General features: G+C 56.4%; 52 protein-coding genes and 2 pseudogenes (2 of these 54 cut by a window edge). 20 read left to right on the top strand and 34 right to left on the bottom strand.

All coding sequences use genetic code 11. From position 1 onward, the window contains the following. Together GXP72_RS01805 and GXP72_RS01800 are read right to left on the bottom strand one after the other, a co-directional pair. On the bottom strand, positions 1-501 hold the 5' portion of the coding sequence (locus GXP72_RS01805) for a GNAT family N-acetyltransferase (RefSeq protein WP_032650635.1). Its footprint begins 126 nt before the window's first position; only the first 501 of its 627 coding nucleotides appear in the window; it begins with the start codon at positions 499-501; its stop codon lies off the left edge, out of view. Positions 502-622: 121 nt separating this feature from the next. Further along, positions 623-2,899, bottom strand: coding sequence for an ATP-binding protein (locus tag GXP72_RS01800; protein WP_208763413.1), 2,277 nt, complete (start codon positions 2,897-2,899; stop codon positions 623-625). Positions 2,900-3,024: 125 nt separating this feature from the next. Between GXP72_RS01800 and GXP72_RS01795 the strand changes: the two genes are divergently transcribed. The 6 genes from GXP72_RS01795 (at position 3,025) to GXP72_RS01770 (ending at position 9,194) form a co-directional block, all read left to right on the top strand. After that, positions 3,025-4,539, top strand: coding sequence for a sugar ABC transporter ATP-binding protein (locus tag GXP72_RS01795; RefSeq protein ID WP_208763412.1), 1,515 nt, complete (start codon positions 3,025-3,027; stop codon positions 4,537-4,539). A gap of 2 nt (positions 4,540-4,541) precedes the next feature. After that, entirely contained in the window at positions 4,542-5,537 is a 996-nt protein-coding gene (locus GXP72_RS01790) for a ribose ABC transporter permease (protein ID WP_048990313.1), read from the top strand. 32 nt (positions 5,538-5,569) lie between these two features. Further along, on the top strand, positions 5,570-6,511 hold the full coding sequence (locus GXP72_RS01785) for an ABC transporter substrate-binding protein (RefSeq protein ID WP_021242935.1): 942 nt from the start codon (positions 5,570-5,572) through the stop codon (positions 6,509-6,511). 121 nt (positions 6,512-6,632) lie between these two features. Next, positions 6,633-7,319 (top strand): D-lyxose/D-mannose family sugar isomerase, encoded by a 687-nt coding sequence (locus tag GXP72_RS01780; RefSeq protein WP_061716124.1) that lies wholly within the window; start codon positions 6,633-6,635, stop codon positions 7,317-7,319. A 10-nt stretch (positions 7,320-7,329) separates the two neighbouring features. Next, on the top strand, positions 7,330-8,190 hold the full coding sequence (locus GXP72_RS01775; RefSeq protein WP_061716125.1) for a ketose 1,6-bisphosphate aldolase: 861 nt from the start codon (positions 7,330-7,332) through the stop codon (positions 8,188-8,190). Beyond that, the gene (locus GXP72_RS01770; RefSeq protein ID WP_090420732.1) at positions 8,190-9,194 is read left to right on the top strand and encodes a carbohydrate kinase family protein; all 1,005 of its coding nucleotides are present in this window, start codon (positions 8,190-8,192) and stop codon (positions 9,192-9,194) included. Before GXP72_RS01775 ends, GXP72_RS01770 begins: the two co-directional genes overlap by 1 nt. Here GXP72_RS01770 and GXP72_RS01765 read toward each other — a convergent pair. Beyond that, the gene (locus GXP72_RS01765; RefSeq protein WP_090420735.1) at positions 9,191-9,922 is read right to left on the bottom strand and encodes a response regulator transcription factor; all 732 of its coding nucleotides are present in this window, start codon (positions 9,920-9,922) and stop codon (positions 9,191-9,193) included. The two genes, GXP72_RS01770 and GXP72_RS01765, sit on opposite strands and share 4 nt — an antisense overlap. Positions 9,923-10,178: 256 nt before the next feature. Between GXP72_RS01765 and fdhF the strand changes: the two genes are divergently transcribed. From fdhF to GXP72_RS01750, 3 genes and pseudogenes are all read left to right on the top strand, one after another. After that, positions 10,179-12,326 (top strand): formate dehydrogenase subunit alpha, encoded by a 2,148-nt coding sequence (fdhF, locus tag GXP72_RS01760; RefSeq protein ID WP_090420738.1) that lies wholly within the window; start codon positions 10,179-10,181, stop codon positions 12,324-12,326. A 322-nt stretch (positions 12,327-12,648) separates the two neighbouring features. Further along, positions 12,649-12,756: pseudogene (locus tag GXP72_RS01755) on the top strand (Hok/Gef family protein); the annotation flags it as partial. A gap of 166 nt (positions 12,757-12,922) precedes the next feature. Then, positions 12,923-13,597 carry a tetratricopeptide repeat protein gene (locus GXP72_RS01750; RefSeq protein WP_090420745.1) on the top strand — a complete coding sequence of 225 codons (675 nt, stop codon included), beginning with the start codon at positions 12,923-12,925 and terminating at the stop codon, positions 13,595-13,597. Between the two features lie 80 nt (positions 13,598-13,677). Here GXP72_RS01750 and gltP read toward each other — a convergent pair whose 3' ends face one another. Continuing rightward, positions 13,678-14,991, bottom strand: a complete 1,314-nt coding sequence (gene gltP / locus GXP72_RS01745; protein WP_024906735.1) for a glutamate/aspartate:proton symporter GltP — start codon at positions 14,989-14,991, stop codon at positions 13,678-13,680. 422 nt (positions 14,992-15,413) lie between these two features. Here gltP and acs point away from each other — a divergent pair, with 422 nt between their 5' ends. From acs to actP, 3 genes are all read left to right on the top strand, one after another. Then, a complete protein-coding gene (gene acs / locus GXP72_RS01740) occupies positions 15,414-17,372 on the top strand; it encodes an acetate--CoA ligase (protein ID WP_157188484.1) in 1,959 nt (652 codons plus the stop codon). Positions 17,373-17,500: 128 nt separating this feature from the next. Then, positions 17,501-17,815 (top strand): DUF485 domain-containing protein, encoded by a 315-nt coding sequence (locus GXP72_RS01735; RefSeq protein ID WP_024906733.1) that lies wholly within the window; start codon positions 17,501-17,503, stop codon positions 17,813-17,815. Next, entirely contained in the window at positions 17,812-19,461 is a 1,650-nt protein-coding gene (gene actP, locus GXP72_RS01730; RefSeq protein ID WP_024906732.1) for a cation/acetate symporter ActP, read from the top strand. Before GXP72_RS01735 ends, actP begins: the two co-directional genes overlap by 4 nt. Before the next feature lie 32 nt (positions 19,462-19,493). On the opposite strand, the gene GXP72_RS01725 is transcribed toward actP, so the two are convergent. Next, the gene (locus GXP72_RS01725; protein ID WP_024906731.1) at positions 19,494-20,183 is read right to left on the bottom strand and encodes an LrgB family protein; all 690 of its coding nucleotides are present in this window, start codon (positions 20,181-20,183) and stop codon (positions 19,494-19,496) included. Next, entirely contained in the window at positions 20,176-20,586 is a 411-nt protein-coding gene (locus GXP72_RS01720) for a CidA/LrgA family protein (protein WP_021242769.1), read from the bottom strand. Before GXP72_RS01720 ends, GXP72_RS01725 begins: the two co-directional genes overlap by 8 nt. Before the next feature lie 102 nt (positions 20,587-20,688). On the opposite strand from GXP72_RS01720, the gene GXP72_RS01715 reads away from it, so the two are divergent. Continuing rightward, positions 20,689-21,576, top strand: a complete 888-nt coding sequence (locus GXP72_RS01715; RefSeq protein WP_024906729.1) for a LysR family transcriptional regulator — start codon at positions 20,689-20,691, stop codon at positions 21,574-21,576. An 81-nt stretch (positions 21,577-21,657) separates the two neighbouring features. Here GXP72_RS01715 and GXP72_RS01710 read toward each other — a convergent pair whose 3' ends face one another. The 4 genes from GXP72_RS01710 to soxR form a co-directional block, all read right to left on the bottom strand. After that, positions 21,658-23,304, bottom strand: a complete 1,647-nt coding sequence (locus tag GXP72_RS01710; RefSeq protein WP_024906728.1) for a Na+/H+ antiporter — start codon at positions 23,302-23,304, stop codon at positions 21,658-21,660. 150 nt (positions 23,305-23,454) lie between these two features. Continuing rightward, complete coding sequence (ghxP, locus tag GXP72_RS01705; protein ID WP_032650612.1) at positions 23,455-24,804, bottom strand: guanine/hypoxanthine transporter GhxP; 1,350 nt, start codon at positions 24,802-24,804, stop codon at positions 23,455-23,457. A gap of 294 nt (positions 24,805-25,098) precedes the next feature. Further along, positions 25,099-25,770, bottom strand: coding sequence for a glutathione S-transferase (locus GXP72_RS01700; RefSeq protein ID WP_024906726.1), 672 nt, complete (start codon positions 25,768-25,770; stop codon positions 25,099-25,101). 288 nt (positions 25,771-26,058) lie between these two features. Continuing rightward, on the bottom strand, positions 26,059-26,517 hold the full coding sequence (gene soxR / locus GXP72_RS01695; RefSeq protein ID WP_008503388.1) for a redox-sensitive transcriptional activator SoxR: 459 nt from the start codon (positions 26,515-26,517) through the stop codon (positions 26,059-26,061). 98 nt (positions 26,518-26,615) lie between these two features. Here soxR and soxS point away from each other — a divergent pair, with 98 nt between their 5' ends. Further along, on the top strand, positions 26,616-26,942 hold the full coding sequence (soxS, locus tag GXP72_RS01690; RefSeq protein WP_008503387.1) for a superoxide response transcriptional regulator SoxS: 327 nt from the start codon (positions 26,616-26,618) through the stop codon (positions 26,940-26,942). 6 nt (positions 26,943-26,948) lie between these two features. On the opposite strand, the gene GXP72_RS01685 is transcribed toward soxS, so the two are convergent. Beyond that, the gene (locus tag GXP72_RS01685; protein WP_048989829.1) at positions 26,949-28,514 is read right to left on the bottom strand and encodes an EAL domain-containing protein; all 1,566 of its coding nucleotides are present in this window, start codon (positions 28,512-28,514) and stop codon (positions 26,949-26,951) included. A 338-nt stretch (positions 28,515-28,852) separates the two neighbouring features. Beyond that, positions 28,853-30,256, bottom strand: a complete 1,404-nt coding sequence (locus GXP72_RS01680; RefSeq protein ID WP_090420752.1) for a sensor domain-containing diguanylate cyclase — start codon at positions 30,254-30,256, stop codon at positions 28,853-28,855. 490 nt (positions 30,257-30,746) lie between these two features. On the opposite strand from GXP72_RS01680, the gene GXP72_RS01675 reads away from it, so the two are divergent. Then, a complete protein-coding gene (locus GXP72_RS01675) occupies positions 30,747-31,028 on the top strand; it encodes a YjcB family protein (protein WP_008503385.1) in 282 nt (93 codons plus the stop codon). A 61-nt stretch (positions 31,029-31,089) separates the two neighbouring features. Here the strand turns inward: GXP72_RS01675 and ssb1 are convergent, their stop codons facing one another. Next, on the bottom strand, positions 31,090-31,620 hold the full coding sequence (gene ssb1 / locus GXP72_RS01670) for a single-stranded DNA-binding protein SSB1 (protein ID WP_023310055.1): 531 nt from the start codon (positions 31,618-31,620) through the stop codon (positions 31,090-31,092). A 250-nt stretch (positions 31,621-31,870) separates the two neighbouring features. Between ssb1 and uvrA the strand changes: the two genes are divergently transcribed. Next, positions 31,871-34,693 carry an excinuclease ABC subunit UvrA gene (uvrA, locus tag GXP72_RS01665; protein WP_024906722.1) on the top strand — a complete coding sequence of 941 codons (2,823 nt, stop codon included), beginning with the start codon at positions 31,871-31,873 and terminating at the stop codon, positions 34,691-34,693. 3 nt (positions 34,694-34,696) lie between these two features. On the opposite strand, the gene GXP72_RS01660 is transcribed toward uvrA, so the two are convergent. From GXP72_RS01660 to dnaB, 6 genes are all read right to left on the bottom strand, one after another. Beyond that, positions 34,697-35,050, bottom strand: a complete 354-nt coding sequence (locus tag GXP72_RS01660) for an MmcQ/YjbR family DNA-binding protein (protein ID WP_023310053.1) — start codon at positions 35,048-35,050, stop codon at positions 34,697-34,699. Between the two features lie 2 nt (positions 35,051-35,052). Beyond that, the gene (locus GXP72_RS01655) at positions 35,053-35,469 is read right to left on the bottom strand and encodes a secondary thiamine-phosphate synthase enzyme YjbQ (RefSeq protein ID WP_157188483.1); all 417 of its coding nucleotides are present in this window, start codon (positions 35,467-35,469) and stop codon (positions 35,053-35,055) included. 113 nt (positions 35,470-35,582) lie between these two features. Continuing rightward, the gene (aphA, locus tag GXP72_RS01650) at positions 35,583-36,296 is read right to left on the bottom strand and encodes an acid phosphatase AphA (RefSeq protein WP_024906720.1); all 714 of its coding nucleotides are present in this window, start codon (positions 36,294-36,296) and stop codon (positions 35,583-35,585) included. Between the two features lie 217 nt (positions 36,297-36,513). Continuing rightward, a complete protein-coding gene (tyrB, locus tag GXP72_RS01645; RefSeq protein WP_024906719.1) occupies positions 36,514-37,707 on the bottom strand; it encodes an aromatic amino acid transaminase in 1,194 nt (397 codons plus the stop codon). A 119-nt stretch (positions 37,708-37,826) separates the two neighbouring features. Next, entirely contained in the window at positions 37,827-38,906 is a 1,080-nt protein-coding gene (alr, locus tag GXP72_RS01640; protein ID WP_061716136.1) for an alanine racemase, read from the bottom strand. A 16-nt stretch (positions 38,907-38,922) separates the two neighbouring features. Further along, on the bottom strand, positions 38,923-40,335 hold the full coding sequence (gene dnaB, locus GXP72_RS01635; protein ID WP_023310046.1) for a replicative DNA helicase: 1,413 nt from the start codon (positions 40,333-40,335) through the stop codon (positions 38,923-38,925). 66 nt (positions 40,336-40,401) lie between these two features. Between dnaB and GXP72_RS01630 the strand changes: the two genes are divergently transcribed. After that, positions 40,402-41,385 carry a quinone oxidoreductase gene (locus tag GXP72_RS01630; protein ID WP_090420764.1) on the top strand — a complete coding sequence of 328 codons (984 nt, stop codon included), beginning with the start codon at positions 40,402-40,404 and terminating at the stop codon, positions 41,383-41,385. Between the two features lie 184 nt (positions 41,386-41,569). Here the strand turns inward: GXP72_RS01630 and pspG are convergent, their stop codons facing one another. The 4 genes from pspG to GXP72_RS01610 all read right to left on the bottom strand — a co-directional run bounded on the left by pspG (position 41,570) and on the right by GXP72_RS01610 (position 44,998). Continuing rightward, the gene (gene pspG, locus GXP72_RS01625) at positions 41,570-41,812 is read right to left on the bottom strand and encodes an envelope stress response protein PspG (protein ID WP_023310044.1); all 243 of its coding nucleotides are present in this window, start codon (positions 41,810-41,812) and stop codon (positions 41,570-41,572) included. Positions 41,813-41,948: 136 nt separating this feature from the next. Beyond that, a complete protein-coding gene (dusA, locus tag GXP72_RS01620) occupies positions 41,949-42,944 on the bottom strand; it encodes a tRNA dihydrouridine(20/20a) synthase DusA (RefSeq protein ID WP_208763411.1) in 996 nt (331 codons plus the stop codon). 82 nt (positions 42,945-43,026) lie between these two features. After that, positions 43,027-44,337, bottom strand: coding sequence for a conjugal transfer protein TraF (locus GXP72_RS01615; protein ID WP_208763410.1), 1,311 nt, complete (start codon positions 44,335-44,337; stop codon positions 43,027-43,029). Between the two features lie 172 nt (positions 44,338-44,509). After that, positions 44,510-44,998 carry a cupin domain-containing protein gene (locus tag GXP72_RS01610; protein ID WP_024906713.1) on the bottom strand — a complete coding sequence of 163 codons (489 nt, stop codon included), beginning with the start codon at positions 44,996-44,998 and terminating at the stop codon, positions 44,510-44,512. Positions 44,999-45,113: 115 nt separating this feature from the next. Here GXP72_RS01610 and zur point away from each other — a divergent pair, with 115 nt between their 5' ends. Beyond that, positions 45,114-45,626, top strand: coding sequence for a zinc uptake transcriptional repressor Zur (gene zur, locus GXP72_RS01605; RefSeq protein WP_090420767.1), 513 nt, complete (start codon positions 45,114-45,116; stop codon positions 45,624-45,626). Between the two features lie 47 nt (positions 45,627-45,673). Here the strand turns inward: zur and GXP72_RS01600 are convergent, their stop codons facing one another. The 5 genes and pseudogenes from GXP72_RS01600 to GXP72_RS01585 all read right to left on the bottom strand — a co-directional run bounded on the left by GXP72_RS01600 (position 45,674) and on the right by GXP72_RS01585 (position 48,490). After that, positions 45,674-45,883 carry a CsbD family protein gene (locus GXP72_RS01600; RefSeq protein ID WP_024906712.1) on the bottom strand — a complete coding sequence of 70 codons (210 nt, stop codon included), beginning with the start codon at positions 45,881-45,883 and terminating at the stop codon, positions 45,674-45,676. 49 nt (positions 45,884-45,932) lie between these two features. Continuing rightward, positions 45,933-46,007, bottom strand: a pseudogene (locus tag GXP72_RS22805) (hypothetical protein); the annotation flags it as partial. Next, positions 46,004-47,341 carry an MATE family efflux transporter DinF gene (gene dinF, locus GXP72_RS01595; protein WP_090420770.1) on the bottom strand — a complete coding sequence of 446 codons (1,338 nt, stop codon included), beginning with the start codon at positions 47,339-47,341 and terminating at the stop codon, positions 46,004-46,006. The pseudogene GXP72_RS22805 and the gene dinF, both read right to left, overlap by 4 nt. A gap of 63 nt (positions 47,342-47,404) precedes the next feature. Then, complete coding sequence (gene lexA / locus GXP72_RS01590) at positions 47,405-48,013, bottom strand: transcriptional repressor LexA (protein WP_024906710.1); 609 nt, start codon at positions 48,011-48,013, stop codon at positions 47,405-47,407. A 108-nt stretch (positions 48,014-48,121) separates the two neighbouring features. Next, positions 48,122-48,490 carry a diacylglycerol kinase gene (locus GXP72_RS01585; protein ID WP_024906709.1) on the bottom strand — a complete coding sequence of 123 codons (369 nt, stop codon included), beginning with the start codon at positions 48,488-48,490 and terminating at the stop codon, positions 48,122-48,124. Between the two features lie 154 nt (positions 48,491-48,644). Between GXP72_RS01585 and plsB the strand changes: the two genes are divergently transcribed. Continuing rightward, on the top strand, positions 48,645-51,065 hold the full coding sequence (gene plsB, locus GXP72_RS01580; protein ID WP_024906708.1) for a glycerol-3-phosphate 1-O-acyltransferase PlsB: 2,421 nt from the start codon (positions 48,645-48,647) through the stop codon (positions 51,063-51,065). A 104-nt stretch (positions 51,066-51,169) separates the two neighbouring features. On the opposite strand, the gene gntU is transcribed toward plsB, so the two are convergent. The 5 genes from gntU to GXP72_RS01555 form a co-directional block, all read right to left on the bottom strand. Further along, positions 51,170-52,510: a gluconate transporter gene (gene gntU / locus GXP72_RS01575; protein WP_010436459.1), complete on the bottom strand. Its 1,341-nt coding sequence runs from the start codon at positions 52,508-52,510 to the stop codon at positions 51,170-51,172. A 3-nt stretch (positions 52,511-52,513) separates the two neighbouring features. Next, positions 52,514-53,041 (bottom strand): gluconokinase, encoded by a 528-nt coding sequence (gene gntK, locus GXP72_RS01570; protein WP_090420773.1) that lies wholly within the window; start codon positions 53,039-53,041, stop codon positions 52,514-52,516. A gap of 126 nt (positions 53,042-53,167) precedes the next feature. Then, on the bottom strand, positions 53,168-54,163 hold the full coding sequence (gene gntR, locus GXP72_RS01565) for a gluconate operon transcriptional repressor GntR (RefSeq protein WP_024906706.1): 996 nt from the start codon (positions 54,161-54,163) through the stop codon (positions 53,168-53,170). Positions 54,164-54,264: 101 nt separating this feature from the next. Beyond that, positions 54,265-54,960 carry a pirin family protein gene (locus GXP72_RS01560; RefSeq protein ID WP_090420777.1) on the bottom strand — a complete coding sequence of 232 codons (696 nt, stop codon included), beginning with the start codon at positions 54,958-54,960 and terminating at the stop codon, positions 54,265-54,267. Between the two features lie 123 nt (positions 54,961-55,083). After that, positions 55,084-56,121 (bottom strand): oxidoreductase, encoded by a 1,038-nt coding sequence (locus GXP72_RS01555; protein ID WP_090420780.1) that lies wholly within the window; start codon positions 56,119-56,121, stop codon positions 55,084-55,086. Positions 56,122-56,377: 256 nt separating this feature from the next. On the opposite strand from GXP72_RS01555, the gene yhhY reads away from it, so the two are divergent. Then, positions 56,378-56,866 carry an N-acetyltransferase gene (yhhY, locus tag GXP72_RS01550; protein WP_048989814.1) on the top strand — a complete coding sequence of 163 codons (489 nt, stop codon included), beginning with the start codon at positions 56,378-56,380 and terminating at the stop codon, positions 56,864-56,866. Positions 56,867-56,972: 106 nt separating this feature from the next. Here yhhY and ggt read toward each other — a convergent pair whose 3' ends face one another. Next, positions 56,973-57,104, bottom strand: partial view of a gamma-glutamyltransferase gene (ggt, locus tag GXP72_RS01545; RefSeq protein WP_090420783.1) — the final stretch only. 1,611 nt of this gene lie beyond the right edge of the window; only the last 132 of its 1,743 coding nucleotides appear in the window; the start codon falls outside the window, past its right edge; it ends in the stop codon at positions 56,973-56,975.

The following is a 57,104-nucleotide window of genomic DNA, read 5'->3' as shown; positions in this document are numbered from 1 at the left end:
GTCATAGATAACCTTGCTACCATCATACGGCCAAAATGCTCCCTGCTCGGTATCGAGAACAAATACGGCGATTTGGTCAGACTCGCGGGCAATTTTCTGCCAGAGCATCTTCCCACCCTCATATTGTTCAAAGTCGCTGACAAGCGTCACGCCACACTGTAATACCAGGGCTTCATACAGACGAGTTGCCAGTCCCTTGTCACGCTCGGCGGGATCAACGCAGATACCTTCTACCTGAATAACGCTGGCATCTTCCCAACAGCGCTCGACAGCAATGATATCTTCACCTAAATGCGTTTTACGTTGTAAATCCAGGGCAGCAACAACCCGATGCCGGGGCACCCCATCGAAGGTTTCGATATCCGCTTCAATAATCGCAGCTCTTGGCGTCTGGCTATCAAAAATAACATGTAGCACTCGCCCGGAAAGCTCAAACTCATCAACGAGCTTGAATGACCTTGCTACGGTTTTTGGGCTGTAAGTTGTAGGCATCACAATCATTTGTGAGTCCCCTTTTGTAAGTACCGGCATAGTTCCCTTTATATCCCAATCTGCCAAATTTTGCGCAGGTTAGCATCACCCGGTTTACTCACGCTCTTGATGAATTCCTAAATATCACTTCTTATAAACAGACCTTCCGCAGCGCCTGCGCCAGCTGCACCCGCGTAAACGGCTTACGCAGTAACGGAACGTCCGGCAGCTGAGGGTTATGCGTGGGTCGTAAATCCTGGCCGCTGATCAGCAGTACCGGAAGCTGCGGATAATGACTACGCACATGGTTTATCACCTCGGCTCCGCTGAGGCTGCCGGGCAACATCAGGTCGCTGATAAACATGCCAATATCCGGTGACGCCGCCAGCATGTTCAGCGCCTGCTCGCCGTTGTCCGCTTCAAGCGTCAGGTAGCCAAGCTGATGCAGCTGCTCGCACAGGGTCTGACGGACATCCGCTTCATCCTCCAGCACCAGAACCAGGCGCTCGCTCTCGACGAAGGCGGTGGCTGACAGCGCTTCATCATCTGCAGCGGCGGGCAGCACAGATCGCGGGAGATGAAGCCGGACGGTCGTCCCCTGCCCCGGCGCGCTTTCAATCTCCACGCGCCCACCGGACTGGCGCACAAAGCCATAGACCATCGACAGGCCTAACCCGCTCCCGCTTCCGGTCTGCTTGGTGGTGAAGAACGGTTCAAAGACCCGGGATTTCACCTCCTGCGACATGCCGCTGCCGCGGTCAATGACTTCCAGCGCTACCATATCCTGCCTGCGACCGTCGCTGCGGGTGACGCGCTGATTCCAGGTGCGAATTTTAATCACCCCGCTTTGCCCCTCCATCGCATCGCGGGCGTTCATCACCAGGTTGATGATGGCGTTTTCCAGCTGGCTGACGTCTATCCACGCGGGCCAGGCCGGCGATTGCGCTTCAATCTCCAGGGTCAGGGTCGCGGGCAAGGAGTGGCGCATCAGTTCCCGAAGGTTCTCCAGCAGCGGCAGCATCTCTACCGCATGTGGCGTCAGGGATTGCTTGCGGGAAAACGCCAGCAGGCGCTGGGTCAGTAAGGCGCCACGCTCGGCCGCCTTCAGCGCCCGGGTAATGCGCGGCGCGTCTTTTGATTCGGGGTCGGTGAGTTCAAGGCTGCCGATGATCACCGCCAGCAGGTTGTTAAAATCATGCGCCAGCCCGCCGGTCAGCTGTCCGACCGCCTTCATTTTCTGGCTGTGCAGCAGCGCCTCTTCCAGCCCCTGACGCTCGACGCGGTCGATCTCCATCTGCGTGGTTTTTTCTTTCAGCAGACGCGTGGTGTGCTCTAGCGAGGCGGTATTGCGGGCAAAAACGTTAAACGCGCGCGCCAGTTCACCCAGCTCATCGCGCCGCTGGAGGGCGGGAACGGAAACATCCTGTTCGCCGTGAGCAAGGCGCGACATCGCCCGGGAAATGGCCGTCAGGTTAGAGGCCAGATTGCGGTAGATATACCAGCAGGCGCACCCGGTGATGATCAGCGCCAGGACGGCGAAGATGCTGATAAACACGCTGATGGATTGCAGCTCGTGATGACTCTGGTCAGTACGAAGCCGGGAGGCCTGCGCCACCTGCCCGACGTACTGATTGATGTCGCTGTTGAGGATCGCAACCAGCGCCTTGATGTGGAACATATACCAGCTTATCGCCAGATCGCTCTCTTCCAGCTGCTTCGATAGCGGGGCGAGTTTGCCTAGCTCGGCATTAAAATCAGGCAGAACCTCCTTCACGACCGGCTGTACGGCATTTCGGGGCAGCGTTGCGGCCACTGCGTCCAGTTGATGAACGGTCGCGCGCGGCGAAGGGGTGTCGATAGCAGCAGCGATCAGCCGATCCATCTCCATCAGCTGCTGCGCATCCGGTACGTTGCTGTCGTAACGGCGGTTGATGTCCTGCAGATGACGCAGGTAGCTCTGGCTTTGATATAGCGAGCTGAGCAGCGCGTTACGCTCCAGATGGCGTCGCTGCCCGCGCTCAAGCATCTCCGTCACGCTCTGCTGGAGCTCATTGCTTCGCTGAATAATGCGCGCCACCAGCGCCGGCTCCTGCTGCGCCAGCGGCGCATCGGCAAGCTGTTCCAGCGAGCGGCGCAGCGCCATTTGCGTCTGCTTCAGGCGCTCGGCTTCGCCTTTGTACTCCAGCGCCCCGACGACCTGCGAGAGCCGCACCGCCGCCGTCGCCACGTTGGCGGTATCGCGGGCCAGGTTCATGCTGCCGGTCATGTCATCCAGCGTTTGCTGCTGAACCTGCTCCTGGATTTGACTGGCGTGACGAAAGCCAAGCACCGCCACGCCGCTCACCATCAGCGTCACGGCGACCACCAGCAGATTAAATATCAGCAGGCGACCGCGGGCGCTGGCGAAAAACGGGGGGCGTGAAGACATGTTGACTCCGTAACTGTGATCCACATTAGCTATTCATAACTATGACAAATATGAACAGCTTCTGACATTTTGCATTTACGCACCTGTGATGAAGTGCAGAAATCGGCATTCACAGGAGATCCGCCATGAGCAGAACCCCGGTATTAGAGATGCGCAGCATTGCCAAAACGTTTGGCAGTTTCCACGCGCTCAAGGGTGTGGATTTGACGGTTTTCCCCGGTGAGATCCACGCGCTGATGGGGGAAAACGGCGCGGGAAAAAGTACGCTGATGAAAATCCTCGCCGGAGCCTATACCGCCACCAGCGGCGAGATCCTGATCGACGGCCAGCCGTTTCATATTAAAGGGCCGAAAGATGCGCTGGCCGCGGGCATCACCCTGATTTATCAGGAGATGCAGCTCGCGCCCAATCTGACCGTTGCCGAAAATATCTTCCTCGGCAGCGAGCTGTCGCGCGGCGGGATGGTGCAGCGCAAAGAGATGGCCGCCCAGGCGCAGGCGGTGGTTGACCGTCTCGGCGCGCAGTTCAGCGCCACCGATCTGGTGATGAAGCTAACTATCGCCGAACAGCAGCAGGTAGAAATTGCCCGCGCGCTGCACCGCAACAGCCGCATTCTGGTGATGGATGAACCCACCGCCGCCCTCTCCTCGCGAGAAACGCATCGTCTGTTCGAACTGATTTTGCGCCTGCGCGATGAAGGGATGGCGATCATCTATATCAGCCACCGCATGGCGGAAGTGTATGAACTCTCTGACCGCGTCAGCGTTCTGCGCGACGGGCAATACGTCGGCAGCCTGACGCGCGACAAGCTCAACGCCTCCGAGCTGGTGCGCATGATGGTGGGCCGCCCGCTAAGCGACCTGTTCAACAAGGAGCGTGACATTCCCCTCGGCAGCCCGCGCCTCAACGTGCACCACCTCACCGACGGTAAAAAAGTACAGCCCTGCAGCCTGCAGGTGCGTTCCGGCGAAATCGTCGGGCTGGCGGGGCTGGTCGGGGCCGGACGCTCCGAGCTGGCGCAGCTTATCTTCGGCGTGCGCAAAGCCACGGGCGGCATGATTGAGGTCGACGGCGAGCCGGTGGTGATCCACTCCCCGCGCGCGGCCATCGAAAACGGCATCGGTTTTCTCACCGAGAACCGCAAGGAGCAGGGGCTGTTTCTGGAGCTGGCGGCGCAGGAGAACATCACCATGGCGACGCTGGAACGCGACGCTACCTTCGGCATGCTAAACCGTAAAAAAGCCCAGTCGATTTCCGATGATGCCATTGCCTTGCTCAACATCCGCGTGCCGCATGCTCAGGTACGCGCGGGCGGGCTTTCGGGCGGCAACCAGCAGAAGCTGCTCATCTCCCGCTGGGTGGCCATCGGTCCGCGCATTCTGATGCTGGACGAACCCACCCGCGGCGTGGACGTCGGCGCGAAAAGCGAGATCTACCGCATCATGAACCAGATGGCGCGCAAAGGGGTGGCGATTTTGATGATCTCCAGCGAGCTGCCGGAAGTGGTGGGGATGAGCGACCGGGTGTACGTGATGCGCGAAGGCAGCATTGCGGGCGAGCTCCACGGGCGCGACATCTCTCAGGAAAACATCATGACGCTGGCAACCGGCGTGAACGACACTCATCATCAGGCGGTGTAACCATGACACATTCAACCAGTCCGCAGCAGGTGGCGAAATCCGCCTCTGCCAAAAAAATGCTGATGAGCGATCTGATGCAAACGGTCGGTATTTTGCCGATTCTGATCCTGATTGTGGCGGTATTTGGCTTTATTGCCCCGAACTTCTTTACCGAGAGCAACCTGCTCAACATTACCCGTCAGGCGTCGATCAACATCGTGCTGGCGGCGGGAATGACCTTCATCATTTTAACCGGCGGGATTGACCTCTCCGTGGGCTCGATTTTGGGCACTACGGCGGTAGCGGCGATGGTGGTCTCGCTTATCCCTGAATTTGCCATGCTCTCCATTCCGGCCGCGCTGATGCTCGGCATGGTGCTGGGCCTGTTCAACGGCGCGCTGGTGGCCTTCGCCGGACTGCCGCCCTTCATCGTGACGCTCGGCACCTATACGGCACTGCGCGGTGCGGCGTATCTGCTGGCCGACGGCACGACGGTCATTAACTCCAACATCAACTTTGAGTGGATCGGCAATAACTATCTCGGCCCGATTCCGTGGCTGGTGGTGATCGCCCTCGCGGTCATCGCTATCTGCTGGTTTATCCTGCGCCGCACCACGCTCGGCGTTCATATCTACGCCGTGGGCGGCAACATGCAGGCGGCGCGCTTAACGGGCATTAAGGTCTGGCTGGTGCTGCTGTTTGTCTACGGCATGAGCGGCCTGCTCTCCGGCCTCGGCGGCGTCATGAGCGCCTCGCGCCTCTACAGCGCCAACGGTAACCTCGGCACAGGCTACGAGCTGGATGCGATTGCGGCGGTGATCCTCGGCGGTACCAGCTTCGTCGGCGGGATCGGCACGATCACCGGCACGCTGGTCGGCGCGCTGATCATCGCCACCCTTAACAACGGCATGACGCTGATGGGCGTCTCCTACTTCTGGCAGCTGGTGATCAAAGGGGCGGTGATCATCATAGCGGTGCTGATCGACAAATACCGTACCCGACACCATCAAAGTGCATAACAACAACACCCTACAGCTTCGAGGAAAACCATATGCGTTTGAAACCGTTAGTGACCGCGCTCTGTGCTGGCGCGCTGCTTGCCGCAACGCCGTTTGCGCAGGCAAAAGATCTGAAATCCATTGGCGTGACGGTGGGCGACCTGGCCAACCCGTTCTTCGTGCAGATCACCAAAGGTGCCGAGCTGGAAGCGCGCAAGCTGGCGGGGGATAACGTCAAGGTGACGCTGGTCTCCAGCGGGTACGATCTGGGCCAGCAGGTGGCTCAGATCGACAACTTTATTGCCGCGAAGGTAGACATGATCATCCTCAACGCCGCGGACTCCAAAGGGATCGGCCCAGCGGTGAAGCGCGCGAAGGACGCCGGGATCGTGGTCGTGGCGGTTGACGTGGCGGCGGAAGGGGCTGATGCCACCATCACCTCCGATAACACCCAGGCGGGCGAAATGGCCTGTAAGTACATTACCGACCGCCTGAAAGGCAAAGGCAACGTGGTGATCATCAACGGACCACCGGTCTCTGCGGTGCAAAACCGCGTGGAAGGTTGCCAGACGGAGTTCAAAAAACATCCGGATATCAAGGTGCTCTCGGATAACCAGAACGCCAAAGGCAGTCGTGAAGGCGGTCTGGAAGTCATGACCTCCCTGCTGGCGGCCAATCCGAAGATCGACGGCGTGTTTGCGATTAACGATCCGACGGCGATCGGCGCCGATCTGGCCGCGAAGCAGGCGCAGCGCAATGAGTTCTTTATCGTCGGCGTGGATGGTTCACCGGACGGTGAGGAAGCGCTGAAGCGTGAAAACTCGCTGTTTGTGGCAACCCCGGCGCAAGATCCGCAGGTGATGGCGGCAAAAGCGGTGGAGATCGGCTATGACATTCTCCAGGGCAAACCTGCGCCGAAAGCGCCCGTGCTGATCCCGGTGACGATGATCGATAAAAAGAACGTCGGCACGTATAAGGGGTGGACGGTTAAATAACCTCGCTGCGGCCTGATGCCCTCACCCTAACCCTCTCCCACCGGGAGAGGGAACTTATTCCCCCTCTCCCTTGAGGGAGAGGGTCGGGGTGAGGGGGTGGCATAAAATTCAAGGAGTCCCCATGAAACGCTCCGACATCAATGAAATTCTCGGCCACACGCGGCAGTTCTTTTCCATGCACGACGTTCATCTCCCGCCGTTTGCCAGCTTTCCGCCAACAAAATGGCAGCAGCTTGACCAGGCCGCGTGGCAGGAAGTGTTCGACCTCAAGCTCGGCTGGGACGTGACGGCCTTCGGCGGCAACAGCTTTGCCGCACAGGGCCTGACGCTGTTCACCCTGCGCAACGGCTCGCCCAACGGGGTGCCGTATGAAAAAGGCTATGCCGAAAAAATCATGCACGTGCGCGACGGCCAGGTGACGCCGATGCATTTTCACTGGCGTAAGCGAGAAGACATCATCAACCGGGGTGGCGGGAACCTGATTGTAGAATTGTGGAATGCCGGTGCACATGAAGAGACGGAAAACACCGACGTGACGGTCACCATCGACGGCTGCCGTCAGACCCACGCCCCCGGCAGCCAGCTGCGCCTCACGCCAGGGGAAAGCATCTGCCTGACGCCCGGTCTTTATCACAGCTTCTGGGGCGAACGCGGCTTCGGCGACGTGCTGGTCGGGGAAGTGTCCTCGGTCAATGACGACGAGCACGACAACCACTTTTTGCAGCCCGTTGCCCGCTATAACAACATCGAAGAAGACGAGCCGGCGCTGCTGGTGCTGTGCAACGAGTACAACCTGTTTCGGATATAAGGGGTGAATGATGCCATTGATTTCTCTTGCCGACGGTCTTGCGCACGCCAGACAACACCGCTACGCGCTGGGCGCGTTTAACGTGCTCGACTCCCACTTCCTGCGCGCGCTGTTCGCCGCCGCAAAGCAGGAGCGCTCGCCGTTTATCATCAACATCGCCGAAGTACACTTTAAGTACGTGTCGCTGGATTCGCTTGTCGAAGCGGTGAAGTTCGAGGCCGCCCGTCACGACATTCCCGTGGTGCTCAATCTCGACCACGGCCTGCATTTCGAGGCGGTGGTGCGCGCCCTGCGCTTAGGGTTCAGCTCGGTGATGTTCGACGGCTCTACGCTGAGCTACGAGGAAAACATTCGCCAGACGCGGGAAGTGGTGAAGATGTGCCGCGCGGTGGGCGTATCGGTGGAGGCGGAGCTGGGCGCGGTCGGGGGCGATGAAGGCGGCGCGCTGTACGGGCATGCGGATGAAGCTTTCTTTACCGACCCGCAGCTGGCGCGCGAATTTGTCGATTCAACCGGCATTGACGCGCTGGCGGTGGCTATCGGCAACGCGCACGGCAAATACAGGGGCGAGCCGAAGCTCGATTTCCCCCGTCTGGACGCCATTCGCCAGCAGACGGGGCTGCCGCTGGTTTTACACGGCGGCTCCGGGATTAGCGATGCCGACTTCCGTCGCGCGATTGAGCTGGGCATTCATAAAATTAACTTTTATACCGGCATGTCGCAGGCCGCGCTCGCCGCCGTTGAGCAGCGCATGGCAAAGCGTCAGCCGCTGTACGATGAATTTGCCGAGCTGCTGCTGGGGATAGAAGAGGCGATAACCGATACGGTCGCCGAACAGATGCGCATCTTCGGCAGCGCGGGGCAGGCATAATGGAACGTAAGGGCATCATCGCCGCAGGCAATATGCTGGTGGACCACGTCCACCAGATCGTGCAGTGGCCGGAGCGCGGCTGGCTGGCGGAAATCACCCACAGCGAACGCTCAACCGGCGGCGCGCCGCTCAACGTCCTGCTGACGCTGGCGAAAATGCACGTTGGCCTGCCGCTGCAGGCGGTGGGGCTAATCGGGGAAGACAGCGACGGGGACTACATTCTGGCGATGCTCGACCAGTACCACGTCAACCGCCAGCGCGTACAGCGCACCACCTTTGCGCCGACCTCCATGTCGCAGGTGATGACCGATCCCAGCGGACAACGCACCTTTTTCCACTCGCCGGGCGCCAACCGCCTGCTGGATCTTCCCGCCTTCGATCGCTTAGACGGATCGATGAAGATCTTCCATCTCGGCTACCTGCTGCTGCTCGACAGCCTGGATATGCCCGATGACGAATTTGGCACCCGCAGCGCGCGGCTGCTGGCGCAGATGCACGACCAGGGGTATGAAACCTCGCTCGATCTGGTGTCCCGCAAGGGCGACCCGCGCTACCAGCCGCTGGTGCTCCCTGCCCTGCGCCATCTGGATTATCTGGTGATTAACGAGCTGGAAGCCGGGGAGTTTAGCGGGCTGGAGATGCGAGACGGCAGCGATGCGCTGAATATAGCCCATATTTCTGAAGCCGCCGCACAGCTGCTGGCGGCAGGCGTTCGCCAGCGGGTGGTTATCCACTGTCCGGAAGGGGCATGGGGTGAAGCGCCGGGTGAGCAAGGCCGCTGGATCCCATCATGGTTACTGGAGCAGAAAGAGATTATCGGCAGCGTCGGCGCGGGCGATGCGTTTTGCGCGGGGTTTTTATACGGTTGCCATGAATCGCTGCCGCTGACAGAGAGTATTTATCTGGCGCACGCCTGCGCGCGGGCAAGCCTGCTGGCCGCCAATGCGATTGACGGCGCAAAAACGCTGGCCGAGCTGCAGTTGTTTATCAAAGAGAATACTTAGGCCGCTTTCTCGCTATGGGAAACATCGGTGGCAAACACATAGCCCAACCCACGAATGGTTTTAATGAGTGCAGGCTGATGCGGGTTAGCCTCGATTTTCCGTCGCAGGCGCATGATCAACACGTCAATCGTGCGGTCGAACACGTCGGCGCTTTCGCTGTGAGTCAGCTCAAGCAACCGGTCACGGCTCAGCACCCGACGGGCATTTTGCGTGAGCGCCAGCAGCAGGCCGTACTCGCCCTGGGTTAACGGGACGGGATTACGCTGCGGATCGCTCAGCTCACAGCGGGTGGTATCGAGCGTCCATCCGTTAAAAGCAATGCCCTCAACGGGCGCTGCGGGGACTTCAGCAGCAAGCACGCCGGTACGGCGCAATACCGCCTTAACACGGGCGACCACCACGCGCGGGTTGAACGGTTTGCCAATATAATCGTCGGCCCCCATCTCCAGCCCCACCACCACGTCTGACTCACTGCCCAGCCCGGTTAACATCACAACCGGTAGCGCCGGTCGCTGCTTTTGCAGCTGCAGCAGAACCTGCAGGCCGTTGATATCCGGCAGCATCATGTCCAGCAGCACAAGCGCGATATTCGGCTCCTGCTGCACCTGCCGCAGTGCATCCTGGCCGTTATGGCAGACAAGCACGCTAAAGACGTGCTCGCTCAGCACGTCCTGAAGCAGTTCGCAGACTGCCGTATCGTCATCAACCACCAGAATCGCCGGTTTCATCGTATGCTTCCGTCAGGGGATTATGTTAAGTCTGTACCATTCTGCCGTCGGCTCCAGTCAAATGGTTTTTTCAGTGACGGAAATTCAACCCATGTCACATCCGCTGCCTTGTCGACACGTCAATTTTGACGATTGGCTGTTTTTTGTCAGGGTTTTCACCGCGAAGGGGCCGTAAAGTCAGGGTATACCCATACGAAAAACATGGCATAGAAGCTGCATAGTGGGTGCGAATGATTCGATTAACTGGAGCAGACTGATGAAAAAAGTCGTCACGGTTTGCCCTTATTGTGCCTCAGGTTGCAAGATCCACCTGGTGGTCGATAACGGCAAAATCGTCCGGGCAGAGGCCGCACAGGGGAAAACCAACCAGGGCACGCTATGCCTGAAAGGTTACTACGGCTGGGATTTTATAAACGATACCCAAATCCTCACCCCGCGCCTGAAAAACCCTATGATCCGCCGCGAGCGCGGCGGCAAGCTGGAAGCCGTCTCCTGGAACGAGGCGCTGGATTACGTCGCCACGCGCCTGAGCGCCATCAAGGCCAAATATGGCCCTGATGCGATTCAGACCACCGGCTCTTCCCGCGGGACGGGAAATGAAACCAACTATGTGATGCAAAAATTCGCGCGCGCCGTTATTGGAACCAATAACGTCGACTGCTGCGCTCGCGTCTGACACGGCCCATCGGTTGCAGGTCTGCACCAGTCGGTCGGTAACGGCGCAATGAGCAATGCCATCAACGAGATAGATAATACCGATCTCGTCTTCATCTTTGGTTATAACCCGGCGGATTCTCACCCTATCGTCGCGAACCACGTTATTCGCGCTAAGCAGAATGGGGCGAAAATCATCGTCTGCGATCCGCGCAAAATTGAAACCGCGCGCATTGCGGATATGCACATCGCGTTGAAAAACGGCTCGAACATCGCGCTGCTGAACGCAATGGGGCACGTCATCATTGAGGAGAACCTGTACGACCAGGCGTTTGTCGCGACCCGTACGGAAGGCTTTGAAGAGTACAAGAAAATAGTCGAAGGCTATACGCCAGAGTCGGTGGAAGCGATCACCGGCGTCAGCGCGCAGGCGATCCGCCAGGCGGCACGAATGTATGCCGGGGCGAAAACCGCCGCCATCCTCTGGGGTATGGGCGTGACCCAGTTCTACCAGGGTGTGGAGACCGTGCGCTCTCTGACCAGCCTCGCGATGCTGACCGGTAATCTGGGTAAAGCCCACGTTGGTGTGAACCCGGTGCGCGGTCAGAATAACGTCCAGGGCGCCTGCGATATGGGCGCGCTGCCGGATACTTATCCTGGCTACCAGTACGTGAAATTTCCGGAGAACCGCGCCAAATTCGCGAAGGCCTGGGGCGTGGAAAGCCTGCCGGAACACACCGGGTACCGCATCAGCGAGCTGCCGCACCGCGCGGCGCATGGCGAAGTGCGTGCGGCCTACATCATGGGCGAAGATCCTCTCCAGACCGACGCCGAGCTCTCGGCGGTGCGCAAAGGGTTTGAGGATCTGGAGCTGGTGATTGTCCAGGATATCTTCATGACCAAAACCGCGGCGGCGGCGGATGTGATTTTACCGTCGACCTCCTGGGGCGAGCATGAAGGCGTCTACACTGCGGCAGACCGCGGCTTCCAGCGCTTCTTTAAGGCGGTCGAGCCGAAGTGGGACCTGAAAACCGACTGGCAGATCATCAGCGAAATCGCCACCCGCATGGGCTACCCGATGCACTACAACAACACTCAGGAGATCTGGGACGAGTTGCGCAGTCTGTGTCCGGACTTCTACGGGGCAACCTATGAAAAAATGGGTGAGCTGGGGTATATCCAGTGGCCGTGCCGGGATGAGTCGGAGGCCGATCAAGGCACGTCCTATCTCTTTAAGGAGAAATTCGACACCCCGAACGGGCTGGCGCAATTCTTCACCTGCGACTGGGTCGCGCCCATTGATAAACTCACCGATGAGTATCCAATGGTGCTCTCCACCGTACGTGAGGTGGGCCACTACTCCTGTCGTTCGATGACCGGCAACTGCGCCGCGCTGGCGGCGCTGGCGGACGAACCGGGCTACGCGCAAATCAATACTGCCGACGCGAAGCGCCTCGGCATTGAGGATGAAGCACTGGTGTGGGTGAACTCGCGCAAAGGGCGGATCATCACCCGAGCGCAGGTCAGCGACCGTCCAAACAAAGGGGCGGTCTATATGACCTATCAGTGGTGGATTGGTGCCTGTAACGAGCTGGTAACGGAGAACTTAAGCCCGATAACCAAAACGCCGGAGTATAAATACTGCGCCGTCAACGTTGAGCCGATTGCGGATCAGCACGCCGCGGAACAGTATGTGATCGACGAATATAACAAGCTGAAAGCCCGGCTGCGCGAAAGCGCAATGGGTTGAAGCCGTTAATTCATCGATGAATAAAGGGAGTGAAATATTCACTCCCTTTTTATTTCCGGTTGGCTTATCAATAATATCAATTATTATTCTGGAAAGCGGCTCGCAGAAATAATGTAATTTTCGCGAAAAAGAATTACATCTTTGCATTTTAATTCAGAGGGATAAGATGTGCGGCGGGTGCTTAAGACTTTCTGTCTTGAGCATTGTTGAGGGACAGAAAGTAGAAAGCCCCGGGAAATTTTCATTTACCCGAGGCTACTCCCTCAACTCCCAACAGGTTGAGAGTAGCCTCTTATTCTTTTTTTGACAAGGAGTAAAAGGCATGACGCCATTAAAAACTGCGTTAGGCATCGTCTTTATTATCTGCCTGACGATAGTGATATTTACCTTTATTACTCGCGGGAAGCTCTGCGAGCTCACAATAAAGAGTTAACATCAGGAGGTGGCGGCGAAATTAGCCTGCGTCGCAGGCTAACCTCTATGGGCGGAACAACGGTTCCGCCCGGCTTGTAGGATGCTGAGGTCTTAATGCACCCATTTTTTTCTTTTGCGCCCGCGATTATACTGCGCGGCGTGTACCCAGATGATAAGAATCCATGAAATCCATTTTTCTGTTGTTAGTGTTTTTAACGTCCTTCGCCCGCGCGGATGAGATAGGCAGCCAGTATCAGAAGCAGGCGGAAGCCGGTGATGCGCGTGCCCAGTATTATCTTGCTGATACGTACTTCAGCTCCGGCGACAGCAAGCAGGCCGCGCTGTGGGCAGAGAAAGCCGCAAAAGGCGGCGATGTCGACGCCATGGCGCTGCTCTCGCAAATCCTTTTTACGCAGGGCGATTACGCACAGGCCAAAGCCCTGGCCCAACAGGCAAACATTGCTGGCAGCAAACGCGGCGCGATCATGCTGGCACGCGTGCTGGTCAACACTCAGGCCGGTAAAACTGACTATCCCCAGGCCATTAAACTGCTGCAAACGGCAACCGAAGATATCGACAGCGACTCTGCGGTCGATGCGCAGCTGTTGCTGGGGCTGATTTATGCCAACGGCGTCGAGGTAGCGCAGGATGACGTGCAGGCCGCCTCGTGGTTCAAGCGAAGTTCAGCCCTTTCGCGTACCGGCTACGCCGAGTACTGGGCGGGGATGTTGTTCAGGCAGGGCGAGAAAGGCTTTATCACGCCAAATAAGCAGAAAGCACTGTACTGGTTGAACCTGAGCTGCACTGAAGGGTTTGATACGGGATGCGAAGAGTTTGATGCGTTAAGCGGGGAGTAAAGTGCCGGGTGGCGCCTTCGCCTTACCCGGCCTACAAAACCCGTAGGCCCGGTAAGCGCAGCGCCACCGGGCTTAGGATGTTACTGGTCAGCCGTCTTATCAAAACGACCCAGCACTTCGCGTTCATATGCCAGCGCTTTTTTGCGGTCGAATTTGTGCTCCCACTTGGCGATAACCAGCACCGCCAGGGCATTGCCCACCACGTTCAGCGCCGTACGCGCCATGTCGAGGATACGGTCCACACCGGCGATAAATGCCAGACCTTCGAGCGGAATACCAACGCTGCCCAGCGTTGCCAGCAGCACCACGAACGAAACGCCCGGAACGCCAGCAATACCTTTGGACGTCACCATCAGCGTCAGAACCAGTACGATCTCCTGCCACAGCGACAGGTCAATGCCGTACAGCTGCGCAATAAAGATAGCGGCGATACTCTGGTACAGCGTCGAACCATCCAGGTTAAAGGAGTAACCGGTCGGCACCACGAAGCTGGTGATCGACGCTGGCGCGCCGTAGGCTTCCATCTTCTCAATAATACGCGGCAGCACGCTCTCAGAGCTTGCCGTGGAGTAGGCCAGAATCAGCTCATCTTTCAGGATACGAATCAGGATCCAGATGCTCAGCCCGCACAGACGTGCCACGATCCCCAGCACCACCAGCGCGAAGAACAGGATGGCGAAGTGCACCAGGATCACCAGCTTCGCCAGCGGCCACAGGGAGGCAAAACCGAAGTTCGCCACGGTGACGGCGATAAGCGCAAACACCCCTACCGGCGCGTAGCGCATCACCATGTGGGTCACTTTAAACATGGTTTCGGAGATAGAGCGGAACACGGTGACCAGCGGCTCACGGTGCGTCGCCGGCAGAGAAGAGAGCCCCAGACCAAACAGCACCGAGAAGAAGATAATCGGCAGCATCTCGCCCTTCGCCATCGACGCCACGATGTTGGTCGGCACCAGCGACAGGATAGTGCCCATCAGGCCGTGCGCGTGGCTCTGCACGTCGGCGGTCGTACTTTGGTATTTCGAAATATCCACCGTAGCCAGCTGCGACATATCAATCCCGGAACCCGGCTGGAACACGTTCGCCAGGGTGATACCGAGAATGATCGCCACCGTAGTGATCACTTCGAAATAGATAATGGTTTTCGCACCAATACGACCTAACTGCTTCGCATCGCCGACGCCCGCAATACCGACCACCAGCGTCGAGATCACAATCGGTACCACAATCATCTTGATCAGATGAATAAAGATATCCCCTGCCGGAGAGAGCAGGTTCGCAATCAGCCATTCGCGGCTGTCGCTGTGATAGTGAAGGTAACTGCCCAACAAGATGCCCAGCACAAGGGCGATTAAGATCTGCCAGGCAAGGCTGACTTTAACGTTTTTCATAGAAACTGACTTCCTCAATGAGCGCCTTATTCACGCAAACTGCATGAATATGGAGACATACTGAAAGGGTATGAATTGTGTTGCGTTGGTTTATGGGATTTTTTAACGCGGCGTATGAGTATCATTTGCGCGACCTGTTGCGCAAGCCTTAAAGAACGACGCGTTTCACTCACAAAAGCGACGATGACGGGAGTTTGTTCTACTTCTTATAAATAACCTTTTGTTATAAAAACGCTTTTTTAAACATAAATGTGAATAATCGTCAGCATAAATTATTTTCCTTCAAAGTTTCATTCGCTCATTTTTCATACTCTTCAAACAATGCGTGATCTGTAGCCCAAATACTAAACAAAGCTTGTAAAGCCCCTACAATTAACGTTTTTGCGACATATTATTAACATCTTACAAGGAGAAAAAAAGCCATGAGCCAAATCCACAAACATGACATTCCCGCAAATATTGCGGACCGTTGCCTGATCACCCCGGAGCAGTACCACGAGAAATATCAGCAATCTATCACCGCCCCGGACACCTTCTGGGGTGAGCAGGGCCATATCCTTGACTGGATCAAACCTTATCAGAAGGTGAAGAACACCTCCTTTGCGCCCGGCAATGTCTCCATTAAATGGTATGAAGATGGCACCCTGAACCTGGCGGCGAACTGCCTTGATCGTCACCTTGCCGAGCGTGGGAATGAGACGGCGATTATCTGGGAAGGCGATGACGCCTCGCAGAGCAAACATATTACCTATAAAGAGCTGCACCGTGACGTGTGCCGCTTCGCCAACGTTCTGCTGGAAAAAGGCATTCAAAAAGGCGACGTGGTCGCTATCTATATGCCGATGGTGCCGGAAGCGGCGGTGGCCATGCTGGCCTGCGCGCGTATCGGTGCGATTCACTCAGTGATTTTTGGCGGGTTCTCGCCAGAGGCGGTTGCGGGTCGTATTGTCGATTCAAGTTCAAAACTGGTGATCACCGCCGATGAAGGCGTGCGCGCCGGACGCGGTATCCCTCTGAAGAAAAACGTCGACGAAGCGTTGAAAAACCCGAACGTCAAAACGGTCAGCAACGTCATCGTCCTTAAGCGTACCGGCGGTAAGATCGACTGGAACGAAGGTCGCGACCTGTGGTGGAGCGACCTGATTGAAAAAGCGAGCGACCAGCATCAGCCGGAAGAGATGAACGCAGAAGATCCGCTGTTCATTCTTTATACCTCCGGCTCCACCGGTAAGCCAAAAGGCGTACTGCACACCACCGGCGGCTATCTGGTCTATGCGGCCACCACCTTCAAATACGTCTTCGACTACCATCCGGGCGACATCTACTGGTGTACCGCCGACGTGGGCTGGGTCACCGGACACAGCTACCTGCTGTACGGCCCGCTGGCCTGTGGCGCAACAACGCTGATGTTTGAGGGCGTACCCAACTGGCCGACCCCGGCGCGTATGTGCCAGGTGGTCGATAAGCACCAGGTCAATATTCTCTACACCGCGCCAACGGCGATCCGCGCATTAATGGCGGAAGGCGACAAAGCCATCGAAGGCACCGACCGCTCTTCATTGCGCATCCTCGGTTCCGTGGGCGAGCCCATTAACCCGGAAGCCTGGGAGTGGTACTGGAAGAAAATCGGCAACGAGAAATGCCCGGTGATGGACACCTGGTGGCAGACCGAAACCGGCGGCTTTATGATCACCCCGATGCCGGGCGCCACGCAACTGAAGGCCGGTTCCGCGACCCGTCCGTTCTTCGGCGTGCAGCCTGCGCTGGTGGATAATGAAGGCAACCCGCTGGAAGGCGCCACCGAAGGCAACCTGGTGATCGCAGACTCCTGGCCGGGTCAGGCGCGTACCCTGTTCGGCGATCACGATCGCTTCGAGCAGACTTACTTCTCGACCTTTAAAAACATGTACTTCAGCGGCGACGGCGCGCGTCGTGACGAAGATGGCTATTACTGGATAACCGGGCGCGTGGACGACGTGCTTAACGTCTCTGGCCACCGTCTGGGCACCGCGGAGATTGAATCAGCGCTGGTGTCGCATCCGAAGATTGCCGAAGCCGCCGTTGTCGGTATTCCGCACAACATCAAAGGCCAGGCAATTTACGCCTATGTCACCCTGAACCACGGGGAAGAGCCGTCGCCAGAGCTCTACGCTGAGGTGCGCAACTGGGTGCGTAAAGAGATTGGCCCGCTGGCAACGCCGGACGTGCTGCACTGGACCGACTCGCTGCCGAAAACCCGCTCCGGCAAAATTATGCGTCGTATCTTGCGCAAAATCGCGGCAGGGGACACCAGCAACCTCGGTGATACCTCAACGCTCGCGGATCCTGGCGTGGTGGAAAAACTGCTCGAAGAGAAGCAGGCCATCGCAATGCCCTCGTAATCTTTTCTCCCTCTCCCCGTGGGAGAGGGCCGGGGTGAGGGCATCAGACCGCACCTTCCTACCCTAACCCTCTCCCCATAGGGGAGAGGGGATAAAACAAACCAACCTTACCTCTGGAGAACTCTGTGATGAATAACGATATTTGTCAGCAGATAGAGAATAGTGCGCACTACAGGGAGCTCGTCGATAAGCGGCAACGGTTTGCCTTCATCCTTTCCATCATCATGCTGATTATCTATGTCGGCTTTATTCTGCTGATCGCCTTTGCCCCACACTGGCTGGGCACCCCGTTGCACGAGGGGACCAGCGTGACGCGCGGCATCCCGATTGGCATTGGCGTGATTGTGATTTCATTCTTGCTGACCGGCGTCTACGTCTGGCGCGCGAACGGTGAATTCGATCGTCTTAATAAAGCGGTACTGCAAGAGGTAAAAGCATCATGAAGCGAGTTCTGACGGCGCTCGCCGCCACACTTCCCTTTGCCGCCCACGCGGCGGATGCCATTACCGGCGAGGTACAGCGCCAGCCGACCAACTGGCAGGCGATTGTGATGTTCCTGATTTTCGTTGTGCTGACGCTGTATATCACTTACTGGGCGTCGAAACGCGTGCGCTCCCGTAACGATTACTACACCGCAGGCGGCAACATTACCGGCTTCCAGAACGGGCTGGCGATTGCGGGTGACTTTATGTCCGCCGCCTCCTTCCTTGGCATCTCTGCGCTGGTCTACACCTCCGGCTATGACGGTCTAATCTACTCTCTCGGCTTCCTCGTCGGCTGGCCGATCATCCTGTTCCTGATTGCCGAGCGCCTGCGCAACCTGGGCCGCTATACCTTCGCCGACGTGGCCTCGTATCGCCTGAAACAGGGGCCGATTCGCACCCTCTCCGCCTGCGGCTCGCTGGTGGTAGTGGCGCTGTACCTGATTGCGCAGATGGTGGGCGCGGGTAAATTGATCCAACTGCTGTTCGGCCTGAACTACCATATCGCGGTGGTGCTGGTTGGCGTACTGATGGTGATGTACGTGCTGTTCGGCGGCATGCTGGCGACGACCTGGGTGCAGATCATCAAAGCCGTGCTGCTGCTGTTCGGCGCCAGCTTTATGGCCTTTATGGTGATGAAGCACGTCGGGTTCAGCTTCAATAACCTGTTTACCGAAGCCATGGCGGTCCACCCGAAAGGGGAAGCAATCATGAGCCCGGGCGGGCTGGTGAAAGACCCGATATCGGCGCTTTCACTGGGTCTCGGACTGATGTTCGGTACCGCGGGTCTGCCGCATATTCTGATGCGCTTCTTCACCGTGAGCGACGCGCGTGAAGCGCGCAAGAGCGTCTTCTACGCCACCGGCTTCATGGGTTACTTCTATATTCTGACCTTTATCATCGGCTTTGGCGCGATCATGCTGGTGGGGGCGAACCCGGCATTTAAAGATGCCGCAGGCGCGCTGATTGGCGGTAACAACATGGCGGCGGTGCACCTGGCGGACGCGGTGGGCGGTAACCTGTTCCTCGGCTTTATCTCTGCCGTGGCTTTCGCCACCATTCTTGCGGTGGTTGCGGGTCTGACGCTGGCCGGGGCGTCGGCGGTCTCGCATGACCTCTACGCCAACGTCTTCCGCAAAGGCGCGAGCGAGCGCGATGAGCTGAAGGTCTCCAAAATCACCGTGCTGGTGCTGGGCGTGGTGGCGATTCTGTTAGGCATTCTGTTCGAGAAGCAAAACATCGCCTTTATGGTGGGGCTGGCCTTCTCCATTGCGGCAAGCTGTAACTTCCCGATCATCCTGCTCTCCATGTACTGGTCGAAACTGACCACCCGTGGCGCGATGATTGGCGGCTGGCTGGGGCTGCTGACGGCGGTGATCCTGATGATTCTGGGCCCGACGATCTGGGTGCAGATCCTCGGTCACGCAAGCGCCATCTTCCCGTATGAATACCCGGCACTGTTCTCCATTGCCGTGGCGTTTATCGGCATCTGGTTCTTCTCGGCCACCGACAATTCGCCGGAGGGTAATCTGGAGCGCGAAAAATTCCGCGCCCAGTTTATTCGTTCACAAACCGGTCTCGGCGTCGAGCAGGGCCGCGCGCACTAAGCCTTTCTCCCCGGCCATTCTGGCCGGGGAGCTTAAAACATCACCCACGCCACCAGCGGTGCAACCAGCACCATCACCACGCCCGACAGCATCATCACCAGGCTCGCGACAACGCCCTCCTGCTGGCCCAGCTCATACGAACGTGCCGTGCCCGCGCCGTGCGACGCCGCGCCGAACCCTGCCCCTTTCGCCATGCCTTCGCGAATGGAAAGCCGCAGAAAGAGCATATCGCCCACCGCCATCCCAAAGACGCCCGTCACCACCACAAACAGCGCCACCAGGTCCGGCTGCCCGCCGAGCGGTTTTGCCGCCGCCAGCGCAAACGGCGTGGTCACCGAGCGCACGGCCAGGCTGCGCTGAATTTCATCGGGCAGCGTAAACAGTCTCGCCAGCCAGACGGAGCTACAGACCGCGACCACCGTGGCGGTGATCACCCCTGCGCTGAGCGACATCCAGTGGCGTTTGATAATCGCCAGGTTGTCGTAAACGGGCACGGCAAAGGCGATGGTCGCCGGGCCGAGCAGCCACAGCAGCCAGTGGGATTCGCCAATGTAGTTCTGCCAGGAAATGTGGCCAAAGACCAGCATCAGCACCAGCAGGATCGGCGTGAAGACCAGCGGCATCAGCGGCAGGGCGTGAAAACGACGATACAGTCGCTTGTTGGCAAAGTAGATCCCGAGCGTCGCAATCAAGCACAAGACGCTGATCTGAAAGTTAGTCATGTTTGTGCCTGCTGATTTCAAAGCGGTAGACTTTATCCACCACCCAGGCGGTCGCCCCCAGCACCATCAACGTACTCAGCGCGATCACCGCAAAGATTCGCCAGCCGTCCACCATCAGCAGCTGCGCATAGTTCACCACCGCCACCACGGCGGGGACAAAGAACAGCAGCATCTCCGCAAGCAGCCAGCGCGCCCCGGCGCGCACCCAGTTGAGGGGGATCACGCGACACAGAATAAGCGTCAGCATCAGCAGCATCCCCACCAGGTTGGCAGGCAGCGGCAGGTGGAGCCAACCGACAAGATATTCGGCAAAAACAAACAGTCCCGCGTAGAGCAGTACCTGAACCGGGACCTGGAGTCGTTGTACAACGGCAGGCGTAACACGGCTTAACGCCACGGCCATGGGGGTTTTCCTCAAAAATGAGACGAGGCGCCAGTATAGTGAGCGCACGGTGTGGACTGAAATGAATTAAAATCATCAAAGGTATAGTTTCGAGGAATAATCATGGACATAAGAACGCTGCGCTATTTTGTCGAAGTGGTTCGTCAGCAAAGTTTTACCCGCGCAGCGGAGAAGTTGTTTGTCACCCAACCCACTATCAGCAAGATGCTGAAAAACCTCGAAGATGAACTGAACTGTACCCTGCTGATCCGCGACGGGCGCAAGCTGCTGCTGACCGACACCGGACGCGTGGTGTTCGAACGCGGGCTGGCGATTCTGGCGGAGTTCCGCCAGCTGGAAGCGGAGCTGGACGATATAAACCATTTGACCAAAGGGGTGCTTCGCCTCGGCATTCCCCCGATGGTCGGCATGATGATGGCCGGGCCGATTAGCCTGTTTCGCCAGCGTTATCCCGGCGTAGAGCTGAAGATTTCGGAGTTTGGTGGGTTAACCGTCCAGCAGGCCGTCACCAACGGCGAGCTCGACGTAGCAATGACCGCCCTCCCCGTTGAGGAAGAGAGCGGCCTGGCGACGCTTCCGCTCTTTAGCCACCCGCTGTGCGTGCTGGTGCCCCGCTCCGGCGACTGGCTGAAGAGGGAGTCGGTGAAGCCTGAACTGCTCGGCGAGCACCCTCTGCTGATCTACAACGAAGACTTCGCCCTCAGCCGCCAGCTGATGACGCTGTTTAACCAGCATAACGTGAAGCCACGCATTGCGGTGCGCAGCGGGCAGTGGGATTTCCTGGCGGCGATGGTGCAGGCAGGCGTGGGGATTGCCATTCTGCCGCAGCCGATTTGCGAGCGTCTGGATAAAAACACGCTGCGCTGGATCCCGCTGGAGAGCGATCTGCACTGGCAGTTAGGGATGATCTGGCGTGAAGGGGTCTATTTGTCGCAGAGCGCGCAGGCGTGGCTGCAGTGTTGTGAGGGGTTTTGGGTGCGGTCTGAATAGTGCCCGGTGGCGCTGCGCTTACCGGGCCTACGTTCGAACCGTAGGCCGGGTAAGGCGAAGCCGCCACCCGGCAAAACAGCGCTACTGATTCTCTATCAACAGCGCTTCCAGCAGGTCCAGATCGTGCAGCAGCTTTTGCAGCGTCTCGTTGCTGATCTGGCGCGTGGCGCGCAGGTGATACAGCTCGGCACGCTCGGAGCGCAGCGCCGCCAGACGGAACCGACGCTCAAGGTTCTCCTCCTGCAGCGAGCTTTCCACGTCGTTACGCCCGTCCGCGCGACGGCGCAAGTTACCAATCACGCGGGAACTCACTTCCGTCAGCAGCTGATTGTCGATGTTCTCTTCCGCATCCGCGGCCAGACGTTCTTCCATTTTCTGGATAGCGACAATCGCCACTTCGGCGGTAGCCGCCCGCGCAATACGCTCCTCTTTATGCTGCTGGGTCGAATCACCGGCATCAATATGCTGGAGTAAAATCGGCAGCATAATCACGCCGACAAACAGTGAGAACAGAATCACGCCCGCCGCCAGGAAGACCAGCTCGTAGCGCGCCGGGAAGACGTCGCCCGTCGGCAGCAGCAGCGGAATGGAGAGGACACCGGCAAGGGTGATCGCCCCGCGTACGCCCGCAAAAGAAGCAATCAGCAGTTCACGCGTTGTCCACGAGCCGAACTCCATCGGCTTTTTCTTCAGGAAACGGACGCTGAAGTTTTTCATCGTCCACAGCCAGCCGAAACGCACCAGCATCAGCGCCAGGTAGATCAGCACGATGTCGGTAAACAGCATCCAGACCTCAACGTTCGGGTCGGCTTCGGCCGCCACCAGCGAGGATTCCATAATGCCCGGCAGCTGCAGGCCCAACAGCAGGAACACCATGCCGTTAAAGACAAACTCCAGCATGGCCCAGGTGCTGTTGGCACGCAGACGCATGGCCAGCGGCGCGCGGCGCATCACACCGGAGCGGGTAATGGTCATCCCTGCCGCCACTGCCGCCAGAATGCCCGATACGCCGATATGTTCAGCAATCAGATAAGAGGCAAACGGCAGCAGGAACAGCAGTACGATCTGCGTAGCGGGTTCATCGCCGCCCCAGCGGCTGAGGAAGCGCAATGAGCGGCCGTACAGCCAGCTCACCACGAAGCCCGCGAGAATACCGCCAATCGCTACCTTGAAGAATTCCAGCGTTGCGCCGCCGACGGTAAAGACCATCGTGCCCATCGCAACGGCCACGGCAAACTTCAGGGCAACCAGGCCAGAGGCGTCGTTCATCAGCGCCTCCCCCTGTAAAATCCCCATGATTTTCTTCGGAATACGGCCTTCACCCACAATGCCGGACAACGCCACGGCATCGGTTGGCGACAGCACGGCGGCCAGCGCAAAAGCCGGTATTAACGGAATGCCCGGTACCGCCCAGTAGATCAGAAAACCAATCCCGACGACGGTGACCACCACCAGCGCCAGCGCCAGGCCGAAGATCTCGCGCCCGTGCTCAAGGAATTCGCGCGTGGGCGTTTTCCAGCCATCGGCAAACAGCAGTGGCGGGATAAACAGCACGAGGAACAGTTCGGGGTCAAATTCCACGTGCAGGCCAAACGTCGGCCACGCCAGCAGCGCGCCGATGGCAATTTGCATTAATGGCAGGGGGACCTGAAAGGGCAGTACGCGTGTAACCACCCCGGATAGCGAGACCACAAGGGTCATGATGAGTATTGTGAAGAAGATTTCCATGCGTTCCCTGTTTGCTGTGTTGCTTATGTACTCCGGAAGGCGTCGTGCCTTTTATTCTATCTTCCCCAGAGTAACGCAAAAGGCAACAGGATGAGTCCTGAAAATAAAAACGGGCGGCCTGAGCCACCCGTTTTCGCATCAAAGGCCAATTTAGATAGCCCAGCCGCCCGCGTAAAACGCCACCAGCGCAACGGCGATAATCACGGTGCCGATATTCAGCTTGCGCCACTCACCGGAGACCAGACGACCAATCACCAGCGACGCGAAGCCGATCATAATGCCGGTCACGATGTTACAGGTCAGCACGATGAAGACCGCGGTAATCAGGCCAGACATGGCGTCCACGAAATCTGCAAAGTCGATTTTCGCCACGTTGCTCAGCATCAGCAGGCCAACGTACATCAGCGCTGGCGCGGTCGCGTACGCCGGAACTAGGTAGGAGAGCGGAGAGAGGAACAGGATCAGCATGAACAGCACGCCCACGGTGATCGCCGTCAGGCCGGTTTTACCGCCTGCCGCTGTACCCGCTGCGGACTCAATGTACACCGCCGCAGGCGCTGCGCCCACCAGGCCTGAGAAGACGCTGCTCAGGGAGTCCGTCGTCAGCGCTTTGCCACCGTCAATAATCTGACCGTCTTTATCCAGCAGGTTCGCCTGACCGGCCACCGCACGAATGGTCCCGGTCGCGTCAAACACCGCGGTCATCACCAGCGCCAGCACGCTTGGCAGGATCACCGGGTTCAGCGCGCCGACGATATCCAGGCTGCCAATCAGGGAGTTGCCTTTGTCATCGCTCAGCGACGGCATGGCGAAAATGCCGGAGAAATGGACGTTCGGATCGAAAATCAGGCCAACAATGGAAACGCCGATAATGGTCAGCAGAATGCCGCCCGGGACTTTCAGTTTTTCCAGACCGATAATCACCGCCAGGCCGATCAGCGACATAATCACCGGGAAGCTGGCGAAATGGCCGAGCGCCACCGGCAGACCGTCCAGCGGGTTCTTGATGACCAGACCGACGCCGTTGGCGGCGATCAGCAGCAGGAACAGGCCGATGCCGATGCCGGTACCGTGCGCCACGCCCTGCGGCAGGTTGCGCAAGATCCAGCTACGGATGCCGGTCGCTGAAATAACGGTAAACAGCACACCCATCAGGAACACGGCGCCCAGCGCAACCGGTACGCTGATGTGCTGGCCCAGCACCAGGCTGAACGCGGTAAACGCGGTCAAGGAGATGGCGCAACCAATCGCCAGCGGCAGGTTCGCCCACAGGCCCATCACGATGGAGCCTACGCCGGCCACAAGGCAGGTTGCCACAAAGACAGCCGCTGGCGGGAAGCCCGCTTTGCCCAGCATGCCCGGCACAACGATGACGGAGTAAACCATCGCCAGAAACGTTGTCAAACCAGCAACGATCTCCTGGCGCACGGTGCTGCCGCGAGCCGAAATTTTAAACATGGCGTCAAGTGAACCGCCAGTACGCGCAGATGGCGTAGACATAGAAAACATCCCCTGAGAGTTTTTTAGGAAGTCCGTAAGCGAGGTGGAGACGCCGCTGCCAGCTAAACGTCAAATCCTTGTGTTGCGTTTGCGACGAAAGGGCGTCACAAAAAAAGCAAACGTTTAGCTCCGCGCTTACAAACGGGTGGTCAAATTAAGGCAAACGATTATCTAGCGTAATCCCCGCCCTTTTCAACTGAACTTTATCGTTTTTCGCTAAAATTCACTTATGATGCTGAAGAAATAAACAGAGGATGCGCAAACGTTATCGTCTATGCGCAATTTGTTTACATTTCAGTCCTCGCCCGGGATAGATAACGGCCCCCCTTGCTCCAGAGTTCTTTGCCAGCCAGGGCTGCTCTCAACTTTTGTCTTCCAGGCCTGAATATGCGGCAGATTAGCGATACCGCCGCGCGCCAGCAGGGCAAAGATCGGAAAGCTCATCTGAATATCGGCCATGCTGAGCGCATCCCCGGCAAACCAGCTGTTTTTGGCTAGGTGCGACTCAATAAAGCGCGCATGGGTTTCCAGCTGACGGTTGAGGTACGCTTTCTGCACCCCCTGCCCCAGCGCTTTGCCCAAAGTTCTGATACCAAACGGCACCGGCGGCTTACCGAGGCTGTTGAAGACCAGCTTCATTAACAGCAGCGGCATCAGGGATCCTTCCGCGTAGTGCAGCCAGAAGCGGTACTGCACCTTATGTGCCGGATCTAAAGGCTTAAGCCGCGACTCGGCATCGTACGTTTCCTGCAGATACTCCAGAATGGCGCCTGACTCTGCGAGGATCAGTCCGTTATCTTCGATGACCGGTGATTTGCCCAACGGATGCACTTTTTTGAGAGCCTCAGGTGCCAGCATGTTCTTTTCACGCTGATAGTGAACGATCTCATAAGGCAGGCCGAGTTCTTCCAGCGCCCAGATCACGCGATGCGAGCGCGACTGGTTTAGGTGATGTACCGTGAGCATGGTTTTCTCCTGGTTATTCATACTTTTTAACTATAGAAAATTGAACAACACCGCGAAAAAAATTCGGCTAAAAACCGGTCAGCGAGGCTGGCGAAAAAACGGGTCTTGCATAGAATTAAAGTGTCAGCACAATCCGGAACCTCCCCAACCAGCTCGACACGAGGGGTGCTGACGTCGGGGGAAACCCTCCCGTGAACCAGCGGGATAGAGTGAAAGACAAAGACCGGGAAAAACTAAAGCGCCCTTATGTGGCGCTTTAGTTCTTTATATGCTTTTTGCCGCGCAATCTCAGTCCTCTTCCAGCAACCGTGCCCCCGTCCCCTGCTCGCCCAGCTTGTCCCCGGGGTTACGCAACGGACAATCGCTCCGCGACAGGCAGCCGCAGCCAATGCAGCCATCCAGTTCGTCACGCAGCGCGACCAGCGTATGGATACGCCTGTCCAGCTCTTCGCGCCACTGGGATGACAGCTCTTTCCACTCTTTCGGGCTCAGCGTGTGCCCTTCCGGCAGCACCCCAAAGGCCTCGCCGATCGTGGCCAGGGGAATTCCGATTCGTTGCGCAATTTTGATAATCGCTACGTAGCGGAGCACATCGCGGGTATAGCGGCGCTGGTTTCCTCCGTTACGGATACTCTTGATTAACCCTTTGCTTTCATAGAAGTGGAGCGCCGACACGGCAACGCCGCTTCGCTTTGCCACTTCGCCGGGGGTTAAAAGCGCTTTAATTCGCGGCAATCTCTTTTCCATAAAACCTCTTTACCTCAAGTTAACTTGAGGAATTATACTCCCCCGCAGAGAAAACGACGAATTAACCGAGATAGTTGTATCTACAGAGGGGCAACCTTATGTCGCATCAGCAGATTATTCAGACGCTTATTGAATGGATTGATGACCATATCGACCAACCGTTGAACATCGATGTGGTCGCTAAGAAGTCGGGCTATTCGAAATGGTATTTACAGAGAATGTTCCGCACGGTCATGCATCAGACCCTGGGTGAGTACATTCGCCAGCGCAGACTGCTGCTGGCGGCGCAGGCGCTACGCTCAACGCAGCGGCCGATTTTTGATATCGCGATGGATCTTGGCTATGTGTCGCAACAAACCTTTTCCCGCGTGTTTCGCCGCGAGTTTGACCGCACGCCGAGCGACTATCGCCACCAGTTGAATTAATGAATATCAGTGCAAAGGTTGCTGCTGCCAGGTCATAAATTCCTGGGGCGGCATCGCTTTCGCGAAGTGCCATCCCTGACAAAACTGGACGCCGCGCTTCAACAGCCAGCTTACCTGCTCTGCCGTCTCTACCCCTTCCGCAATGGTTTTCAGCCGCAGGCTTTGCGCCATCTCGATAATATGCTCGGCGATCAGGTGGCTGGTACTGTTGGTCGTTAAGGTATCGATAAACGATTTATCGATTTTCAGGATATCCACGTTCAGCGAGTAGAGGTTGTGCAGGTTCGAGTAACCGGTACCAAAATCATCAATCGCGACTTCATAACCCGCCTGACGGAAAGCCTGTATCACCGGCGTGGTTTTTGGCACATCGATAAAACCGCGTTCCGTCACTTCTATTTTGATTTGCTGCGCACGGACGGCGTAGTGGCGAGCCTTCTCGGAAATCATGGCGATCAGCCGCGAGGAGTGGAAATCCGTGGCCGACAGGTTAATCGAAATATAGAGATGGGGATGCTCGGCCAGGAAATGACCCAGATCGCTGAACACCTCTTCAACGACATAGTCTGTGATCCGCTCGCTCATCCCCTCATTTTCCGCCAGCGGAATAAACTCCGCCGGACTCATCACCTGCCCGTTAAAACCAGGCCAGCGTAACAACGCCTCCGCGCCCACGCACCGGTTGTTCTTGATATCAATAATCGGCTGATAGTGCACGCAAAGCTGTCGTTTGGTCAGTGCCCGGTGCAGTAAGCGCCCCGGCGAATTGAGCTCACGATGTGTACGGGACCATACCAGCAAAATAATAATGCTGCAGATCATGCCCAGCGGCAGCGTCAACGTCGCCTGGTGATAAAGCGTTTCATAAAAGCGTTTATTCGATGTCGATACAATGGCCGCAATCGGTCTTTTGGGGGAACTAACGATCGTATAAAAGCGGTTATCTTTTTGAAATACCGATTCCTTATCCCGAATCATCGAATTTAATAAAGAAACATTGGCTTTCTGGCTGACGGAAAAGAAAGCATTGGTTACCGTGTCGTACACTCCCCATGAGAGAGAATGATCCGCGGACATGACTTCGCTGTATGAAAGTGGATTGACGACGACCACATAATTTCCGCGCTGCATATATGTCATTTTATAACCAGTATAAAATGGGGTGTCGCGATAATAATAGATAGCGACGTCAGGTTTACGCGTGTAATTAGCGACAGGAATAGCGTAGGGACGATCCGGTGTAAAAACGGTCGAACAAAGAAAATTCTGACCTTGAGCGTAAATTAAATCGGCGACAAACAGCCGGCCACGAACAACGTTCAGCATATATTGACGATGTCCCGGCGTGCAAAGCTCGCCCTGATATTTTTCAGCCTCGTCCCGGGCCAGATCAACCTGTTGAATAACCAGTTCTGTTTTGTCTAAAGCCAGTTCAGCAAATGTCCGTAGCTGGGCGCTTGTTTCAGATACGGCTCGTAGCTGGGCAAACCATAGCGCAAGCATCACAGGCAGCATAACTACCATGATGATCCCTACCACCCTGAGCATTTTGCGCCGCGCGCTACGATTCATTTCCCGCCCTATATCCCTGCATGTTGTACGCCTGTAGTAATGAAGGCCGGATGCTTTGTTAAACAGGTGATTACGTTGCATGAATCATGCGAAGTTAGCAACTGACTTTTCGTATTAAAAATCTTAAATTTCGTTATGACGATAATATTTTCCCGTAAGCTAAACTGTAAGTATTCGTTCCGTTTCAATTAAGGAAAATAATTATCCAGCCTGCAAGGGCGGTGGGAAGATAACACAACAGACGATTGTTGATTAAGCCAAACTTGTAACAGCGCGAAAAATCATAACCTCGACATGGCATTTTATGCTATTTGTTCGGGCGTATTTTGTTCGTTGATTTATAAATAATCAGCTGCCACCACCGTTTTTCCTCGCCCCGAATGCTTGGCCTCATATAATGCTTTATCGGCACGCCTCAGCAAGACTGAAGTATCCCGCTGTCCTCCGTTTACTTCCACAACCCCGGCACTAAATGACAGCGACAGTTTTCTCTCCCCCACGGCTAGCGGGTTGGTTTGCAGAAAGGTGCGCAACCTGGCGGATAATTGCGCAGCGCCATTGCCGTTTGTTTGCGCCAGCAAGAGCAAAAACTCTTCTCCTCCCACGCGCCCTAATGCCGAATCTGAAGGAGATAACTCACGGATCGCGTTACAAAAGTGAAGGAGCGCCGCATCACCCACCGGGTGCCCCCACTCATCGTTGATCTGTTTGAAGAAATCCAGGTCAAACATCAGGACGCAAAAATGGCTGTTAACCTCCTGCCGGGCACTGGCCGCCAGCGCAAGCTCAAGCTGCTGCAAAATCGCCGAACGGTTAAAGCAGCCGGTGAGATCGTCAGTAGTGGCTTTTACCTGCAGCTGCTGCTCGGCTTTTTTCCGCTCGGTGATATCCAGCCCAATATTGAGGATAGAGTTGTCCGGCAACAGAATGTTGGACCACAGCACCGTCAGCGGGGTCCCGTCTTTGCGTAGCGGATGCCACTCATACATATCCTTCAGCGGCGAGACATTGACCGACTCTCTTACCCGCCGTCGCTCTTCAGGGTCAGGATAAAACAGCGAAAGCGGATCGGCATGTTCCGCGATCTCCGCCATCGTCCAGCCGAATACTTTTTCACATTCGGCATTCCACAGCACGCAGCGGTTAAATTTGTCGAAAGAGTTCATTAAAACCGGGGCGCGTTCAAAAAGCGTCTTATATTGCGTCACGACACGCTGCATTTCCTGGGCAGTTTTCTCCCGGGCAATAATTTCCGCGAAATAGTCTTTTAATTTTTCGACCAGCACCACGACGATATTTTTCAGAATTGGCAGAGAAGAGAGTCGTTCATCAAACGCTAAAAAGAAATAGCCGCTGCAGTGCCAGTTATGGGTTGAAAGTTTGCACAGGACACCGCTATGCAACTGCGCATAGCCCGGGTGCTGAGGAGGAAATAACGCACGGCCAATATTCTCTTTCCAGTAGACCACCCGCCATGAACGATGATGCCGCTGGAGCAGGGTGTCCGCCAGGAAATCGGCCACTTCGAAGGGATGGCAGGTCATCTCCCCGGCGCATACCACGCGCTGTAGCCCGTCATCACCATTAACGCTTACCCAGGCAAGACTTGCGCCCAGCGCGCGACTGATGGTCGTCAGCATGTCGGTCAGAGAACATTGAGCATGAAGCTGAGGCATCAGCTTAGCCAGCGCATGCAACGCTTGCATGCTGTCATTAACAATCTCACGTCGGTTTTCTTTCATTTTTTTCGCTGATTATCAGGCGATAAACCGGACGCAACTTTCTTCAGATTCGAAAAATCGACAAACCAACGCACAGGCTGAATCTCAGCGTAGCGAATTAAAAACAACGTTGTGTGTAATTAAAAACGTACAAAGAAATAAAAAAATAATTAAATTCAAAAACCTGAAAGGTTAGCTGCGAGTAAAATTAATTGTCCACTCAAGCATAAGCCATAGGGTTATTGCTGTAAACATTGTACAGTGAGCATCCTTTTGCATCAGTTTTGCTATCTTAATGAATTCATTATAAAGAGTGCGGGAACTGGAGAACTTAGCCAGCAAAGATATATTTTCACTCAGGCGCCCATTGATTCTCGGCAACTATGAATCACCCGTTTTTCATCACCCCGGGACTGGCGAATAAAACAGCAAACGTGATATAGTTCACACATATAGTGTAACGAAAAAATCTGTTTCATTCAGTTCGTCTGTTTTGTTGAGGATGGGTTTTATGGCAACCATTACTACCAGCATGGTTCTCCTGCGCTGGCCTTTGTTGAGTGCGGTACTGATGTTTTTGGCCAGCACGCTGAACATTCAGTTTCGTAAATCTGACTATGCGGGTCTTGCTGTCATCAGCACCCTGCTGGGGCTGGGTGCTGCCTGCTGGTTTGCAACGGGTCTGCTTGGCATTACCCTGCTGGATATCGCCGCCGTCTGGGAAAATATTAAAGTGGTGATGGTTGAGGCGATGAGCCACACGCCGCCAGACTGGCCGATGGTCATTACCTGATCCCTTCATCAATAAAAAACCCAGACGATGGTCTGGGTTTTTTGTTTTAAGTACGCGGAAATCAGAACGGAATGTCGTCGTCGAAATCCATTGGCGGTTCGTTAGACGGCGCCGGAGCAGACTGCTGCTGCGGACGAGACTGCGCGCCACCGCTGAACTGGTTGCCGCCCTGTGGCTGCTGAGGCTGGCCCCAACCGCCCTGCTGCTGGCTCTGACCGCCACCTGCCGGTGCACCGCCGCCCTGACGGCCACCCAGCATCTGCATGGTACCGCCCACGTTAACCACGACTTCAGTGGTGTACTTCTCAGCACCGGACTGATCGGTCCATTTGCGGGTACGCAGCTGGCCTTCGATATAGACCTGAGAACCTTTACGCAGATACTCACCGGCCACTTCGGCCAGTTTGCCAAACAGCACAACGCGGTGCCATTCGGTCTGCTCTTTCATCTCACCGGTCGCTTTATCACGCCAGGATTCGGAAGTAGCCAGCGTAATGTTGGCAACTGCGCCACCACTCGGCATGTAGCGTACTTCCGGGTCCTGGCCCAGATTACCGACGAGAATCACCTTGTTTACGCCTCTGCTGGCCATGTTCGTGTCTCCTGAATACGTTTCTTAATAGTGTAAACGCGCGAGTGTACCATTTCCATGCTGCACTTTGATAGTTGCGTAGCACGTTCCAGAGTTCTCCCGCAACTCGACATTGTTACACAGCGAATCAGAAAATGCATTCCAATACTGTATATTCAAACAGGTTAAATTGTGTCATAATTAGCCGTTTCTGACAGCCGTTTGTCCTTCAAACAAATCAGGCAATCCGTGTTCCAACCGGGAAAGGTGAATGGATAAGATCGAAGTTCGGGGCGCCCGCACCCACAATCTCAAGAATATCAACCTCATAATCCCTCGCGACAAACTCATTGTCGTGACCGGGCTTTCGGGGTCTGGCAAATCCTCACTGGCTTTCGACACCCTGTATGCCGAAGGACAGCGTCGTTACGTTGAATCACTCTCTGCGTACGCGCGTCAGTTCCTGTCGCTGATGGAAAAACCGGATGTTGACCATATTGAAGGGTTGTCCCCTGCTATCTCTATTGAGCAGAAGTCCACCTCGCATAACCCGCGTTCAACGGTCGGTACCATTACCGAAATTCATGACTACCTGCGTCTGCTGTATGCCCGCGTGGGTGAGCCGCGCTGCCCGGACCACGACGTCCCGCTGGCGGCCCAGACCGTCAGCCAGATGGTGGATAACGTGCTGTCGCAGCCGGAAGGCAAACGCCTGATGCTGCTTGCGCCAATCATCAAAGAGCGTAAGGGCGAACACACCAAGACGCTGGAAAACCTGGCAAGCCAGGGCTATATCCGCGCCCGTATCGACGGTGAAGTGTGCGACCTGTCCGATCCGCCCAAGCTGGAGCTGCAGAAGAAGCACACCATCGAAGTGGTGATTGACCGCTTCAAGGTGCGTGACGATCTCGCCACGCGTCTGGCGGAATCCTTTGAAACGGCGCTGGAACTCTCTGGCGGCACGGCCGTGGTCTCCGACATGGACGACCCGAAAGCGGAAGAGCTGCTCTTCTCCGCCAACTTTGCCTGCCCGATTTGCGGTTACAGCATGCGCGAGCTTGAACCGCGCCTGTTCTCCTTTAACAACCCGGCGGGCGCGTGCCCGACGTGTGACGGCCTGGGCGTCCAGCAATATTTCGACCCGGACCGCGTGATCCAGAACCCGGAGCTGTCGCTGGCGGGTGGGGCCATTCGCGGCTGGGACAAGCGTAACTTCTACTACTTCCAGATGCTGAAATCGCTGGCAGAGCACTACAAGTTCGACGTCGAAGCGCCGTGGGCCAGCCTGAGCCCGAACGTGCACAAAGTGATTCTGTTCGGTTCTGGCAAAGAGAACATTGAGTTCAAGTACATGAACGATCGCGGCGATACCTCCGTGCGTCGTCACCCGTTCGAAGGGGTGCTGCACAATATGGAGCGCCGCTACAAAGAGACCGAATCCAGCGCGGTACGCGAAGAGCTGGCGAAGTTCATCAGCAACCGCTCCTGCGCCACCTGCGAGGGCACGCGCCTGCGTCGTGAAGCGCGCCACGTGTTTGTGGAAAACACGGCGCTGCCGACCATCTCAGACATGAGCATCGGCCACGCGATGGACTTCTTCAATAACCTGAAGCTCTCCGGCCAGCGCGCGAAAATCGCCGAAAAAGTGCTGAAAGAGATCGGCGATCGCCTGAAGTTCCTGGTGAACGTCGGCCTGAACTACCTGACGCTTTCCCGCTCGGCGGAAACGCTCTCCGGCGGTGAGGCTCAGCGTATCCGTCTGGCCAGCCAGATTGGCGCGGGCTTAGTCGGCGTGATGTACGTACTGGACGAGCCGTCCATCGGCCTGCACCAGCGCGACAACGAGCGCCTGCTCGGCACCCTGATCCACCTGCGCAATCTCGGCAACACGGTGATCGTTGTGGAGCACGACGAAGATGCCATCCGCGCCGCAGACCACGTGATCGATATTGGTCCGGGCGCAGGCGTTCACGGCGGTCAGGTCGTTGCAGAAGGGACGCTGAAGGACATTATGGCGGTACCCGAGTCGCTGACCGGTCAGTACATGAGCGGCAAGCGTAAGATTGAAGTGCCAAAACAGCGCGTAGCGGCAGATCCGGAAAAAGTGCTGAAGCTGACGGGCGCGCGCGGCAACAACCTGAAAGACGTCACCCTGACGCTGCCGGTTGGCCTGTTTACCTGCATCACCGGCGTGTCCGGTTCCGGTAAATCGACGCTGATCAACGATACGCTGTTCCCGATTGCGCAGACGGCGCTGAACGGCGCGACGCTGGCCGAGCCTGCACCGTACCGCGACATCCAGGGGCTGGAGCATTTCGATAAAGTTATCGACATTGACCAGAGCCCGATTGGCCGTACCCCGCGCTCTAACCCGGCGACCTATACCGGCGTCTTCACGCCCGTACGTGAACTGTTTGCCGGTGTGCCTGAAGCGCGCTCCCGCGGCTATACGCCAGGACGTTTCAGCTTTAACGTGCGCGGCGGCCGCTGCGAAGCGTGCCAGGGCGATGGCGTGATCAAGGTTGAGATGCACTTCCTGCCGGATATCTACGTGCCGTGCGACCAGTGCAAAGGCAAACGCTATAACCGCGAAACGCTGGAGATTAAGTACAAAGGCAAGACCATCCACGAAGTGCTGGACATGACCATCGAAGAGGCGCGCGAATTCTTTGACGCCGTCCCTGCGCTGGCGCGTAAGCTGCAGACGCTGATGGACGTCGGCCTGACCTACATTCGTCTGGGACAGTCCGCCACTACGCTGTCCGGCGGTGAAGCGCAGCGCGTGAAGCTGGCGCGCGAGCTGTCAAAACGCGGTACCGGTCAGACGCTCTACATTCTGGATGAGCCAACCACCGGCCTGCACTTTGCTGACATCCAGCAGCTGCTCGAGGTTCTGCATCAGCTGCGCGATCAGGGCAACACCATCGTGGTCATCGAACATAACCTGGACGTGATTAAAACCGCGGACTGGATTGTCGATCTCGGCCCGGAAGGCGGCAGCGGCGGCGGTGAAATTCTTGTCTCCGGTACGCCAGAGACCGTTGCAGAGTGCGAAGCCTCGCACACCGCGCGCTTCCTTAAGCCGTTGCTGTAGTTGTCACACGGAGAGTTGCTGTCGGGTGGTTTCCGGCAGCAGCTCAACCGCCTGCTGATAGGACGCATCCACCAGGTAGTAAATCTGTGATCCTGGAATCGATCCATCCAGATAGACGGTGCTCCAGTGCGCCTTATTGAGGTGCTTGCTCGGCCTCACGTCATCATGCTGCTGACGTAGCAAATCCGCCAGTTCAGGGCTGGTTTTCAGCGATGCCGCCGGACGGCCTTCTACCTCTTTCACCATCGCAAACAGCACATCACCCACCTTAATCTGCGTGGCTTTCCAGTCGCTGTGGACGCTCTGCTCCGCGCCGGGCTTGCTCATGCAGTACTGAAGTATCTCCGAAATTGTCATCTTTATTCCCCTTGTAGCGTGGCGATAATTTTACGCGAACCACCGTGAATACGATGCTCACCCAGCCAGATCCCCTGCCACGTTCCCAACAGCAGCCGCCCGTTGTGGACCGGCAGCATCAGCGATACGCCCAGCAAAGAGGATTTAATATGCGAAGGCATATCGTCCGCCCCCTCATAGTCATGCTCATAAGGCGCGTTGTCCGGGACGCTCTTCAGAAAATGGTGCTCCATGTCGGACCGGACGGTGGGATCGCAATTTTCATTCAGCGTCAGAGAGGCGGACGTGTGCTGAAGCAGCAGATGCAGCAAACCCGTTCTGACGTGCGACAGGTCGCGGAGTTGCCCGATGACTTCATCCGTCACCAGGTGAAATCCGCGTGGCTTCGCGCTTAAGGTCAGGGTCTGTTGGTACCACATAGGCTGCTCCGTGATGAAAGATGAATCTTTCTAAGTGTGCAGCAAGAAGACGAAAGGTAAAACCCGCAGCAGCGAGATTTGATTAAAAAAGAGTCAAACTCGCTGCCAGGGGCTCAATACTCCGAGTTGACGATCACCTCTTCGCCAAACTTTCCGGCCATCGGCAGCGGGCGATAGGTTGAGTTAGAAGCGCGTAACACCCTGATCCCTCTGGCACCCACATCCTGTGCGGCGGTAATGTCGTTATCCGAATCGCCATAAAACACTTTGATGTTTTTCTTTTCCAGCCACTGGGTTTTGGTGTTTTGCCCCTCTTTGTCACCCGCAAAAATGACCGGGTTCATGCTGGTCGCCGGGATCTGGAAATCATCCTGCAGCGTTTTAGAGACGGTTTCCGTTTTGGTCTGACTGCGGCCGGTTACAAAATAAATGCTGTCACCGCGCTTCACGTGCATGGCAATAAGCGCACGGGCAACCTCTTTCGGGATGCTGAATTCGTCCCAGCCATTGTTCATTTTTTCCCAGAATTCCGGGTTCTTCAGATACGCTTCGCTGTCGGGTGAATACGTTTTCTTACCGCGCCAGAAGCCGGGGCTTGAGAACAGCACGGTATCGTCAATGTCAAAACCCACGGCCATTGGCGCACGGCCCATCAGGCTGTTTTCGATTTGGGCCACGGAAACCCAGTGAATGGGTGCCTGCTCGGCAAGAATGGCGGCGGTGGTGCCGGTGTAAAGCGGCGTCGGGGCAGAAGCTCGCGCGACGACGGCGCTATTAAGCGAGAACAATAAGCAGGCGGCGCTGAGCGCCAGTGTGATCTTGCGCATATTTTCCCCTGAATATTCAGTTTGTTATCGTTTTAATTTGAGCGGATGGTCAAAAAACTATCCGACCATAACCCCAGCGGGAGGTGAAGGGAAGGAGTTTTTGCTTATGAAGCGGAATAAAAAGAAGACGATCACAAAAGGCCGGGCAACGTTTTTGTGCGGCCTGATGCCCTCACCCCGACCCTCTCCCACGGGGAGAGGGTGAGTTGGTGAGTACTTACATTACAGCAGCAAACGCCTGCGCCACGCGATGAACGTTGCTGGCATTCAGGCCCGCCACGCACATACGGCCGCTAGCGATCAGGTAGACGCCGAACTCTTCGCGCAGACGATCGACCTGGGCCGCACTCAGTCCGGTATAGCTGAACATCCCGCGCTGCTTGAGCAGATAGTCGAAGTTATGTCCCGGCACGGCCTCTTTCAGGACGTTAACCAGCTCCTGACGCATCGTCTGAATGCGCTGGCGCATCGCTTCCACTTCCGCAAGCCAGGACGCTTTTAGCTTTTCGTCACCGAGAACCGTCGCCACCACCTGCGCACCAAAGTTCGGCGGGCTGGAGTAAATGCGGCGCACCGTCGCCTTAAGCTGGCCGAGCACGCGACCTGCCGCTTCGGCGTCTTCACACACCACGGACAGACCGCCAACGCGTTCACCGTACAGGGAGAAGATTTTAGAGAAGGAGTTACTCACCAGAACAGGCAGCCCGGCGCTGGCAGCGGCGCGGATGGCATAGGCATCTTCTTCCATGCCCGCGCCAAAGCCCTGGTAGGCAATATCGAGGAACGGGATCAGGTTGCGAGCCTTCAGTACCTCGATCACCGCATCCCACTGGGCATTGGTGAGATCCGCACCGGTCGGGTTATGGCAGCACGGATGCAGCAGCACAATGCTGCGCTCCGGCAGGGTGTTCAGTTTTTCCAGCAGCGCTTCAACGCGCACGCCGTTAGTTTCGCTGTCAAACCATGGATAGGTCGCCACTTTGAAGCCTGCGCCCTCGAAGATCGCAACGTGGTTTTCCCACGTCGGGTCACTGACCCACACGCCTGAATCCGGGAAGTATTTTTTCAGGAAGTCTGCACCCACTTTCAGCGCACCTGAGCCGCCCAGCGTCTGGATGGTCGCCACGCGTTTTTGCGCGAGCACCGCGTGATCGGCACCAAAAAGCAGCGGCGCAATGGTGCTGCGGTAGGTATTTAACCCTTCCATCGGCAGATAGAGCGACGCGCCGTGTGGAACCGCGTTCAGACGCGCTTCGGCTTCGGCAACGGCCTGCAGCTGAGGAATAAAACCCTCGTGGTTATAATACAAACCGATGCTAAGGTTCACCTTGTCGCTGCGAGGATCTTCTTTGAAACGCTCCATTAAGGAGAGAATTGGGTCGCCGGCATAGGCGTCAACTTTCTGAAACACGCGATGATTCTCCGGAATTCGATGAGGCAGGGATTTCAACAATAAACCGGAAGTGGGAGAAGGTCGAGAGGATGTTAATAAAGTTGGAGCGAGGATAAAAACCTCACTCCATTGGCGGTTCAATCAATGTACTTCATCGCTACCCGCGAGGTCAGACGCGTGATAAGTTCGTAAGCACTTACTTTCGTGATTTCAGCAATGCGTTCAACAGGCAGCCCTTCCCCCCACATCACGACATCGTCGCCAGGCTTATCCTGGGCTTCAGGCCCAAGATCGACACAAATCATATCCATCGCCACGCGGCCGACAATCTTCACTTCACGACCGTTGACCAGAACCGGTGTACCCGTTGGAGCTGCGCGGGGATAGCCGTCACCATAACCCATCGCCACCACGCCAAGACGGGTATCACGCTCGCTGGTCCAGGTACCGCCGTAGCCCACCGGCTCACCCGCTTTATGGTCACGCACAGCAATCAGGTTAGAGACCAGTGACATGACCGGCTGGAAGCCAAAGTCCGGCCCCCAGGGTTTGTTCTCCAGCGGCGACACGCCGTAGAGAATGATGCCCGGTCGCGCCCAGTCGAAATGCGACTGCGGCCACAGCAGAATACCGCCGGATGCCGCAATCGAGCGCATCCCCGGCTTGCCTTCGCAGAAGGTATTAAAGATATCCAGCTGCCGCTCGGTCGCACCGCACTCGGGCTCATCGGCGCGGGCGAAATGGCTGACGATATTCACCGGCTGGCGCACGTTTTTGCACCGGCATAAACGCTGATAGAACGCTTCGGCGCTCTCCGGACGCACGCCCAGACGGTGCATGCCCGTGTCGAGCTTCATCCACACGGTCACCGGCTCGCTCAGCTCGGCGGTTTCAAGTGCGGCCAGCTGTTCTTCGTTGTGCACTGCCGTATGCAGATGCTGGTCAGCAATGGTCGGCAAATCTGTGGCTTCGAAAAAGCCTTCGAGGAGCAGAATCGGTTGGGTAATCCCCCCCGCGCGCAGGCGAAGGGCTTCTTCAAGACGGGCGACGCCAAAGGCGTCGGCATCGGGGAGCGTTCGCGCGGTCTCAAGAAGACCGTGTCCGTAAGCGTTCGCTTTCACGACTGCAACGAGCTTGCTGGCGGGTGCCAGTTCTCGCAGACGTTGCAGGTTGTGTCGCAGAGCGCGGCGGTTAATGACAACAGTTGCCGCTTGCATTTGAATTCCTTAGAAATTACTCATCATCATATTGAGGACCGGCATAGTTGTCGAAACGCGACCACTGTCCGTTAAAGGTCAGACGCACCGTCCCGATAGGGCCGTTACGTTGTTTACCAATAATAATTTCGGCGATCCCTTTCAGGTCGCTGTTCTCGTGATAAACCTCATCACGGTAGATGAACATGATTAAGTCGGCATCCTGCTCGATGGAGCCGGATTCACGCAGGTCGGAGTTGACTGGGCGCTTGTCGGCACGTTGTTCCAGGGAGCGGTTCAGCTGCGACAGCGCTACCACCGGCACGTGCAGCTCTTTGGCTAACGCCTTGAGCGAGCGGGAAATTTCGGCAATTTCCAGCGTACGGTTGTCTGAAAGCGACGGGACGCGCATCAGCTGAAGGTAGTCGATCATGATAAGGCCGATACCGCCGTGTTCACGGGCGATACGGCGCGCGCGGGAGCGAACTTCCGTCGGCGTCAGGCCGGAGGAGTCATCGATATAGATGTTACGCTTTTCCAGCAGAATGCCCATGGTGCCGGAGATGCGCGCCCAGTCCTCATCGTCGAGCTGACCGGTACGGATGCGGGTCTGATCCACGCGCGACAGCGATGCCAGTGAACGCATCATGATCTGCTCGGAGGGCATCTCAAGACTGAAGATCAGTACCGGTTTATCCTGCAACATCGCCGCGTTTTCGACGAGGTTCATCGCAAAAGTGGTTTTACCCATCGACGGACGCGCGGCGACGATAATCAAATCCGACGGCTGCAGGCCGGCGGTTTTCTTGTTCAAATCGTCATAGCCGGTGTTCACGCCGGTGACGCCATCGTGCGGCTGCTGGAACAGCTGTTCGATACGGGCCACGGTGGCGTCGAGGACATCGGCGATGTTTTTTGGGCCTTCGTCTTTATTGGCGCGGCTTTCGGCGATTTTAAAGACGCGGGACTCAGCAAGGTCGAGCAGGTCTTCGCTGGTGCGACCCTGCGGATCAAAACCGGCTTCGGCGATCTCGTTCGCCACCGATATCATCTCGCGGACGACGGCACGTTCACGCACGATATCGGCATAAGCGCTAATGTTCGCTGCACTAGGCGTGTTTTTTGACAGTTCCGCCAGATAGGCAAATCCGCCGCAGCTGTCGAGCTGCCCAAGACGCTCCAGCGATTCCGCGAGCGTAATCAGGTCGATCGGGCTGCCCGACTCCTGCAGACGCGCCATTTCGGTAAAGATGTGGCGGTGCGGACGGGTGTAGAAATCTTCCGCCACGACGCGCTCGGCGACGTCGTCCCAGCGTTCGTTATCCAGCATTAAACCGCCCAACACCGACTGTTCCGCTTCAATCGAGTGCGGCGGGACTTTTAACCCTGCGACCTGGAAATCACGCTCGCGAGGTTCAGTCTGTTTGTTGAAGGGTTTGTTTCCTGCCATAGTGAATGGAGTTACCGAGATAAAGAGTGGGTCGAAAGATTACCATATTTTTCTTACGGAGGGAGCATGGCAACGCGCATTGAATTCCAGAAACACGGTGGGCCAGACGTACTGAAAGCGGTGGAGTTCACCCCCACCGCGCCTGGCGAAAACGAAGTGCAGGTTGAAAACAAAGCCATCGGCATAAACTATATCGACACCTATATTCGCGGCGGGCTCTACCCGCCTCCGTCGATGCCGAGCGGACTGGGCACCGAGGCAGCCGGTGTCGTCATCAAAGTGGGCAGCGCGGTTAAGCATATTAAAGAGGGTGACCGCGTGGTATATGCTCAGTCTGCGCTGGGCGCTTACAGCTCCGTCCACAACGTCCCGGCGGATAAAGCCGCCCTGCTGCCTAACGCCATCTCCTTTGAGCAGGCGGCAGCCTCGTTCCTGAAAGGTTTAACCGTTTACTACCTGCTGCGCAAAACCTATGAAATTAAACCCGACGAGCAGTTCCTGTTTCATGCCGCAGCGGGTGGCGTCGGGCTCATCGCCTGTCAGTGGGCAAAAGCACTGGGCGCGAAGCTGATCGGCACCGTCGGAAATGCACAAAAAGCGCAGCGCGCGCTGCAGGCGGGCGCCTGGCAGGTGATTAACTACCGTGAAGAGAGTATTGTTGAGCGGCTGAAGGAGATCACCAGCGGCAAAAAAGTGCGCGTGGTGTATGACTCGGTAGGGAAAGACACCTGGGAAGCCTCGCTGGACTGCCTGCAGCGCCGTGGTCTGATGGTAAGCTTCGGGAATGCGTCAGGCGCGGTGACCGGCGTTAACCTGGGCATCCTGAACCAGAAAGGTTCTCTGTATGTGACTCGCCCTTCCCTGCAAGGATACATCACCAACCGGGAAGAACTTGAGGAAGCCAGCAACGAGCTGTTCTCGCTGATCGCCAGCGGCGTCATTAAGGTGGATGTGGCAGAGGCGCAGAAATACCCGCTAACCGATGCGCAGCGCGCGCATGAGGTGCTGGAGAGCCGGGCGACGCAGGGGTCGAGTTTGTTGATTCCCTGAGCCCCAAAAAGAAATTGGGCTTCCCGTGGGAAGCCCTTTCTTTTTTTAGTTCGGCTGTATGTAGGGTACAGCTCGATGAATTCGTTATCGGCAGTCATAGTGACAGATTCGATAAGTAAATCCTATTCTGTTCTAAGCCATACTGCCGGAAAAGTTACAAGTATGTGACGAACCCCTCAATACCTTAGTAACGGAAGCGGTTATTGCGCTGATAACTGGGCACTTTTGGCGCTTTAATCGCCCGAATCACCCACACGACCGCGATGGCCAGCAGTAGCCACGGCAGCAGTTTGATCGTCAGGGCAAACAGTCCGCCAATAAACATGACCACCGTCGCCACCACGATAGCCGCCAGAATGCCGAGCAGCGAAACGCCTGTCGCTAACAGCATGACAAAAAAGCCAATCACAAAAAGTAGTTCCAGCATGGTGCTCTCCCACGAGTTCCCGAGTAATGCAGTAAACATTACAAGAATCATGCCAGTATTAACCTGTTGTTATTAAAGCAAAACGCCCCGCGAGAATTCGCAGGGCGTGGTGAATTTGACGAACTTTTAGCGAAAGTTATCGCTTGTCTGCCACCAGGCGCAGCGCATGTTCCAGCACCTCAATATCGGCGCCGGCTTTATGTGCGTTTTCGCTCAGGTAGCGACGCCACTGACGCGCGCCCGGAATGCCCTGGAACAGGCCAAGCATATGGCGGGTGATATGGCCGAGATACGTACCGTTGCTCAGCTCGCGCTCAATGTAAGGATACATCGCACGCACGACGGCAACCGGATCGGTGTCTGCGCCTTCGATGCCAAAGATTTCGCGATCGACCGTCGCCAGAATGCCCGGGTTCTGATACGCCTCGCGCCCAACCATCACCCCATCCATATGTTCAAGGTGCACTTTGGCCTCTTCCAGCGACTTGATGCCGCCGTTAATGGACATGGTCAGGTGCGGGAAGTCACGCTTCAGCTGATACACGCGCGGATAGTCCAGCGGCGGGATCTCACGGTTCTCTTTGGGGCTCAGGCCGGAGAGCCAGGCTTTTCGCGCGTGAATGATGAACGTCTCGCATTCGCCCTTTCCGGAGACCGTATTGATGAAGTCGCACAGGAATTCGTAGCTGTCCTGGTCGTCAATGCCGATACGGGTTTTGACCGTCACCGGAATGGAAACGACGTCACGCATCGCCTTGATACAGTCCGCCACCAGCTGGGCATTCCCCATCAGGCAGGCACCGAACATGCCGTTTTGCACGCGGTCGGACGGACAGCCAACGTTCAGGTTGATCTCGTCGTAGCCGCGCGCTTCCGCCAGCTTCGCGCACTGCGCCAGCGCGGCCGGATCGCTGCCGCCCAGCTGCAGGGCAACCGGATGCTCTTCTTCGCTATAGGCCAGATAGTCGCCCTTCCCGTGGATGATTGCGCCCGTAGTCACCATTTCGGTGTACAGCAGCGTATGGCGGGAGAGCTGGCGCAGGAAATAGCGGCAGTGTCTGTCCGTCCAGTCGAGCATCGGCGCAATGGAGAAACGGTGTGCAGGGAAAGCGGTCTGTGATTCTGACGACATGGCGAAGTTTTAAGCATCTGGTGGAAAAGGGGCGCTACTATAGCACAAAGAAAAGCCGGAGGCGCAGCGCCTCCGGTGGACTTTAGAACGTCATGCTCAGCTGAGCCCCTGCGCCCCAGGTTTCGTCTTCACCGTACAGGCCCATCAGGTCGACATGAACGGTACTGAACGGCGCGAAACCGACACCGCCGGTAAAGACATTGCTGTCGTTACCCTTCACGTCCGCGCGATAACCCGCACGCACCGCCAGCCAGCTGAGCGGCGTCACCTCGGCACCCACGCCAACATACTGCGACGTATCTTCGCTCTTAAATCCTTTGGTTTCCGTCAGATCGCCATCGGCGGTCAGCGTCACCAGATCGTTGTGCCAGGCGGCTCCGGCGGTCACCAGCGGACGGATCTGGTAGGTATCTTTATAGCTCACCACTTCTCCCGTCCGCCCGTTGCGGATACGGATATCTTTGGTGTCGATATCGCGCGACATCAGGTTTTGGCCGCTCACGCCGACCGTCCAGTTCTCGCCGAAATCAGCCGCAATACCGGCATCGACGTTAAAGCCCGTATCGTCTGTGCGGTAGCGGCTGTCGTTCCACTTGTTACTGTCGTAATCGTAGATTGAGGTGGTGTAGTTATAGACCCAGGTTTTTTGCAGTTTTGGCGTCACGCCTACGGAAACCGGGACGCCGCCGAGGTCAAACTGACGGGCAACGGCAACGCCGTAGTCAGACACAATCGCCGCCCGGCCAGACGCTGTTGAGTTGAGGTTTTTAGTGATCTGATCCGTGCCGTTCAGCGCAGCGTCCAGGGCAACACCGGCAGCCACCACTTTGCTTCTTTGAATACCGCGCAGATAATCAATATCTTGCTGATCGATAGACGAGCTAACCCGGCCATGGGCATAGCCTTTCGCCATAAAGGCCACGGAAAGCACATCGTTAGGGATACTCACCGCAAGCCCTGCTCCTGCCGTCGCGCGTGCGGTTTTTCCTTTGAGATAGTCCAGCTCATCGGCGAGATCTTTGGCCGCGCCCTGGAATTGATTAATGGAACCTAACGGATTAGTGATAATCTCCCTTGGCGTGAGGTCATCAACCACATCCTTGTAGTGATTAATTTTGTCGTTGATGTTATCAATCTCGTCCTGAAGATTGTCTTCATCCGTCACCTGCACCCCAACGGCTGGCAAGATGACCGTCACATCATCGTCTGGTTTTGCCTTTGCCAGCAGCGCCGGGTTAATTAACGCCCCACTGCCATAGCTCCCGGAGGCAACGCCCGTCCCGCCCATGGCGTCACTCCGTGATTCTGTCCAGGTATTGGCTGCTCCCGCCTGATTTGCCATAAACAAGGAGACAGCAATGCTAACCACCGAAAATTTAAAATTTTTTTTCACAGTATGCCCGTTATAGTCTGTTATGAAATAACCCCTGTCTGTTATCACCCAAACAGGAACGAACTATTGCTGTGAATAAGTAGTAAAAGACCCGCTATTTCTGTCCCTAAGTAAAACTCCCTTACGGCCTGTTATATTTTGTGACGGCCCTCAATATTTATAGATGAGGAAATTATTTTTTCCCAGGTTTTCCATCATGCGGTCCAAAAAACTGGGGTGGGTGGTCTACCCAGCGATCCTCACGGGTAGCGGCATACACGGGGTTGAGGGGATAGTAGATGCGATTGTGCTTCTTGTTGGCCTCGCCTACGACCAGCAACCGCACCTCTTCCTCCGTGTTGTTGATAAATGTGTGGCAGATACCGGTTCCGGCAGGAAATCCCACGCTGTCGCCAGGTTCAAGTTTCCATAGATAGCCATTTATCCACGCTTCTGGATAACCTTCGAGCACATAAATGAACTCTTCTTCATCGCTTTCAGCATGCGGATAGGACGTTCTGCGCCCTGGCGGCAAACGCTCATGATGGATACCAATGCGCCTGAGTCCAAGCTTACGAGCCAACGGGGCGCCGATAGAAAAAAGCTCATCGCTATCTGGATAGGTCGAATCATCCGCACCTTCTACGTCGCGCCAGTGCCGAATACAGTCAGGTTTTTTCATTGTTTATTTCCCGGTTTGTAATGGGTCAGGTATAGCACAGACTGGCGGATCTCGGTGTTTTTACCAGAACATGATAAAGTGGGGGTTTTCCGTCCTATAACATCCGGGGTGCTACATGGATAAGTCCACAAAAGAGCTGTTAGCGCAGGCCGAAAAGCTGTGTGCGCAACGCAATGTGCGCCTGACTCCGCAGCGCCTTGAAGTATTACGTCTGATGAGCCTGCAGCAGGGTGCCATCAGCGCCTACGATCTGCTCGATCTTCTCCGCGAAAGCGAGCCGCAGGCAAAGCCGCCAACGGTGTATCGCGCCCTGGATTTCCTGCTTGAACAAGGGTTCGTGCACAAGGTGGAATCCACCAACAGCTACGTGCTGTGCCATCTGTTTGATCAGCCCACCCACACATCGGCGATGTTTATCTGTGACCGCTGCGGCGTGGTGAAAGAAGAGGCTGCGGAAGGCGTGGAAGATATTATGCATACGCTGGCGGCGAAAATGGGTTTTGCCCTGCGTCATAACGTGATTGAAGCGCACGGGCTGTGCTCTGCCTGCGTGGAAGTGGAAGCCTGTTGTCATCAGGACGCCTGTCAGCACGACCACTCAATTCTTGTGAAGAAAAAGCCGCGTTAACGGCAAAAGAAAAGGCGGCTTAGAGCCGCCCTGTGGGTTATTCAGCGTTACCAGCGGTAGTCGTTACGGGTTTCCCAGTCTTTGACTTCGTTTTCCGCCTGATCTTTCGCGTAGCCGTAACGTTCCTGAATTTTACCGACAAGCTGATCGCGTTTACCTTCAATGACGGTCATATCGTCATCCGTCAGCTTACCCCACTTTTCTTTCGCTTTACCTTTGAACTGCTTCCAGTTGCCGCCGATTTCGTCTTTATTCATCATCGTGTCCTCTTAGTTAAGCGTCGGGTCGTAACGTCCGTTACGTTCTTTTCTGCTGGACGTGATAATTATTGTAGTTAAGGATTCGGCAGTTGGTTTCATATTCGGAATCTTTAACCGTCACGATATATCGTGACGTGAAGAGAACCAGGTATTGTTTTGCCAGTGGCGGTGCCAGATAAAAGCCAACGATATCCCTCGCAGCGAGAGGAAAACGGCCAGGGCCAGCCACAAACCGTGATTTCCCAGCCAGGGAAGCGTCAGCAGCGTCAGACCAAACCCTGCAGCCGCGACAGCCATGCTGTTGCGCATTTCCGCTCCGCGCGTCGCACCAATAAACATGCCGTCCAGCAGATAACACCAGACGCCGACCACCGGTAAGATGACTTGCCAGATGAGATAGTGACTCGCCAGCTCGCGCAGCGCAGGGATAGACGTCAGCAATGCAACGATCTGCTCACCAAAGCAGGCGTAAACCAGACCGAACGCCAGCGCCACCAGTCCCGACTGGCGGCAGGCTGCCCGCCAGACGTCCCGAAGCTGCCCGCTTTCGCGCGCACCGTACGCCTGCCCGGAATGCGCTTCAACCGCATAGGCAAAACCGTCCAGCGCGTAGGCGGTAAAGGTCAGTAGCGTCATCAATACCGCGTTGACCGCGACGATTTCTGGCCCCAGTCGAGCCCCGAAGACCGTCAGCGCGCCGAAGCAGAGCTGGAGCAGCAGCGAGCGCAGCATGATGTCACGATTGAGCGCAAGCAGCTTACGGATATTGCCGCGCCATGCGTTTTTGAGCAGCGCCAGGGAGATGCCGCGCATCGCCAGCACGCGCCAGACCATCCACAGGCCAATGATAAAGGTCCCGTATTCGGCAATCGCCGTCGCCAGCGCTGCGCCCTGCACGTTCATATGCAGGCCCATCACCAGCCAGACATCCAAAACGATATTGAGCAGGTTACCCACCACCAGCAAAATCACGGGTGCACGGGCGTACTGCACGCCCAGTAGCCACCCCAGCAGAACCAGGTTAGCCAGCGACGCGGGCGCGCTGAGCCAGCGGATTTCAAGAAAACGTCGCGCCTGTGCCAGTACCGCCTCGCTGCCGCCAACAACATGGAGCGCAAGGTCGATCAGGGGCGCACGCAATAAAACGATTAACGCCCCCGCAACAAGCGCGAGGATCAGCGGCTGCACCAGCGCGCGCGCCAGACGCAGCGGATCTTTTGCACCATAAGCCTGTGCCGTGAGCCCGGTGGTGCTCATACGCAAAAAGAGCAGCAGCATAAACAGGAAGCTGGTTGCCGTCGCGCCAATCGCCACGCCGCCAAGATAAACAGGCGAATCAAGATGACCAATAACGGCAGTATCGACCAGACCCAGCAAGGGAACGGTAATATTGGAGAAGATCATCGGCAGAGCAAGACGCCACAATGCCTTATCGGATGCCGTCAGCAGTGACATGAAAAATACCGGGAGTCGAGAATGAAGCAGGCTACAGCGGCGCCATAGCCTGTCAGGAAGAGGTTACAGCCATTCGCCGTTGCGAATGACCCCAACCGCCAGTCCTTCGATAGAGAAGTTGTGTTCGCGCAGATCGACCACAATCGGGGAGAACTCGTTGTTTTCAGGCAGTAGCTGAACGGTGTTCCCCTGTTTTTTCAGACGCTTGACGGTCACTTCGTCGTCAATGCGCGCGACCACCACCTGGCCGTTACGAACATCCTGCGTTTTGTGCACCGCAAGCAGATCGCCGTCAAGAATGCCGATGTCTTTCATCGACATGCCGCTGACGCGCAGCAGGAAATCAGCGCTCGGTTTGAACATGGCTGGATCGACCTGGTAGTGGCCTTCAATATGCTGCTGTGCCAGTAAAGGCTCACCGGCGGCAACCCGTCCCACCAGCGGAATGCCCGTCTCTTCTTCCACCAGCAGGCGGATACCACGTGACGCGCCCGAAACAATCTCAATCACGCCCTTACGCGCCAGCGCTTTCAGGTGTTCTTCGGCAGCATTCGGAGAACGGAAGCCCAGACGCTGCGCGATTTCCGCACGCGTGGGTGGCATACCCGTCTGGCCGATATGATCCCGGATGAGATCAAACACCTCTTGCTGCCTGGTCGTTAACGCTTTCATTCCGCCCCCTGGGTGTATATACAGTTATGCTGTGAGTATATACAGTCAAAGGCGATTTTGGAACCAAAAACTGCACAAAAAACCAGGGACTTAATTATTCCTCGAGGCTCATCGGAAATGTGACCAAAGCAGCGTGACCCAGGTGATAGCGGCAGTGATAATCGCCAGCAACACGGCAGCAGAGCCCATGTCTTTTGCACGGCCAGAAAGTTCATGGAAATCTGAACCAATGCGATCAACCACGGCCTCAATAGCGCTATTAAGAATTTCCACTATCATCACCAGAAGCACGGAACCGATAAGAAGTACGCGGGTAATCGCATCAACATCAAGGAAACAGGCGACGATCACCGCGATGATAGCGGCGATGCCCTCCTGGCGAAAGGCGGCTTCGTTGATCCACGCGGCACGGAAACCTTTCCATGAATAGCCGGCGGCTTTGATGATACGCGTTAACCCAGTGGTATTATTGGCCATTAAAAGAACCTTTTATGAAAAAAAGCGTCAGTAACAGGAACTGTAGCGCGTTTCGCTACAGCCTGAAGTATGACGGGTAACAACAGAAATTTTGCGCGCTTTCTGTTATCCTTGCGCCGCAATTGCATTATTAACCAGAGGCTTTACATCGTTTATGTCCGGCTGGCCACGAATTTACTACAAATTACTTAATTTACCATTAAGCATCCTGGTAAAAAGCAAGTCTATCCCAGCAGAACCCGCGCTGGAATTGGGACTCGATACGTCACGTCCTATTATGTACGTTTTGCCTTATAACTCGAAGGCAGACTTACTGACGCTTCGCGCCCAGTGTCTGGCGCATGACTTACCTGACCCGCTTGAACCGCTTGAAGTTGACGGTACGCTGCTGCCGCGCTACGTGTTCATTCACGGTGGACCGCGCGTGTTTACCTACTACACGCCAAAAGAAGAGTCCATCAAGCTGTTCCATGACTATCTCGACCTGCACCGCAGCAACCCCGATCTGGATGTGCAGATGGTGCCGGTATCGGTGATGTTTGGTCGTCGTCCGGGCCGTGAAAAAGGTGAAGAGAACCCGCCGCTGCGCATGCTTAACGGCATCCAGAAGTTCTTCGCGGTCTCCTGGCTGGGACGCGACAGCTTTGTGCGTTTCTCCCCTTCCGTTTCGCTGCGTCGCATGGCGGACGAGCACGGCACCGACAAGATCATCGCGCAAAAACTGGCGCGCGTGGCGCGTATGCACTTCGCCCGCCAGCGCCTTGCTGCCGTTGGGCCGCGTCTCCCGGCGCGTCAGGATCTATTCAACAAGCTGTTGGCCTCCAAAGCGATTGCCCGCGCCGTTGAAGACGAAGCGCGCAGCAAGAAAATATCGCATGAGAAAGCCCAGCAGAACGCCATTGCGCTGATGGAAGAGATTGCAGCGAACTTCTCTTACGAGATGATTCGCCTGTCCGATCGTATTCTCGGCTTTACCTGGAACCGTCTCTACCAGGGCATCAACGTTCATAACGCCGAGCGTGTACGTCAGCTGGCGCATGATGGCCATGAGATTGTCTATGTTCCCTGCCACCGCAGCCACATGGACTACCTGCTTCTTTCCTACGTGCTCTATCATCAGGGGCTGGTACCACCGCACATTGCAGCCGGTATCAACCTGAATTTCTGGCCAGCAGGTCCGATTTTCCGTCGCCTGGGCGCATTCTTTATCCGTCGTACCTTCAAGGGCAACAAGCTCTACTCCACCGTATTCCGCGAGTATCTGGGCGAGCTGTTCAGCCGCGGCTATTCCGTGGAGTACTTCGTGGAGGGCGGTCGTTCCCGTACCGGACGTCTTCTCGATCCGAAAACCGGCACGCTGTCGATGACCATTCAGGCGATGCTGCGCGGAGGAACCCGTCCCATCACGCTGGTGCCAATTTACATTGGCTATGAGCACGTGATGGAAGTGGGCACGTACGCCAAAGAGCTGCGCGGTGCGACCAAAGAGAAAGAGAGCCTGCCGCAGATGCTGCGCGGCCTGAGCAAGCTACGCAATCTCGGTCAGGGCTACGTGAACTTCGGCGAACCGATGCCGTTGATGACATACCTGAACCATCACGTTCCCGAGTGGCGCGAATCCATCGATCCTATCGAAGCGATTCGTCCAGCCTGGCTGACGCCAACGGTCAACGGCATCGCGTCCGAGCTGATGGTGCGCATTAACAACGCCGGTGCGGCTAACGCCATGAACCTGTGCTGTACGGCGCTTCTGGCTTCGCGTCAGCGCTCGCTGACCCGTGAACAGCTCACGGAGCAGCTGGATTGCTATCTGGATATGATGCGCAACGTGCCGTATTCCGTTGATTCAACCGTGCCTTCTGCGACCGCCAGTGAGCTTATCGATCACGCGCTGCAGATGAACAAGTTTGAAGTCGAAAAGGACACGATCGGCGACATCATCATTCTGCCGCGCGAGCAGGCAGTGCTGATGACCTACTACCGAAACAACATCACCCATATGCTGATGCTGCCGTCGCTCATGGCGGCTATCATCACCCAGCATCGCCGTATCTCGCGTCAGGAACTCTTGCGTCACGTTGAGACGCTCTATCCGATGCTGAAAGCGGAGCTGTTCCTGCGCTGGAGTAAGGATGAGCTGGCGGGCGAGCTGGATAAACTGACGGAAGAGCTGCGTCGCCAGGGGCTGATCACCGTCACGAACGACGAGCTGCACATCAACCCGTCACGCTCCCGCACCCTGCAGCTGCTGGCGGCCGGTGCGCGCGAAACGCTGCAGCGCTACGCCATTACGTTCTGGCTGCTGAGTGCGAACCCGTCTATCAACCGCGGTACGCTGGAGAAAGAGAGCCGGACGCTGGCCCAGCGCCTGTCCGTTCTGCACGGCATTAACGCCCCTGAATTCTTCGACAAAGCGGTCTTCAGTTCCCTTGTCCTGACGCTGCGCGATGAAGGCTTCATCAGCGATACGGGTGATGCCGAGCCGGAAGAGACGTTGAAGGTGTACCAGATGCTGGCAGAGCTGATTACCTCGGACGTGCGTTTGACGATTGAGAGCGCCACACAGGGCGAGTAACGCAATGCCGGGTTATGGCCCGGCCTGACGCCCTGGATAATAAAAAGGCCCGGTAAGCGCTGACGCTACCGGGCCTTATTTTTAGCCTTGTTAAATCACCGCCCTCAGCTGAGCAGCGTAAAGGCAATCATCCCGACAATTGCACCCGTCGTGCCGAGAATGGTTTCCATCAGCGTCCAGGTTTTCAGGGTTTGCGCTTCGGTGGCGCCGGTAAATTTACCGAACAGCCAGAAGCCCGCGTCGTTAACGTGAGAGACCACAATCGAACCGCCCGCGATACAGATAGACAGCGCGGCCATCTGCGCACCGGAATAGTTCAGCTGTTCAATCACTGGCATCACCAGACCCACGGCGGTTAAACACGCCACGGTTGCGGAACCCTGGATGATACGCACCGCCGCCGCCAGCACGAAGCAGGTTACCGCAATCGGCAGGCCCATCCCGGTCAGCGCTTCGCCCAGAGCCGGGCCCACGCCGGAATCCACCAGTACCTGCTTGAACACGCCGCCAGCACCGATCACCAGCAGGATAATCCCCGCAGGCTGCAGCGCGGCACCGCAGATCTCCATCACCCGGTCTTTTGGCATTCCCTGACGCATCGCCAGGCCGTAAATCGCCACCAGACAGGCCACCAGGATCGCCGTGAACGGGTGCCCGATGAACTCAAACCATTCATAGGCGCTGGAGCCCACCGGCACAAAGCGCGCGGCGATGGTTTTCAAACCCACGAGAACCAGCGGGAGCAGGATCAGCGACAGGCTGAAGCCGAAGGACGGCATTTTGCCCTCGCCCAGGTGCGGCTCGGTGATGTCATCCGGGATATGCAGCTCAACGTAACGGCTGATGAAGTTGCCCCACAGCGGACCGGCAATAATCATCCCCGGGATTGCCGCGCACAGGCCAATCAGGATCATCCAGCCAAAGTCAGCGTGCATCTGGGACGCCAGCAGCATCGGCGCAGGCCCAGGCAGCAGAAACGCCGCGGCCGCCGCCACGCCCGCAAACAGTGGAATAACCAGCTTCACAAGGTTTGTGCCGGTATGGCGCGCCATGGAGAACGCGACGCTTATCAGCAGCACAACGGCCACTTCAAAGAACAGCGGCAGCGCGCAAATCAGGCCCGCCAGGCCAATCGCGTAGTGCGCGCGGCTGTGGCCGAAGGATTTCAGCATTTTGACGGCAATCTGGTCGACCGCGCCCGTCTCGTGCAAAATCTTGCCAAACATCGCGCCAAGGGCCACCACAATCGCCAGGAAGCCCAGCGTACCGCCCATCCCTTTTTCCATCGTTGCGGCGATCTTGTCGAGCGGCATACCGGAAAAGAGACCTGCACCTATAGAAACCACCATCAAAGCAACAAAAGCGTGCATACGCGCCTTCATCACTAAAAACAGCAGCAGCAACACGGAACCCACTGCTGTCAAAACTAGCGTCAATGTACTCAAAACTTACTGCCTTTTATTAATGACCTCGATGGTGCTGGCAACAACACCCTCCAGTGGCTGATCGATATCAACCACTAAGACGTCTTTCTCGTCTTCACCCGGCTCCTGCAGCGCTTCGAACTGCGTCACCAGCATCTGGGTTTTGAAGAAGTGACCTTTACGCGCCTTCAGACGGCTTTCAATCACCTCGAAATTCCCTTTCAGGTAGATGAAAGAGAGGTTCGGGTTACCGTCGCGCAGCAGGTCGCGGTAGGTTTTTTTCAGCGCAGAGCAGACGATCAGGGAGACTTTATTGGTACGCTGCATAGCGAACGCGGCGTCATTCAGCGCCTGCAACCACGGTTTGCGGTCGTCGTCGTTCAGCGGCTCGCCGGAGGCCATTTTCATGATGTTGCTGCGCGGATGGAGGAAGTCGCCATCAAGGAACGCAGCCTGGAGTTGATGCGCCACTTCGCTGGCTACGGCTGATTTCCCGCTACCGGAAACGCCCATCAGGACGTAGACGTGGTGATCGTGATTAGTCGTGCTCAAAGGGTGTCCCTCAGTCAATTGTTACGGGTAACAGTTATCGGTAACATTGTCCTGCCGGGGCAAAAGAGAAGCAATATCCAAACGTGCGCGAAGTGAATAAGTGTGAGCTACTTCAAATTTGTCAGTTCAAATAGATCCACCCGGTGACAAGGTGAAACCTAAATCTAACATTTTCGGGGTAACTGCCTCACCACGAATGCGCGCCAGCAGGCGTTCTGCGCCAATACGGCCCATACGTTCACGCGGGGTCAGGACGCTCGCCAGACGCGGCTCCATCACCTGGCCAATGTCGTGGCCGTGGAAACCGGCGATCGCCATATCATCAGGGATCTTTAGCCCCAGACGCTGACACTCAAACGCCGCGCCAACCGCCAGGTCATCGTTGGTACAGAAAATACCGTCCAGTTGCGGATACTCGCGCCGCGCCTGACGCATCAGCTCAATACCCGACGTATAGGAAGAGGACTGCTCCACCATCACGCTGTACGGGGTTAAGTTTGCGTCGAGCATCGCCTGCTCGTATCCCTTCTGTTTGATGATAGTACGTTCATCAAGACGCGCACCCAGATAGGCGATATGACGATGCCCACGGGCGATGATGGCCGCCGTCATCTGGCGCGCCGCTTCAAAGTTATCGAACCCAACGGCAATATCGAGACACGGCGACTGGCTGTCCATCAGCTCCACCACAGGGATACCCGCCACTTCGATCATTTTGAGCGTGCGGGCAGTGTGGGTACGTTCGGTTAAAATCAGGCCGTCAATGTTCCAGGAAAGCATCGACTCAAGACGTTCCTCTTCCAGTTCCGGCTTGTACCCATAGTGGGCGAGCATGGTCTGGTAGCCAAAAGCATCGGTGACGCTTTCAATTCCCCGCAATACTTCGGCGAAAACCTGGTTGGTCAGGGATGGAAGCAGGACGCCCACCGCACGGCTGGTCGCATTGGAGAGAATATCGGGTGCGCGGTTGGGGATATAACCCAGTTCATCAAGGGCAGCGGCAATCTTGCCACGTAACGCCACGGAAACCTGTTCCGGGTTACGTAAAAAACGGCTGACCGTCATTTTGGTCACACCGACGCGATCGGCGACATCCTGAAGTACGGGGCGTTTCTTTTTCATCGTCCTGAGAAATCTTGAAGTGAGAGATTTGCTCAGTTTATCACGGACAAAGCCCATCCTTCCCCTGTCAAAGGGAAGGATGGGTATTTATTTATGTTTTATTACACCGGCGGCAGGTCAAACAGCAGAATTTCGCTTTCGCTGTCGGCATGCACGGAGAGCGCCTGCTCATCCCAGATGGCCAGACCATCGGCTGTGGTTGCTTTAGTGCCGTTGATGGACACTTCACCTTTCACCACCTGGATCCAGACGCGGCGGTTAGCGGCAATCTGATGAACAGACTGTTCGTCTTTCACCAGCGCCCAGCGGTACAGCTCCATATCCTGATGCACTTTCAGGGAACCTTCACGCGCATCCGGGGACAGCACCAGCTGTTTGCCCTGTTTCGCGTCGAAGCGGCGCTGCTCGTAGCGCGGCGTGATGCCGGTCTCTTCTGGAATGATCCAGATTTGATACAGGTGCAGTTTTTCCGTTTTGCTCGGGTTGTACTCGGAGTGACGCACCCCGGTACCCGCGCTCATAATCTGGAACTCGCCCGCCGGAACCTGCTCTTTGTTGCCCATGCTGTCCTGGTGCTCAACCGCCCCTTCCAGCACATAGGTCAGGATTTCCATGTCTTTGTGCGGGTGGGTACCGAAGCCCTGCCCTGCATCAATCACGTCGTCGTTAATCACGCGCAGTGCGGAGAAGCCCATAAAGTTCGGGTCGTAGTAGTCGGCAAACGAGAATGAATGCCATGAGTCCAGCCAGCCATGATTCGCGTGACCACGTTCGTTTGCTTTGCGTAAGTAGATCATTGTTTTCACCCTCAGTTCGTTTCGATGGAGTAAGTGTGGACGCAAACCGCCTGGGATCATAGAGGGTGAAAATTGACTCCTCTGTTCAAAAATTATGAACAAGCGCAGAGGAGCTGTTTTTGCTTATTTTGCGAGGGTTACCGTGGCAGGAGAAGCCTGTTTGAAGGCCCGTTCAAGGATTTCGAGGTTGGTCAGAACGTCAGATTCCTTGACGTAATTCGGCGCGCCGGATGTAAGGGTGTCATAGAGCGCATCGTAGACGCGGCCATAGTCGCCAGTTTCCGGTTTCAGCTCCTCCCTGACCGTTACGCCCTCATCGTTCACGTACTCCAGGACGCCCACGGAATCATCCGCCGCAAAACCCGGTTCGCCCGGCATGATGTTAGCCTTCAGGCTGGTCTCCTGCTGGTCAATACCGTACTTAATGAACGAGCCTCGGGTGCCGTGAACGATAAATTTCGGGTAGTCGATCTTCACCAGATGGCTGGTTTTGACGATGGCTTTCAGGTCGCCGTAGAACAGCTGCGCTTCAAAAGTATCGTCCGGGTTGGCTTTATTACGCAGGCTGCGGATGTCATACGCCACGTGGTCCGGTCGGCCAAACAGGGAGATGATCTGGTCCATGGTGTGCACGCCCAGACCATAGAACGAGCCGTCCTGCGGCAGGCCGGGTTGCGTTTCCGCTACCGGACGGTAGTAATCGAAGTGGCTTTCTATTTCCACGATGTCGCCCAGCTTGCCGCTTTCAATCGCTTTTTTCGCCGTCAGGAAGCAGCTGTCAAAGCGACGGTTCTGATACGGCGTAACGGTCAGACCTTTGCTTTTCGCCAGCGCGAACAGCTCTTTCGCTTCGGCGATAGTCGGGGTGAACGGCTTTTCCACCAGCACGTTTTTACCCGCTTCGAGCGCGCGTTTCGCATACTCAAAATGGCTGTCCGCATGGGTGCAGACGATAACAAGTTTAACCTGCGGGTCGCCCAGTACCTCATCGAGATCGCTGGTGAAGTGGATGTGGGAATACTGCGGGGATTGCTCTTCCGGCTTCGCGCGGCGGCGGTAGATATGGGCCACATGCCAGCTGTCTTTGCGGTTAAGAACATACGGCAGGTGATAGCGGGTCGTACTTTTACCAAATCCAATAAATGCGCAATGTAGTGTCATAGCTCAGTCCTTTTGGAAGGTTACTGAGTCTAACCATAACAAAAAAAAAGCCAGCTAAAAGCTGGCTAAAGTAATACTGGAAGCAATGTGAGCAATGTCGTGCTTTCAGGTTCCCGTAGAGGTCTTCCTGAACGCAAAGCAATAATAATCATTCTCATTCGCACTTGTCCAATACTTTTTGCAAAAAATAGCGGTTGACTCAAATTTTAAAGTCATTGATGTTGGAAGGGACATTTAACTGACTGAGGAACAAGGAATGAGTGAGATAGTGATACGCCACGCGGAACCGAAAGATTATGACGCCATTCGTCAGATCCACGCCCAGCCGGAGGTGTACCACAACACGCTACAGGTTCCTCACCCCTCTGAACACATGTGGCAAGAACGGCTATCCGACCAGCCCGGCATCAAGCAGCTTGTCGCCTGCATAGACGGTAATGTCGCCGGACATCTGTGCATTGCCGTCGCGCAACGCCCACGTCGCAGCCATGTGGCTGATTTTGGGATTTGCGTAGGCGCACAGTGGCAAAACCGGGGCGTAGCCAGCGCGCTGATGCGTACCATGATTGATATGTGCGATAACTGGCTGCGCGTTGACCGCATTGAGCTGACGGTGTTTGTCGATAACGAGCCGGCGATTGCGGTGTACAAAAAACACGGGTTCGAAATTGAAGGCACCGGCAAGCGCTATGCCCTGCGCAACGGCGAGTATGTGGATGCGTATTATATGGCGAGAATGAAGTGACACACTCCCCTCACCCCGGCCCTCTCCCCATAGGGGCGAGGGAGAAAAGACCGCACCGTGCAATCCCCTCTCCCCTGTGGGGAGAGGGTTAGGGTGAGGGGAATAATCAATACCCCGCCGTCAAATCATCCACTGAACGCGGGTCCGATGCGCCAAACAGCGCCCCGTCTGGACCCACCATAATGCTCTGCGTACTGCCCATCGCCTCTTTCACCGCCACTTTTTGACCGCGCTGCTC

It is taken from the genome of Enterobacter sp. SES19 (genome assembly GCF_011765665.1).
In the GTDB taxonomy this organism is placed as follows: domain Bacteria; phylum Pseudomonadota; class Gammaproteobacteria; order Enterobacterales; family Enterobacteriaceae; genus Enterobacter; species Enterobacter pseudoroggenkampii.
The sequence above is the reverse complement of the archived record's forward strand: the minus strand, read 5'-3'. Positions and strand labels throughout refer to the sequence as shown.

What these genes read in the sequence shown, in the direction of transcription:
- GXP72_RS01800 (WP_208763413.1), bottom strand. Translation starts at nt 2,899, where the DNA reads ATGTCTTCACGCCCCCCGTTTTTCGCCAGCGCCCGCGGTCGCCTGCTG.
- GXP72_RS01795 (WP_208763412.1), top strand. Translation starts at nt 3,025, where the DNA reads ATGAGCAGAACCCCGGTATTAGAGATGCGCAGCATTGCCAAAACGTTT.
- GXP72_RS01790 (WP_048990313.1), top strand. Translation starts at nt 4,542, where the DNA reads ATGACACATTCAACCAGTCCGCAGCAGGTGGCGAAATCCGCCTCTGCC.
- GXP72_RS01785 (WP_021242935.1), top strand. Translation starts at nt 5,570, where the DNA reads ATGCGTTTGAAACCGTTAGTGACCGCGCTCTGTGCTGGCGCGCTGCTT.
- GXP72_RS01780 (WP_061716124.1), top strand. Translation starts at nt 6,633, where the DNA reads ATGAAACGCTCCGACATCAATGAAATTCTCGGCCACACGCGGCAGTTC.
- GXP72_RS01775 (WP_061716125.1), top strand. Translation starts at nt 7,330, where the DNA reads ATGCCATTGATTTCTCTTGCCGACGGTCTTGCGCACGCCAGACAACAC.
- GXP72_RS01770 (WP_090420732.1), top strand. Translation starts at nt 8,190, where the DNA reads ATGGAACGTAAGGGCATCATCGCCGCAGGCAATATGCTGGTGGACCAC.
- GXP72_RS01765 (WP_090420735.1), bottom strand. Translation starts at nt 9,922, where the DNA reads ATGAAACCGGCGATTCTGGTGGTTGATGACGATACGGCAGTCTGCGAA.
- GXP72_RS01750 (WP_090420745.1), top strand. Translation starts at nt 12,923, where the DNA reads ATGAAATCCATTTTTCTGTTGTTAGTGTTTTTAACGTCCTTCGCCCGC.
- gltP (WP_024906735.1), bottom strand. Translation starts at nt 14,991, where the DNA reads ATGAAAAACGTTAAAGTCAGCCTTGCCTGGCAGATCTTAATCGCCCTT.
- acs (WP_157188484.1), top strand. Translation starts at nt 15,414, where the DNA reads ATGAGCCAAATCCACAAACATGACATTCCCGCAAATATTGCGGACCGT.
- GXP72_RS01735 (WP_024906733.1), top strand. Translation starts at nt 17,501, where the DNA reads ATGAATAACGATATTTGTCAGCAGATAGAGAATAGTGCGCACTACAGG.
- actP (WP_024906732.1), top strand. Translation starts at nt 17,812, where the DNA reads ATGAAGCGAGTTCTGACGGCGCTCGCCGCCACACTTCCCTTTGCCGCC.
- GXP72_RS01725 (WP_024906731.1), bottom strand. Translation starts at nt 20,183, where the DNA reads ATGACTAACTTTCAGATCAGCGTCTTGTGCTTGATTGCGACGCTCGGG.
- GXP72_RS01720 (WP_021242769.1), bottom strand. Translation starts at nt 20,586, where the DNA reads ATGGCCGTGGCGTTAAGCCGTGTTACGCCTGCCGTTGTACAACGACTC.
- GXP72_RS01715 (WP_024906729.1), top strand. Translation starts at nt 20,689, where the DNA reads ATGGACATAAGAACGCTGCGCTATTTTGTCGAAGTGGTTCGTCAGCAA.
- GXP72_RS01710 (WP_024906728.1), bottom strand. Translation starts at nt 23,304, where the DNA reads ATGGAAATCTTCTTCACAATACTCATCATGACCCTTGTGGTCTCGCTA.
- ghxP (WP_032650612.1), bottom strand. Translation starts at nt 24,804, where the DNA reads ATGTCTACGCCATCTGCGCGTACTGGCGGTTCACTTGACGCCATGTTT.
- GXP72_RS01700 (WP_024906726.1), bottom strand. Translation starts at nt 25,770, where the DNA reads ATGCTCACGGTACATCACCTAAACCAGTCGCGCTCGCATCGCGTGATC.
- soxR (WP_008503388.1), bottom strand. Translation starts at nt 26,517, where the DNA reads ATGGAAAAGAGATTGCCGCGAATTAAAGCGCTTTTAACCCCCGGCGAA.
- soxS (WP_008503387.1), top strand. Translation starts at nt 26,616, where the DNA reads ATGTCGCATCAGCAGATTATTCAGACGCTTATTGAATGGATTGATGAC.
- GXP72_RS01685 (WP_048989829.1), bottom strand. Translation starts at nt 28,514, where the DNA reads ATGAATCGTAGCGCGCGGCGCAAAATGCTCAGGGTGGTAGGGATCATC.
- GXP72_RS01680 (WP_090420752.1), bottom strand. Translation starts at nt 30,256, where the DNA reads ATGAAAGAAAACCGACGTGAGATTGTTAATGACAGCATGCAAGCGTTG.
- GXP72_RS01675 (WP_008503385.1), top strand. Translation starts at nt 30,747, where the DNA reads ATGGCAACCATTACTACCAGCATGGTTCTCCTGCGCTGGCCTTTGTTG.
- ssb1 (WP_023310055.1), bottom strand. Translation starts at nt 31,620, where the DNA reads ATGGCCAGCAGAGGCGTAAACAAGGTGATTCTCGTCGGTAATCTGGGC.
- uvrA (WP_024906722.1), top strand. Translation starts at nt 31,871, where the DNA reads ATGGATAAGATCGAAGTTCGGGGCGCCCGCACCCACAATCTCAAGAAT.
- GXP72_RS01660 (WP_023310053.1), bottom strand. Translation starts at nt 35,050, where the DNA reads ATGACAATTTCGGAGATACTTCAGTACTGCATGAGCAAGCCCGGCGCG.
- GXP72_RS01655 (WP_157188483.1), bottom strand. Translation starts at nt 35,469, where the DNA reads ATGTGGTACCAACAGACCCTGACCTTAAGCGCGAAGCCACGCGGATTT.
- aphA (WP_024906720.1), bottom strand. Translation starts at nt 36,296, where the DNA reads ATGCGCAAGATCACACTGGCGCTCAGCGCCGCCTGCTTATTGTTCTCG.
- alr (WP_061716136.1), bottom strand. Translation starts at nt 38,906, where the DNA reads ATGCAAGCGGCAACTGTTGTCATTAACCGCCGCGCTCTGCGACACAAC.
- dnaB (WP_023310046.1), bottom strand. Translation starts at nt 40,335, where the DNA reads ATGGCAGGAAACAAACCCTTCAACAAACAGACTGAACCTCGCGAGCGT.
- GXP72_RS01630 (WP_090420764.1), top strand. Translation starts at nt 40,402, where the DNA reads ATGGCAACGCGCATTGAATTCCAGAAACACGGTGGGCCAGACGTACTG.
- pspG (WP_023310044.1), bottom strand. Translation starts at nt 41,812, where the DNA reads ATGCTGGAACTACTTTTTGTGATTGGCTTTTTTGTCATGCTGTTAGCG.
- dusA (WP_208763411.1), bottom strand. Translation starts at nt 42,944, where the DNA reads ATGTCGTCAGAATCACAGACCGCTTTCCCTGCACACCGTTTCTCCATT.
- GXP72_RS01610 (WP_024906713.1), bottom strand. Translation starts at nt 44,998, where the DNA reads ATGAAAAAACCTGACTGTATTCGGCACTGGCGCGACGTAGAAGGTGCG.
- zur (WP_090420767.1), top strand. Translation starts at nt 45,114, where the DNA reads ATGGATAAGTCCACAAAAGAGCTGTTAGCGCAGGCCGAAAAGCTGTGT.
- GXP72_RS01600 (WP_024906712.1), bottom strand. Translation starts at nt 45,883, where the DNA reads ATGAATAAAGACGAAATCGGCGGCAACTGGAAGCAGTTCAAAGGTAAA.
- dinF (WP_090420770.1), bottom strand. Translation starts at nt 47,341, where the DNA reads ATGTCACTGCTGACGGCATCCGATAAGGCATTGTGGCGTCTTGCTCTG.
- lexA (WP_024906710.1), bottom strand. Translation starts at nt 48,013, where the DNA reads ATGAAAGCGTTAACGACCAGGCAGCAAGAGGTGTTTGATCTCATCCGG.
- GXP72_RS01585 (WP_024906709.1), bottom strand. Translation starts at nt 48,490, where the DNA reads ATGGCCAATAATACCACTGGGTTAACGCGTATCATCAAAGCCGCCGGC.
- plsB (WP_024906708.1), top strand. Translation starts at nt 48,645, where the DNA reads ATGTCCGGCTGGCCACGAATTTACTACAAATTACTTAATTTACCATTA.
- gntR (WP_024906706.1), bottom strand. Translation starts at nt 54,163, where the DNA reads ATGAAAAAGAAACGCCCCGTACTTCAGGATGTCGCCGATCGCGTCGGT.
- GXP72_RS01560 (WP_090420777.1), bottom strand. Translation starts at nt 54,960, where the DNA reads ATGATCTACTTACGCAAAGCAAACGAACGTGGTCACGCGAATCATGGC.
- GXP72_RS01555 (WP_090420780.1), bottom strand. Translation starts at nt 56,121, where the DNA reads ATGACACTACATTGCGCATTTATTGGATTTGGTAAAAGTACGACCCGC.
- yhhY (WP_048989814.1), top strand. Translation starts at nt 56,378, where the DNA reads ATGAGTGAGATAGTGATACGCCACGCGGAACCGAAAGATTATGACGCC.